Genomic DNA, 44,284 nt, shown 5'->3' on the forward strand with positions numbered 1-44,284 from the left:
TAGAAGTAAATATTCCAGTATTAGATTTAGAAAAATGGAATAAAGTAAAGTATGATTTAGAGAAAACATTATGATTTTTAAGTGGTGATGTATGGAAGTTTAATTTTAGAAGTACTCTAGAGAAATTTAGAGGAAATAAAGTTAGCAAATTTAATTTAGTAAAAAATAAAGAATTTGATTGTGTTAGCTTATTTTCTGGAGGATTAGATTCATTTTGTGGTGCAGTAAAACTATTAGAAGAAAAAAAGAATATTTGTTTTGTAGGATTTAAGGAATATGGTCTTCTTGAGAAAAGACAAAAACAAATATTTGACATACTTGAAAATAACTACAATCAAAGTAATAAAGAGATACTATTATTTAATNNNNATTTAATGGAACACCATACGCACCGATGGTTAATAATGAAAAAGATAATAAATATAACATGGGGGTAGAAAGTACAAGTAGGAGTAGGTCATTTTTATTTATAGCTGGTGCATTGGCTATAGCAGCAATTATTGGCAATGATATTCCAGTGTATATTCCTGAAAATGGATTTATAGGATTAAATGTTGCCTTAACTATGAGTAGAAAGGGAACATGTAGTACTAGAACAACACACCCATATTTTTTAAGAGAACTCAATAAAATCATAGAGGCTATAGGCGTAACAAATAAGGTGGAGAATTTCTATGCATATAGGAGTAAGGGGAACATAGTTGAGGAAGTGAAGAGTACGCAAGCATTTATTGAGGGTGCAGGATTAACAATATCTTGCTCACATCCATGTTTATCAAGATATGATAAAATTACACCACCATTAAATTGTGGGTATTGTTATCCTTGCTTAATTAGACGAGCTTCAATGAATAATGCTAAGAGTTGTGATGGAAATTATAATACTAACTATAATATAAGCAGAGAGTTTATTAATAAATATAACAAAATAGAAGGAAGAGCAAGTGATTTAAAGGCGGTATTATGGAGTCTAAATAGATATTTATCACTAGAAGATAAATCAGAAGTGAAAAAATTAGTTATTAAAACAGGAAACTTATGTAATGATGAGGTAGAAAAACTATCAGAAGTTTATATTGAGTCTATGGAGCAATTAAAGATAATGGTAATAGAAGAGAGTAAAAATGATAATGGAGATATATTAAATTATACAGGAGTTGAGATTAAAAATGAATAATTTAATTGATACGCATTTTCATTTAGATTGTTATAAAAATCATAGTCAAATTTATGATGATATAAATAAATTAGAACAATATACTATTTGTGTTACTAATCTTCCAGGGGTATTTGAAAGCTGTATTGGAATGTATAAAGAGACTAAATACATAAAATTTGCAGTAGGATATAACCCTCAAATGATTATTAGTAATAAATTTGATAAGGTTTCATTTTTAAGAGCAATGCATAAAACCAAGTATGTAGGTGAAGTAGGATTGGATTTTTCAAAGCCTTATGAGAATTATAAATCAAAGCAAATAGTAATATTTGATTTTATTTGTAAAGAAAAGCTGAGAAAGAGGTGTTAGCTTTATTAAAAAAAAATAAAGTTAAATATGCTATAATTCATTGGTATACTGGTAATGTTGATTTGGTTAAAGAGTTTATTAAAGAGGGATATTACTTTTCCATTAATCCAGCTATGACAAGAAGTTTAGCTGGGAAAAAAATAATAGGTGAAATTCCGATGGAGAGAGTTTTGGTGGAAACTGATGGACCTATAAGTAAGATGAATGGAAAAAAAATTGAGCCAAAGAATCTTATTGAGGTTTATGAGAAGATTGATGATATATATAATATAAAAAATTGTAGAAATATTATTTATAATAACTTTAAAAGATTACTTAATGAAAATTTAAAAGATATAAATAGAGTACTTTATTAATAAAGAATCTATTCTAGTGGCATTATAGGAAGAAGCCATACAATAAAAGCAATTGCAGATAATATTAATAGCAAAAGTATTAAATAATAAAAGTATTAATTTGATATATAATGAGTATTGCAAGTTTAAAAAAGGTATAAATGTACTATCAGCAATTTTAAGTAAAGGATTAGAATTTTTTTATTATATAATTATTGTTAATGCAAATGATTTTAAAAATAATAAATGAGATAGAAGATTATTGTATATTGCAGTTACTAGAGCATTACATAAATTAGAGATTTATACTGATAGTAAGGGCGGCTTTATAACTTCTATTAATAAAAATTTATAGGAAAGCACGTTTAGATTGTCTATTGATCCTATTAATGATACATTAACAATTACTATTATAAAAACTTTAACGGATTGGTTTGGAAAGCTTCTACAAGAATATATAGATTATGTATATAATATGGACAGTTTAAGTGAGTTATCTAGATTCGTAAATAAGTTAGATGGCGTCTAAGATATAGACAAGATTTTTAAAGAAGAGGAGATTATTATAGTACAAAAAAACAATATAAATTTACAAAGATGAAAAAACTTTCAATGAAGCTAGTGTAATATTATAAACTGAATGTGAGATAGAACATCTAGATAAGTTAATTTGTAAGATTAAAGGCAGAGGTAAATTTGCAACTGAAAATCAATTGGATGTATTTTAAAAATAAAAGATTAAAAATAGTTTTAGAGTTAATGTTTAGGTTGTTAAGCATTAACTCTTTTTATAGTGTTTAAAGACCGGTAATTTTAAAATTACTGGTCTTTAAAATATGTATAATCAACATTAAGAACTTCAGCTATTTCTTTTATAGTTTCTGTTTTAGGGATTCGATTTCCTTGTTCCCAATAACATACACTAGTAAAGCTCCTATTCAATAAATTAGCAAATTCATGTTGATTTAAATTTCTCTCAAGTCTAAGATATCTTAATTTTTGAGCAAATGTATCTAATTCCATATCTTGTAGTGTAATGGTATTAATATTAAACTTTATTACTGAAAACAATGTTGCAAAAGTTGCACTTTTGTACACACTGCACATGCAAAGCTAATGACAACTTATTATCCACTAGAAAAGCTTAGAAAGATTATAGGATTAGAATATGCTAAATATATTGATCCTTACGCTGGAAGCAAAGGAAACTCCGTAAGATATCTATCTGTTGCTCCAAGGACTAATGATCTTAAAGTTGATGGAGTTGATAATCTATTTTGTGCAGGAGAAAAAAGTGGCTTATTTGTAGGTCATACTGAAGCCATATGCACTGGAAGCTTAGCAGGACATAATGCTGTAAGACTTGCTATAGGAGTACCTCTTCTTATATTACCTAGTTCAATTGCCATTGGAGATATAATTTCCTATGCTAATGAAAAGGCTAAAACAAGAGAAGGAAGAAAGAATAGATATACTTTTGCTGGTGCAGAATATTTTAAGCATATGCAAGATATTGGATTATATACACTTGATAAAGATGAAATTAATTTAAGAATTAAGAAGTTAAATCTTAATAATATATTCAATCTAAAATTAATATAAAAAGAGTCAATTTTTATTATACAACAAAGAGGACGGTAGATAGATTTGTGTAAAATACAAATCTGCCTACTGTCTTTTTATACGATTAGTTGGTAGTTGAGGATTTTTTATGACAAGAAAAAATGACATCAACATTAGTATTTCTAGATAATAAAAAATATTACTGGAAATCAAAATTACCAGTAATATTTGATTTATAAGAAACTATATTACACAAAATTATCTATAGTCTCGCAGATAGTTTTTATATTCTATAAAACTATCTGCTCTTATGTTTAAAAAATTAATTGTTTAGTATATTAGTTGAAAAGCCGTTTTTTCCATTTTCTTTTACAGTATATAAGATTTCATCTGCTTTTTGATATAGTTCAGTAAAATTTATATTATCTTTAGTAAATACAATTCCTATGCTCAATGATATATTTTGGCTAATATCATTATAAGTTACAGTCTTATTCATAGTATTACATAAGTTAGTTGCAATTTTAGATGCAACATGCAAATTACTAAAATCTAAATCCTTCATAAACACTATAAATTCATCACCACCCCAACGACCAACTATATCACTTTTTCTAAATAGACGTTTTAAATTGTCAGCTAAATCCTTTAGTACATCATCACCAATTTTATGACCTAAATTATCATTTACACCTTTAAAATTATCTATATCTATAATAAAAAATGCACCATATAAGTCATTAGATTTATTCTCAATATAATTACTTACTAGCTCTTTACATGCTCCACGATTAAATATTCCTGTTAACGAATCTGTTTCGCTTTTCTCCTTTAAAAGGCTATTTTGTTTATTTTTATTTTGTAATCTAATTTTCATAATTATATAGGTTGATAAAGATGTTATAACTAATATTGATATTATAAATATCATCACTTCAATATAATTTGAATATATAAATGATTGTAAGGTGATTTTGTTTTTAGTATATAATGTATTTTTATAAACAATAGTATTTAACTCTTCAGTAGAAATACTATTTATAATTTTATTTATAATTCTTAAAAGTAGTACATCATTATTATTTGATAATCCAATACATAAATCATTATTTAATTTATTTTTATATATAACAGATATGTTTTTATAATATTTTTCTCTTGTATTAGATTCTACACTATATAAATCACCATAGGTATAATCAGCAGTTCCTTTGTTTACTGCATTTATACAATCTTCAATATTATCGTAGTAAATAATTTTGCTACTATCAATATTTTCTATAGATATATCTAAATCATATAAATACTTTTTAGGTAGTGCTAATATTTTATTAGATTCATCAGCATTTACAGTTAATTTATTTTCTATTTTAAAAATAGGGGATGAAATATATGATTTTGTCATATATAAATTGTATTCATCCATAAAACTGTAATTATTAGGGATTCCAATCAAAATATCTGCTTTGTGTTCTTTAATAAAATTAAGTGCTTCTTCAAAGCTATCAACTACTTGAAGCTCTATATCTATATTTAACTTTTTAGAAATAATATTAGCGATATCGATAGAAATTCCTTCAGGTTTTTTATTTTTAGAATTCCAGTTTTGAAGAGGAGCAAAATTATTAACATATACAGCTTTGATTTTTTTTATGTTTTTTAAGAATTCTATTTCATCATGAGTTAAACTTAAATGATAGTTATCCTCAACTTGAAAATATTTATTGTATAAAGCTATACTGTAATTGGGACTTATTTGTCTTATTTGTGAAATTGAATAGTTAAGCTCTTTTATTATTGCATCATTTCCTTTTGTAGTAGCAAGATAGTATGGTCTTGATGCAAATTTTGTTACAACTCTTTCATCTTTATATAATAGTAAGTCCTTTGCTAAAATAGCATCAATTTCTTTATTTTTTAAAGCTGTATGTAATAAATTATCTGAATTTTTATCATATTCAATAATTTTTATATTTTCTATGTTGTTATTCTCACAAAATTTATAGAATTTATCTATAGCTGATGATCCTTCTATAACTCCAACAGTAATATCGTTTAAAGTTTTAAAGTCAGTTTCAACTATGGTGGTATTGTTTTTTAGTACAGAAATGGTATAATAGGATGCTCCTATATCATATTCAGGAAAATCGAATAGTGTTTCTGTAAAATCATTTTTTAACATTGCACCAGCAAGATCAATTTCTCCATTCATTAGTTTAGTAGTTATTTCATCTGGTGTACATTCTATAAAATTATATTTCCATCCAGTAAATTTTGATATTTCCATCAAATATTCATATAAATATCCAGTATATTTACCATCTATAAATTTTGAAAATCCGTCCACTTCTGAAAATCCTACATTGATAGTATTATCTTTAGCATAAGCTATTTGTAAAGGATAAAAATTCATTATATATGTTAGTAATAAAAGTATAGTTGTAAAAATTATTTTTTTCATAAAATATTCTCTTTCTTATTTAAGATTATTGTTTTATAGTATTCTTTATAATTAGTTTTTTTCAAATCTTCATTATTATATTTTTTATTTATAAATATATAGCATAATTAAACTCTCCTTAATTCATTTGCACTCAAACATTGAAAAATGTCGATATATATAGTATATTATTTGAGTATTAAGTATAATTTATATTGTTTTGGTTATTTTGTAAAGTTTTTAAATAAAAATAAATATTTTTTAAATGTAGAAAAGGAGTAGTATGGAAAAGTATACAATTATAATGTGTTTTTTGTTAGTTATAAGTTATTTTATAGCTAAAATTAATTTAAGTTATAAAAAAGGTATAATATTGGTAAATACTGTTGTTTCAATAACTTATATAATATGGAGAATAACAGTTATTCCAATTCATAGTGGTGTTTTTAGTTTTGTAATTGGTGTAATGCTTTATAGTGCTGAATTTTTAGGAGTGATAGCATTTTTTAATTTTCAATATTTATTTTATAAAAAATATAAATTAGAAGTTAAGACATTGGATGTTTATAAAAATGAGGAAATTCCATTTGTAGATATTCTAATATGTACATATAACGAACCACTATATTTATTAGAAAAAACAATAGCAGCATGTATAAATTTGCATTATCCACAAAACAAATTTAAAATACACATATGTGATGATGGTATAAGACAAAAGTTAAAAGAATTATGTGATAAATATGATATAAACTATATTACAAGAAATGATAATGCTGGTGCAAAAGCTGGTAATATAAATAATGCACTTAAATTTGTAAAAGGAGATTTATTTGTTGTATTAGATGCAGATATGATTCCTAAAAAATGTTTTTTATCTAAAACAGTTGGATATTTCTCCAATGAACATTTAGCATTTGTTCAAACTCCACAGGTTTATTATAATAAAGATATGTACCAATATAATTTATCTAAAAATATACCAAATGAGCAAGATTTTTTTATGAGAGATATTCAAGAAGCAAGAGCTGCTCATAATGCAGTCTTACATGTTGGTACAAATGCTGTATTTAGAAGAAAATATATAAATGAGATAGGTGGATATCCAACATATTCTATAACAGAAGATATGGCAGTTGGAATGATGTTGCAAGCTAAAGGATATGATTCTATTTTTGTAAATGAAGAATTAGTATTAGGTTTGAGTGCTGTTACTTTTGAAGAATTAGTTAAACAGAGGGACAGATGGTGTAGAGGGAATCTACAAGTTTTAAAGCATTTTAATCCTATATTTATGAAGGGATTAAGTTTTTCACAGAGAATAGCCTATTTTGATGGTGCTGTATATTGGTTTTCAAATTTACAAAAAATGATATATATGATATGTCCAATCATTTTTCTTATTACTGGAAGATTAATAATAGATTCATCCTTAATTAATCTATTAATGTTTTATATTCCTTTTATATTAGGAAATATATTAATTTTTGAAGTATTATCCCCTAAAACAAGAAGTGCAAAGTGGAGTCATTATTATGATATTGCTATGTCACCACATTTGAGTTTATCTATATTAAAAGAACTTATTGGATTAAAAATTAATTTTAATATTACATCAAAAGAAGTTATACAAAACAAGAGATATTTTCATTATAAGATAGTTATACCACATATATTAATGATAATTGTAACTATAATATCATGGATAATATCTACAAGGTCATATATATATAATAATATAAGCGTAGGAGCATATATACTAAATATGGCATGGAGTATATATAATTTCATAGGTATTGGAGTTTCTTTATATGTAGCATATCAAAAACCAATATTTAGAACCAGTGAAAGGATTATGATAACTGAAAATATTGTTGTAGAAATAAGTAATGATTATGGTTCAATACAAGGAAATCTAATTGATATATCTGAAATTGGAGTTGGAGTAAGATTACATAATATTAACGAAAATATTCTGAAAGTTAAAGATAATATTATGCTTGATTTAAATAAAACTAAATTTGAATGTGAAGTAATAAGAACTAGTAACGATTTTGTTGCATTAAAATTCAAAAAAATATGTCCAAGCCAAATGAAAATTATTATGAGTATTTTTACTGATAATATGAGTCCATATTATAAAATTAAATAGAAGATAAAATAATATTCTATAGTTAAAAACTAAAAGAGAATTCTAATGCGAATTCTCTTTTAGTTTTTAACTATGCTGTTATAAGTTTATAACATGATAAGCGCAATTCACCATTAGGCGAAGTTCGAATAAACCACTGATAATTGCTATTACTGTATGTTTGCTTTTTTACCTCCGAAAGTTCACAAGAGGTGACTACTGGAATATAGTAGTACAGAATCGTATCCTTTTGCAAAGTTATAAAAACTGTAGCTTCATAGTCAGTAAAATAATCTGTTAATGTATCAAGACAAATTTCAATATACTCATCAGTAACATCAAATCTACATTCATATTCTTGGCGAGTTTTAATATTTTGTAATATTACACTCATCTTAGAAAAATCTTTTAGTTCTAATTTAGAATAATATAAAAATATACTGTTTGAAATTTTAACAAATTTTTTTACTTTTAATCTTTTATTAGGAAAATAAATCAATGATTTGTGATTTTCTAGTTCATTAATTTCTATCATTTGGTGACTCCTTTCTATATATTATAAATATTTTAATGATATAATATATAGAAATATTTATAAAATGTTACTAATCATACAAGCATTTCTATCATTAAATCTAATGTGGATTTTGTCTTCTTTAAATTATCAACATAATCAGCTATATGATTTTTATAAAATTCTACGCCTTCATCTGTAATGGCATATACTTTTTTACTTCGTTTATTCATAGCTTCATCACCTATCCAATGGCTTGTTACATAGCCTTTAAGTTCTAAATCATATAATGTTTCATATATGGTACTTGATGAAACAGGAAAAGGTCTCTCAGCATTTTGAAATTTATTACGAAATACCTCTAATATTTTATTACCAAATATAGTTTCTCCTTTAGCTAATTCTTTTAGTATATAAAATGTATATAACATTTTTGTATTAACAACATTTCTTGGTGCAACAAGACGATTTCTATTATTGCTCATTTTTCGTTCATCCTTTCAAATATCTCTTGTATATATTAATAGTATCAAATATAGATATCAAAGTCTAATTATTCAATTTTTAATAAACATATTTTGAACCTAAATACTAAGTTAAGAATAGAATATATTATAGAACTAAAGATAGGAGATGATTAACTTGTCAAGTAGCAAAAAATCTTGTAAATGCTACGAGTGTTGTTGTAAACCTTGCAATACATGCTGTACTCCTTGTTGTAATCAATGTTATAATCCTTGCGGTTGTAATAATTACGGATGCGGATATGGCGGATACGGCGGAAACTGTGGTTGTGGAGGATTTGGCAACGGCTTTGGAGGTGGCTATGGCGGAGCTGGTGGTTGTGGCTGCTGGTGGTGGATAATTCTTATCTTCCTATTTGGTGGTTGCTGCTGGTAATAGTCATTAGAGTTGGAGTATTGAAATTTTTTTCAATACTTCTTTTTTAAAATTTAATAATTTTTTTTATGTAAAGGGGCAACATATTATTGTAATTAATTTGTTGGAGGGTTTTAGTTGAAAAAAATATTATTAATTATAATGATAGTAAGTTTACTAATTCCTTTTAAAATACCTATGGCATACAAAGAATTTGATTATTCTAGAACAAGTGAAAATGATGAAGATTTTCCTTATCCTAAATTAGATGATTTAATGAAAGAGTTAAAAGAGAAAAGGAAACAGATTGAACAGCAAAGATTAGAGGAAATTAAGGCAAAAAAAATTGAACAAGGTGAATTAATTGATGAGTCTGCTGAAGAAAATAATGATGATAAAAAAAATCATGAAAAAGTTGAAAAAAACAAAGAGCAGGAAGTAATTCCATCATTAATAGTTAGACTTAGAGGTAAGCATTCAGAAAAATATCTTTGCTCATATAGCTTTATAGAAGTTGAAAATAACTCTGAGAAAATAATAGCAAAAGATATTATCACTGATTATGAAAAACTCCTTAAAAAATCATCTTTAAAAGTCAGAGCTAATGAGAACATTAACTTTGAGTTTAGTACTGTACCTAAAAATGTCACAGTTTCAATATGGAATTTAGATAATAAAGCCTTAACTGTCAAAAGAGGCTGCATTAAAGTTCCAGATTTAGAGGGAAAATATGTGCTTATTGTTAAAGGAAATTATAAAAATGGCTTTGTTAAATATGCTGTAGTAGTAGATATAAGAAAATAAAATACTTGTTAGAAAGGACATTAACTATGAACGAAACTTTTGAGGAAAAGAAACATATAAGTGAATTAAATCCTGAAATTAGCGATGAAAATGACAAAAACGAAAAAAATACTCCTCCTATTACCAGTTGGAAACCTCAATCAGAAAGAATTGAAGAAATAAAAGAATTGGGTACTAATAATAAAAATCAAAGTGTGCAAGTACTACCTATAATTGGGCAAATTGAAGGGCATATGGTACTTCCACCACAAACAAAAACAACAAAATATGAACATATAGTACCACAATTAATATCCATACAGCAAAATGATGATGTAAAGGGTCTACTTATTGTATTAAATACTGTAGGAGGAGATGTTGAAGCAGGGCTTGCTATTGCAGAAATGATTAGGTCTATTGCAAAACCAACTGTTTCTATAGTAATTGGTGGAGGACATTCAATTGGAGTACCACTTGCAACTTCAGCAGATTATTCATTTATAACACCATCTGCTACAATGATAGTTCATCCTGTAAGAATGAATGGATTTGTTATTGGTGTAGCACAAACATTTAATTATTTTAAGAAAATGCAAGAACGTATAAATAACTTTATTGTACGTACTTCACATATTGATAAAGAAACTCTTGAACAAATGATGTTAAGATCTGATGAACTACTAAATGATGTAGGAACAATTCTAATTGGTAATCAAGCAGTAGAATGTGGTCTTATTGATGAAGTAGGAGGAATAACTCAAGCACTAAACAAACTTAATGAATTAATTGGAATTAAATAAAAAGATTAGTAAAAAAGAAATCCTTATTTATGGATTTCTTTTTTTAATAAATCTATTTTAATTAAATTTATACTATAATATAATTAATCTATTAAATTTATTTAACATTTACTAGGGGGGATAAAATGGCTAAAAATAAAAAAAAGCCAATGAATAAAAAAAATACTAATGAAAATTCCAATAATAAAACTGATATAAAAGGCATAATTTTAATTAGTCTAGGTTTAATATTAGCTCTGGCTATATATACAAATTTTGCTGGTGCTCTATCTATTTTTGCAAGGAAAATTATTTTTAATTTAATAGGTATATTGTCATTAGGACTTCCTATATATCTAATTTACTTTGGAATTAATCTTATAAAGTTTAAGAGCAATATCAAATATGCAAGAAAGATTATAGGTATAACAGTTATATATGTAATAATTGGGTTGTTCTTTGCTACTGTTAAAATTCAAACAGTTGATTCTATAGGATTCTCTAATACATTAAGAGATATTTTAAGTTATGATGGATTTAATATCCATGGAGGCCTTCTATGCCATATTATCGCATATCCTTTATCAATGCTAGTAGGATTTCTAGGTGCCTATATATTTTATATAACTTTTGCTATTATAAGTTCTGTGTTATTAATGGACATAACATTATATGAAGTATATACGGAGATTGTAAATAAATTTAAATCTAGAAAAAAAGCTATTAGAAAGTTTAAATCTTCAAATAAAAAAGCTTCTTCACCATCTATTGCAATTGATGATTCATCAGAAGATAAATTTATAAAAGATATCAATAATAAAATTAAGATATTAGACTTTATGAGAAATTCTGAAATTAAGGACAATGTTGATACATTACCTGAAATAAATATCCATATATCTGAAGAAGATAATACTCTTGATGAATATAATGTAGAGCTTTTTAATAATATAAAGCATTCTAGTACTAAACATAATAAAGGAATTACTGAATCTGAAAAAAATGTTGTAACTAAAGAAATTGATACAATGCTTAATACAAGTAAAGAAAATTCTATTAAAATTTATACTTACCCAAAACTGGACTTATTGAATAATAATGCTAAATCTAAAATGAAAAATGAAGACAAACAAGATCTTTTTGATAATGCTAATAAATTGGAAGATACCTTGATGAGTTTTGGTGTAGAAGCAAAAGTGTTACAGGTTACTAAAGGGCCATCGGTAACACGCTTTGAAATCCAGCCTAGCCCAGGCGTTAAAGTTTCGAAAATTGTAAATTTACAGGATGATATTGCTTTAGGACTTGCAGCTAGTGCCGTAAGAATGGAGGCACCTATTCCAGGTAAATCAGCTATAGGCATAGAAGTACCTAATAAAAAGCAAACTCCAGTATTCTTGAGAGAGGTACTTGATTCTAAGGAGTTCCAAGAAAGCACAAAGAAGATTTCTTTTGCTTTAGGTAAGGATATCACTGGTACATGTATCGTTGGTGATTTAAGTGAAATGCCTCATATGCTTATTGCAGGAGCTACAGGTTCTGGAAAGTCTGTATGCATCAATTCACTTATAGTGAGTCTTTTATATAAATATTCACCTGATGAAATAAAGCTATTGATGATTGACCCTAAGGTTGTTGAACTTAGTATTTATAATGGAATTCCTCACTTGCTAATTCCAGTAGTCACAGAACCTAAAAAAGCAGCAGGTGCCTTAAATTGGGCTGTAAATGAAATGGATAAAAGATATGAACTATTTACTAAATATAAAGTTAAAAACATAAAATCTTATAACCAGCAAGTTGATAAAGGTTTTATAAGCGAAAAGCTTCCTTATATAGTTCTAATTGTAGATGAGCTTGCTGACTTAATGATGACATGCCCTAATGATGTAGAAGACTACATATGTAGACTTGCACAAAAAGCTAGAGCAGCAGGTATACATCTTATTATAGCTACTCAAAGGCCTTCCGTAGATGTAATAACAGGTGTAATAAAAGCTAATATTCCATCAAGAATATCTTTTGCTGTTTCATCAGGTGTCGACTCTAGAACAATTCTTGATCAAACAGGTGCTGAGAAATTATTAGGAAGAGGTGATATGCTTTACTCTCCAATGGGTGCTAATAAACCACTTAGAATACAAGGGGCATTTATATCTGAAGAGGAAGTGGAAAATGTAGTAGACTTTATAAAAAGTAGTGAAGATGAAGTAAATTATAGAGAGGAAATCATTGAACATATTAATAATGAAAACTTATCCTCTAGCAGTCACAGTGGTGATAGCGAAGAAAATGATGAACTTTTAGATGAAGCAATTAAGCTTGTAGTTGAATACCAACAGGCATCTACGTCCTTTATACAAAGAAAGCTTAGAATTGGATTTAATAGAGCTTCAAGGATTATGGAAGAGCTTGAGGCTAAGGGTATAATTTCTGAAAGAGATGGTAGTAAGCCAAGACAAGTGCTTATAGCAAAAGATGAAATTTATAATGAACAGTAATACAAAATACTTGTAAATATATCTGTGTTCAATTAAAATAAGTTATGGTTAAATACAAAACACTTAGGAGGAAAAGAAGTTTGAGTAAGTTTAAAGTAGGAATGGTCAGCCTTGGCTGTGATAAAAATAGAGTTGATTCTGAATTAATATTAGGTTCAATCAATAAGTTTTATGAAATAACAAATAATCCTAAAGAAGCTGAAATAATAATAATTAATACTTGTGGATTTATTGAAAGTGCTAAACAGGAATCAATTGATACCATCTTAGAAATGGCAGAATACAAAAAAACACACAAATGCAAAATGATTATTGCAACAGGATGTTTAACTCAAAGATATGGTGATGAGCTTTTAGAATTAATTCCAGAAATTGATATATTAATGGGTGTTAATGACTACATGAAGCTACACAAGCTTATTGTTGATTTTATAAAGACAGAACAAAGAGTTTCATCAACTACTTATAAGGATGAAGGAGTAAATGAGGGAGAAAGAATATTAACTACAAATTCACACACTGCTTATCTTAGAATTGCTGAAGGATGCAATAATTTCTGCACTTACTGTATAATTCCTAAAATAAGAGGGAAATTTAGAAGTAGAAGCAAAGAATCCATATTAGCGGAGGCAACTTCATTAGTAAATCAAGGCGTTAAGGAAATAATATTAATTGCTCAAGATTTAACTAACTATGGTGAAGATTTATATGGGAAGAATGAGTTACATGTTTTAATAAATGAAATATCTAATATAAAAGGACTAGAATGGATAAGACTTCTTTATTGTTATCCTGAAGAAATAACTGATGAATTAATAGAAGTTATAGCTAATAATCCAAAAGTTATGAAATACCTAGATTTACCAATTCAACACATAAGCAATAATATCTTAAAAATGATGGCGAGAAAGACTAATAAAGAAACTATCATTGGCAAAATTAATTTATTACGTGAAAAAGTACCTGGTATAACTTTACGAACATCATTAATTGTTGGATTCCCTGGTGAAACTGAAGAAGATTTTAATGAGCTATGTAGATTCTTAAAGAATTACAAGCTTGATAACGTAGGCGTATTTACTTATTCACAAGAAGAAGGAACAGCTGCTGCTAAATTACCAAATCAAGTAGATGAAGATGTTAAAATCAAAAGAAAAGAAAAGCTTATGAATATTCAAAGAGGTATTGTTAAAGATTTAAATAAATTGAAAATTGGAAATATATATGATACTATTATAGATGGCAGTACTGGAGAATATTACATAGGAAGAAATTATGAAATGGCTCCAGAAATAGATGGCTTAATTTATATTACTAAGGGGAAAGTGCTTAAAAAAGGTGATATAATTAAAGTCAAGATAACAAATATTATGGAATATGATTTGGTGGGAGATGTTTGGAATGAATCTAGCAAATAAATTAACTTTGTTAAGAGTTATTTTAGTTCCTGTATTCTTAATTTTTTTAATTGGGAAAGGAATTCCTTATGGTTCAATAATAGCTACATTAATATTTATAATAGCTTCATTAACTGATCAGCTGGATGGATATATAGCAAGAAGTAGAAACCAAATAACTAACTTCGGTAAGTTTATGGATCCATTAGCTGATAAATTATTAGTTACAGCTGCATTAATTTCACTAGTTGAATTACATTTAATACCTAGCTGGGCTGCAGTAATAATAATTGCAAGAGAATTTGCTGTATCTGGACTTAGAACTGTCGCTGCTTCAGAAGGTATTGTAATAGCTGCCAGCTGGTGGGGAAAAATTAAGACAGTTACTCAAATAATAGCTATTTTACTATTATTGTTACAATTTAATATTGAATCAATACAATCATTAAATAGTTCATTTGAAGCAAGTGCATTTTTAAATAACTTCTTTGCATATGCTCCAAAAATAGCATTATTTATAGCAGTAGCTATGACTATAATTTCTGGAATTGACTACTTTATAAAAAATAAAGGTGCAATTTCAACAAATAAATAGTTTAAAATATTAAAAATAGGTTATACTTAAGAAAGTTCCTTCTATGTATTGTTTAGATGGAACTTTTAACGTATAGTAAAAACTATTATATTTTTATTGACTAACAGAACTATTTTGTTTATAATTTATTCATGGAACAAATGTTCGAGAAAGGGTGAAGTTAATGGCAAATATCGATATGGATAAAATGAAAGCTATCGAAAATGCAATGGGACAGATAGAAAAACAATTTGGTAAAGGTTCAATAATGAAATTAGGAGAACATAGCTCACTAAATGTTGATGCTATTTCTACTGGTTCTCTAGATTTAGATATAGCTTTAGGAATTGGCGGTGTACCTAGAGGAAGAATAATTGAGATATACGGACCAGAAAGTTCTGGTAAAACAACAGTAGCATTACATATTTCAGCTGAAGCTCAAAAAAGAGGAGGAGCAGTAGCGTTTATCGATGCTGAACATGCTTTGGATCCTAGTTATGCAAGAAATGTTGGAGTTGATACTGAAAATCTAATCGTTTCTCAACCAGATACTGGTGAGCAAGGATTAGAAATTACAGAAGCATTAGTTCGTTCAGGTGCTATTGATGTTGTAGTAGTTGACTCTGTTGCTGCTTTAGTGCCTAGAGCTGAAATTGAGGGAGAAATGGGTGATTCTCACGTTGGTCTTCAAGCAAGATTAATGTCTCAAGCTTTAAGAAAATTAACAGGTACAATTAATAAGTCAAACTGTATTGTAATATTCATTAATCAATTAAGAGAAAAAGTTGGAGTAATGTTTGGTAATCCAGAAACAACTACAGGTGGTAGAGCGCTTAAATTTTATTCTTCAATAAGAATGGATGTTAGAAGAATAGATTCTATCAAACAAGGTGATGAAATAATAGGTAATAGAACTAGAGTTAAAATAATGAAAAATAAGGTTGCACCTCCATTTAAGGTAGCTGAATTTGATATTATGTACAACGAAGGTATTTCTAAAGTTGGAAATATTGTAGATGTAGGCGTTAAAGAAAGCATAGTTCAAAAGAGTGGAGCTTGGTTCTCTTATAATGATATCAGACTAGGTCAAGGTAGAGAAAATGCTAAGCAATACTTAAGAGAAAATCCTGAAATAGCTTTAGAAATTGAAAATCAAATCAGAAGCAAATATGATTTACCTATAAATCAAGATAACGTTAAGGTTGCATCTGAAAAGGCTGAAGAATAATTAATAAAAAAATCGCTCTACAGCGATTTTTTTTGTTGTATAAACAAAATAAGATAGGATATAATAATAAGGTAATTGCTTATTAATAAAATATGATAAAATCAACTAAACTTGACATAATTTTATTTATAAGATAAAATAATAACAAATACTGGTTTATCATATTCAAGGTTCAGTGAGAATAATATGACACCTACTACGCTTTTATTTTTATATATACGTATAATTAATATGCTAGGAGGTGTTGGAATGAATATATTACTAATAATATTATGTAATATTATTGTGTTAGCAATTATAAGTTTCATAATTTATAAGCTGATACAAACAGCCACAAAAAAAAGAGTCAGTATTTTAGAGAATGAAGCAGAAGAGTTACTTAAAAAAGCGACACGAGAAGCGGAAGCTACTAAAAAAGAATCTATTTTAGAGGCAAAAGAAGAAGTTCACAGACTTAGAAGTGATTTTGATAAAGAATCTCGTGAGAGAAGAAATGAAGTTCAAAGACTTGAAAGAAGAGTTATTCAAAGAGAAGAAACTCTTGATAAAAAAAGTGACCTTTTGGAGAAAAAAGAGGAAACTATCAATAAAAGACTGCGTGAAATAGATGAAATGGATTTAAATGTGCAAGAATTGTGCAAAAAAAGAAGAGAAGAATTAGAAAAAGTAGCTAATCTATCTTCTGAAGAAGCTAGAGAAATATTATTAGCTGAAGTTAAAAGAGAAGTATCTCATGAAGCTGCACTAATGATAAAAGAAATTGAATCTAAAGCAAAAGACGAAGCTGATAAGAAAGCTAGAGAGATAATCACTACAGCTATTCAACGTTGTGCTGCAGATCATGTTTCAGAATCTACTGTACATGTTGTACCGTTACCAAATGATGAAATGAAGGGTAGAATTATTGGTAGAGAAGGGCGAAATATAAGAACAATAGAAACATTAACAGGGGTAGATTTAATTATTGATGATACTCCAGAAGCTGTTATATTATCAAGTTTTGATCCAATTAGAAGAGAGGTTGCTAGAATAGCACTGGAAAAATTAATAGTTGATGGCAGAATACATCCTGCTAGAATTGAAGAAATGGTTGAAAGAGCTCAAAAGGATGTTGAAAATGACATTAAAGAAGAAGGTGAACAAGCAACATTAGAGACTGGTGTACATGGTTTACACCCAGAAATAACTAAACTATTAGGTAGATTAAAGTATCGTACTAGTTACGGACAAAATGTTTTAAAACATTCTATCGAAGTTGCTTATTTAGCTGCATTAATGGCTTCAGAATTAGGGCTTGATGTTAATTTAGCAAAAAGAGCAGGTTTACTTCATGATATAGGTAAAGCTGTTGATCAAGAACAAGAAGGTCCTCATGCATTAATAGGAGGAGATTTAGCTAAGAAATATCATGAATCTCCATTAGTAGTTAATGCTATTGCAGCACATCATGGCGATGTGGAAATGCTTTCAATGGAAGCAATATTAGTTCAGGCTGCAGATGCAATATCGGCTGCAAGACCTGGTGCAAGAAGAGAAACTGTAGAAACTTATATTAAGCGTTTAGAAAAGTTAGAAGAAATCGCAAATTCTTATGAGGGTGTAGAAAAGTCATATGCTATTCAAGCTGGAAGAGAAATAAGAATTATGGTTAAACCGGAAGTATTAGATGATGCTAGTTCAATTGAGTTAGCACGTAATTTAGCTAAGAGTATTGAAGAACAATTAGAATATCCAGGGCAAATTAAAATTAACGTAATTAGAGAAACTAGAGCAGTTGATTTTGCTAAATAATAAATAAAAAAAATACATTTTGTTTTAACAAAATGTATTTTTTTATAAAATAAAGAGGATATTATCACTTTTAATAGAATATATATAAGTGTAAGAAGTATTATAATATTAATATTTATGTAAACGATTTAGGAGGAATTTGAATGGAAGTATTAAAAGTATCAACAAAATCAAACCCAAATTCAGTTGCAGGTGCTTTAGCTGCAATAATCAAAGAAAAAAATATAGTTGAAATTCAAGCTGTAGGTGCTGGTGCAATTAATCAAGCTGTTAAAGCCATCGCAATTGCTAGGGGATTTGTAGCACCAAGCGGAAGAGATATAGTATGTGTTCCTGCTTTTACTGACATTGAAATAGACGGACAAGAAAGAACCGCTATAAAGTTAATAGTCCAGCCTAGATAACATATATTAAAAACTTAAAGGGGATGTGGCATTAAGAATAAATAATACAATATATTATGTTGATTTTTAATTATTAAAACAATATATTGTATATAAAATTTTTAGTGCGACATCCCCTTTTTTCATATTCCAAGAAATTCATAGTATAAATATAAAAAATAGTGCTTTTTTTCTAAAAGATATACATAATACTTGAAATTATTTTTTTCTCGTTATATAATGTAGTAGTTAGGTATATAAAATTAAGTAAAGAGGTGTGTTAGATGGTATCTAAAGAAGTAGTAGTTAACAATGGAACTGGTTTACACGCAAGACCAGCGACTTTATTAGTAAAGAAAGCTTCAGCTTTCAAATCAGATGTAAGTATTGAATTTAATGGAAAAAAAGCTAATGTTAAAAGCTTAATCGGAGTTTTATCTTTAGGAGTAACTAAAGGTGCAGCAATAACTGTAAGCGCTAATGGTGATGATGAAGCTTTAGCTTGCGAAGAAATTGCTAAATTAATCGAAAGCATTGAAGAATAATAAAAAAAAGTGCATTTGTGCACTTTTTTTATTTTTTGAAAAAAACATGTAAAATTTTAATAAAGTATGATATAATACGAATGAAAAAATAACTTAATTACTTTTTATTCGGAGGTATTAATATGAGAGATTTATACAGTACACCACTAAATTCAAGATATGCATCTAAAGAAATGAGTTACATATTCTCAGAAGATATGAAATTTTCTACTTGGAGAAAGCTATGGGTAGCATTAGCTGAAGCTGAAAAAGAATTAGGGTTAGATATAACTGATGAACAAATTAATGAATTAAAAGATAATATATATAATATTAATTATGATGATGCAATAAAAAAAGAAAAAGAAGTAAGACATGATGTAATGAGTCATGTATATGCATATGGATTACAATGTCCTAAAGCTAAGGGTATAATTCATCTAGGGGCTACAAGCTGTTATGTAGGTGATAATACAGATATTATACTAATGAAAGAGGCATTAGAAATAGTTAAAGAAAAAATAATAGCAGTTTTATCACACTTATCTAAATTTGCTTTAAAATATAAGGATATGCCTACTTTAGGATTTACTCATTTCCAACCTGCTCAATTAACTACAGTAGGTAAGAGAGCGACTTTATATATGCAAGATCTTGTGATGGATTTAGAAAATATAGAGTTCTTAATTTCAACTTTAAAACTAAGAGGGGTAAAAGGAACAACTGGAACACAAGCAAGCTTTATGGCATTATTTGACGGTGATGAAGAAAAAGTAAAAGAATTAGACAGACTAATTGCTAAAAAAATGGGCTTTAATAGAAGCTATGGAGTAACAGGTCAAACTTATCCTCGAAAATTAGACTCAATAGTTTTAAATACATTATCAGAAGTGGCTCAGAGCGCTTATAAATTTAGTAATGATTTAAGACTTCTTCAAAACTTAAAAGAAGTTGAAGAACCTTTTGAAAAAAATCAAATTGGATCTTCGGCTATGGCATATAAAAGAAATCCAATGAGAAGTGAAAGAATAAGTGCATTAGCAAGGTACGTAATAGTAAATTCATTAAATCCTGCAATAACGGCTGGAACACAATGGTTTGAAAGAACTTTAGATGATTCTGCTAATAAGAGACTTTCTGTTGCAGAAGGATTCTTAGCTTTAGATGGTGTTTTAAATTTATATATAAATATTGCTGAAAATATGGTAGTATATGATAAGGTAATAGCATCTCATGTAATGAATGAACTTCCATTTATGGCTACAGAAAATATTATGATGGCTTCTGTAAAAAAAGGTGGAGATAGACAAGAACTGCACGAAAGAGTTAGAATACATTCAATGGCTGCAGCTCAAAGAGTCAAAGGCGAAGGTTTAGAGAATGATTTAATTGAAAGAATTGTAAATGATTCAACATTCAATCTATCAAGAGAAGAAATAGAGGTAATAATAAATCCTACAGATTTTGTTGGAAGAGCATCAAGTCAAGTTGTGGAATTCATTAATGAATATATAAACCCATATCTTGAAAAATATAAAGAATATATTGATATAAAATCAGATATAAATGTTTAATAAAAATTAATAATACAATAAATTAGGATAGATTTTTTAATCTGTCCTAATTTATTTATATAAAAAAACTAAGCTAGCAAAAACTTTTCTACTATGTAATCTTATTTATATCCAAATCATAAAATATATGGAACCTATAATTAATAGAGAGGTCGAAATTTATATGATGAAGGACATAATTAATTTAGATGATAGCAATAAGAATTTGAATGTATCAAAGGAAAAAGTAGATATACTTATTAGAGAAATTAAAGCTAAAGGTAAAAAGATAATCAAAGTATATAATTCATTTTCACAAGTTGATCCATGTAGTTATTCATTAATACAATTATATAAATTAACAGAGCAAAATATAAACTATAAAGATAATGAATATAGATTTTTTACTACTATGAATAAAAGTTTGATATTTCAATGGAGTAATTATGAGAATATACTTAAGTTATCTCAATATATACTTAATGAAAACCTATTAACAATATATTTTAAGTATATGAAATTTAAAGATAATAAAATCTTCTCATCTTTAAGAAAGAATGTAAAAATAGAAGAGTTAAATATAGCTATTAATAAGTTAAGTGCACTATTAAATAATAGCTTTGCTTTATTACCACCTATATATAGCAATATCTATAGTGAAGATTTTATAAATTCTGATATTTATAATAAGTCATTATCAGAAGAAGAGTTAGAAAATGAAGTTAAACGTATTAATTTCAATCACAATGGACATTTGATAACAAAGTATACTAATAATAATATAAGTTATTGGATTAAAGGTCTTATTTATAGAGATAAGAAAAATGAAGCATTTAATAAATATTATGCTTATGAACGAGAAATATTTAAGCAGTTTAAAGAAAATATTGATTGTTTAAATATTTATATCAAATCATTTAAATTTTTAAAACCAGTGCTAATTGAAGAAGAATATAAGTCGCTATCAAAATATATATTGAACGAGGATGAATTTAACCTATATTTAAAAAAAATATGTAATAAATTAATGAAGTATCGCAACTATATAAGTATTATAAATAGAGTTACATCTTTAGATGAAGAAGTATTACATCTTTTAGACTTTATTTATACAAATACTAAATCAATTAATGAAGGTGAACAACTATTAAGTTTTATTAATAAATATTACTATTATATGCTTATAAATAACATTGAGAAAAACAATCAGTATATTAGTGAATATTCATCGGTGGAAGATTATTTCAATATATTAATTAAAGCTGTTAAATTTACTAATAAAATTTTAAATAATAATTTGCCTTTGGAAAATTATTTAAATGAACTTTTTAATGAAGATGTAATGATTGAATTAAACAATACTATTACTACAGGAATTAATTATGAAAGTGAAATATTATCTTTATTAAAATCATGGGGATATAAAATAATGTGTAATTTCCATTACGACAATTATACATTAAGATATATAGTTTTCACCAAGGAAAATCCTAATAATTTTGTCCCTATATATTTTGATAGTATAAGTGAGTTTAATGAAAATAGCCTAAAAGAAATATTATACCTTCTAGCTAATTCTAAGGATATTTTATTTATATGGAGTCGTGATTGGTGGTATAAGCGTAATAGTGAAACCATAAGGATACGCTCTTTTCTCAATAGAATATTATAGATATTGATTTTTTTGATAATTTTATGTATAATAATTACCTGGACAGTTCGTGAACCTCCTGTCGTTAAATAAAACTAGGTGTTTATAATAGACTTATCAAGGTTATTATGGTACCTATATTTATATATAGGTACCTTTTTACTTGTCTATTTTCTTAGAAGGTTCTAATATTATTATTAGGAGAGACTTAAAAATGAATAAAACTAAAAGAATAGTAATAACAGCTGCTATAGCAGCACTTTATGCAGTTACTACACTAGTTATAGCACCGTTATCTTTTGGAAGCTATCAATTTAGAATTTCAGAAGTATTAGTGCTACTTGCTTTATTTGATCCTCTTTATATTGGTGGATTGACCTTAGGATGCTTTATTGCAAATATGCTAGGCCCTAATGGAATGATGGATATAATCTTTGGAACTATTGCTACATTTATAAGCGTAGTTGCTGTTTATTACACACCAAAGATTATAAGAAATAGTAAGAGTGCTTTAATTATAGCATCTTTATGGCCAACTATAATAAATGGATTAATAGTAGGATGGATGTTAAGCTATCTTTACGCTTTACCATTAATACTTACAATTTTCCAAGTAGCACTAGGAGAGTTTGTAGTAGTAACTATCTTAGGAATTCCATTTGTAAAATTTATAAAACCATATATGAAAAAGATAATACCAAATGTGTAATAAATATACCCTTCATTAAATTTATTTTAATGAAGGGCTTTTTTGATTTTTATGAATGATTTATGTTAAAATAAGATGTTTAATAATATAAATAAAGGAGTTCATTATGAATTTAATTACATTAGATAAGATAAGTAAATCGTATAGTGAAAAAATACTATTGGATAATGTTACTTTAAATATAAATGAAGGCGATAAGATAGGCTTAATTGGTTTAAATGGAGCAGGGAAGTCTACGCTTTTAAAGATAGTGGCAGGAAAAGATGAATTCTTCAGTGGTGAAGTTACTAAAAGTAAAGATTTAAGAATAGAATATTTATCCCAAAATACAGAATATAAAGATGAAACTACAGTACTTGAGCAAGTTTTCCATGGTGATAATATCGAAATGAAACTTTTAAAGGAATATGAGCTATTACTAGAAACTATTAATAACCGTGAGTTTTCTGAAGAGCTTAACAATAAACTAATAGCATTACAATCAAAGATAGATAATCTGAATTTATGGAATTTGGAAAGTGAAGCAAAAACAATCTTAACTAAGCTTGGAATAAATAACTACAATGTTAAAATGTCTACTTTATCTGGTGGACAGAAAAAAAGAGTGTTTCTAGCATCTGCTTTAATAAGTCCTTGTAATTTATTAATATTAGATGAACCTACTAATCATTTAGATTCTTCCTCTATAGAATGGTTAGAAGATTATTTAAATGCCAGAAAAGGCGCATTAATGATGATTACTCATGATAGATATTTCTTAGATAGAGTTGCAAATAGAACTATTGAACTAGATAGAGGAAAGTTATATTCATATGATGGAAACTATAGCTATTTCCTAGAAAAGAAAGCAGAAAGGCTTGAGCTTGAAGCAGCAATGGAGGAAAAGAGACAAAAACTTATCCTTAAAGAATTAAAATGGGTAAGAAGAGGGGCTAAAGCTAGAACAACTAAACAAAAAGCAAGACTTCAACGTTTTGATGAATTAGTAAATCAAGAATATATTGCTGCTCCGGAAAATATAGATATGCCTTTTGTAGGAAGAAGATTAGGAAAGAAAACAATAGAATTATATAATATATCAAAAAGATATAATGAAAAGGTATTATTAAAAGATTTTTCTTATATATTCTTAAAAAGCGATAGAATTGGTATTATTGGTGATAACGGTATGGGGAAAACAACTCTTACTAATTTAATTAATGATAGTGTAAAAGTAGATTCAGGAAGTATTGAAATTGGAGATACAGTGAAGATATGCACCTTTGCACAAGATGATTCTCATATGGATTTAAACATGAGAGCCATTGATTATATAAAAGAAGGAGGAGAAACAATTCCAACAGAAGATGGCACTGTGATAACAGCTTCACAACTGGCGGAAAGATTCTTATTTGACGGTATACTTCAATATACAACTATCAATAAACTTTCAGGTGGAGAAAGACGTAGACTTCATTTACTGAGAATATTAATGGAAGCACCAAATGTTTTAATACTAGATGAGCCTACAAATGATTTAGATATTGAGACATTAAAGATATTAGAAGATTTTATTGATGAATTTACAGGAATAGTCATAGTTGTATCCCATGATAGATACTTCCTTGATAGAACTTGTAATAAGATATTCTCTTTTGAAGGTAAAGGTACTATAAAAATATACAATGGTAATTACAGTGATTATTTAATTCATAAAGAAATAGAATTAATAAATGGAAAAGATACTAACAATAAAAAAGCAACTGTTAAAAAAGAATATGTAAAAACTAAGGAAGATAATCCTAAATTTTCATTTAAAGAACAAAAGGAGTTTGAAACTATATATAATGATATTGATAACTTAGAAGAGAAAATATCAAATATAGATAAACAAATGGAAGAAAACCCATCAAATTACGGCCTTTTAAATGAACTTACAAATGAAAAGGAAGCACTAGAAGAAGAACTTCTTTATAAATATGAAAGAGTAGAGTATTTAGAAGGCTTATCTAAGAGAATTGAAGAGTATAAGAAAAAATAATTTATAAAAAGTTAGATTGCTATACTTGTGATCTAACTTTTATATAAGGAGAAAAAATGGTTTTTAGTAGTTTAATTTTTTTATTTAGATTTATGCCTATTTTCTTTCTTTTCTATTTTATACTTCCTATGAAATATAAGAACTTATGCTTATTGATTTTCAGTCTACTATTTTATTCATGGGGAGAACCAAAATACATCATATTAATGATTGCCTCAATTTTAGTAGACTATTGTATATCACAAAGAATATGGAAAGAAAAAGAGAATAAGAAAAAACAAAAAATTCTCTTAAGTACATCAATTATTTTTAATATAGGGATATTATTTGTATTTAAATACTATAATTTTATAGCAGATAATATAAATAATATTTTTAAAAGTAATATACCACTTAGTTCAATGACATTGCCCCTAGGAATAAGTTTTTATACATTTCAAACACTATCTTACACCATAGATGTTTATAGAGGTAGAATAAGACCTGAAAAGAATATTGTTAATTTTGCTACTTTTGTAACGATGTTTCCACAATTAATTGCAGGTCCTATAGTCAAATATACTGATATAAAAGAAAAGTTGGTTAATAGAAGAAATAATTGGTCATTAGTAGAAGAGGGTGTTGAAGATTTTATTGTAGGTTTAGGAAAAAAAGTATTACTAGCTAATAATTTGGGAATGCTTTGGGAAGAAGCACAAAATATTGGTTTTTCCAATATTTCTACACCTATGACATGGCTTAGCTTATTAGCTTTTTCATTGCAAATTTACTATGATTTTAGTGGTTACTCCACAATGGCTATAGGACTTGGAAAATGTTTGGGATTTGTATTTCCTAAAAACTTCAATTATCCTTACATATCTAAAAGTGTTTCTGAATTTTGGAGAAGGTGGCATATAACTTTAGGATCTTGGTTTAAAGATTATCTATACATACCTCTTGGAGGAAATAGAAAAGGGGCAAAGCGTTCATTTTTAAATTTATTAATAGTGTGGTTTTTAACAGGATTATGGCATGGTGCGGAATTTAACTTTATTTTATGGGGATTGTACTTCTTTTTATTAATTTCATTAGAGAAATTAATTTTAAATAAATATCTTAATAACTATAAGTTTTTAACACACGCTTATACAATATTTATGCTTTTAATCGGTTGGGCAATATTTGCTATAACAGACTTAAATTTATTAAAAGTATTTTTAAAACAACTTTTTCTGTTCAAATACAATACAGAATGGATTTATTATTTACAAAATTATATAATTATAATTGTTATTGGAGTATTGTGCAGTACACCAGTGGTTACATCTATCTGGAATAGATTGAAAATGATATCAATATTTATTTTATCAGTGGCATATTTAGTAGATTCTAGTTATAATCCATTTTTATATTTTAGATTTTAGGTGATACATATGAAGAAAAATATTTTGAAAAAATACCCAACATTCTTTGTATTTAGCATCTTAGTAATTCTTTTTACGGTGATAGATATTATTAATTCTCCAAATGAATTTTCGGAACTTGAAAACAGAAAATTATCTCAAATGCCTATTTTATCACTTAAATCATATATTGATACTAGCTTTTCATCTGATTATGAAAAGTATATTAATGATCAGTTCTTTTTAAGGGATAATTGGATTGATTTAAAGTCAAGAATAGAATATCTATTAGGAAAAAGAGAAAATAATGATATAATTTTTGGTAAGGAAAATTATTTATTTAAAAAATTTACCACTTTTAATGATGAGATGCTGGAAAACAATCTTAATTCTATTATAACGTTTACTAATAACTATAATAAAGAAGTGGATTTTTTTATTATTCCTAATTCCTATGCTGTATATGATGAATTAACACCACGATATTTACCACTAGTTGATCAATTATCATTAATTAATTCTATCAATAGCTATCTTTCTTTGAAAAGTAACGATCATATAAACACCATAAATGTTGCTGAAGAATTATTAAAAAATAAAGATGATTATATATATTATAAGACAGATCATCATTGGACATCTTATGGGGCTTATTTAGCTTATTTAACATATATGGATTATTTAGGTTTAGAAATTGTTGATATAAATAACTTAGAAAAAATAACAATAAATAATTTCTTGGGAACATATTATAATAGAAGTAAATATTTCAAGGCAGATAGTGATTTTATTACATATTATAACATTTTAGGTTTGCATATTGAAATAGATGGCAAAGAACAGCTTTCATTAATGGATTTAGATAAATTTAAAGTAAGTGATAAATATTCAGCTTTTCTTTGGGGTAATAATGGATTAACTAAAGTAATTAATGAAAATATTTCGGAAGAAAGAAAAGGTAGTAGTATATTGATTTTTAAGGATTCTTATGCTAATTCATTTATTCAATTTTTATCATATAATTATGAAATTATTGATATCATAGATTTGAGATATTTTAAAGAATCTATAAGAAATTTTATGAAAGATAAGGATTATAATGAAATTCTAATTATGTATAGTTTTAACAATTTGTCTACTGATATAAATATAAGAAGATTAAAGTTTTAAAAATTAATATTGACTAAAACTTAATGTTCTGTTAATCTAGGATAGTCGATTTTATTTATACAACAGGGGGAAATATAATGGAAAACACAAATGAAAGAAATGTAAAAGTCCTTGTTGCTGATCCATCTGCATTGGGATTATTTGGTTTAGCAATAATAACTTTAGTTGCTTCTTCACAAAAGTTAGGATTAACTTCAGGAGTATCTTTAGTTTTACCATGGGCTATATTTTTAGGAGCATCAGCGCAATTAGTTGCATGTATTAATGATTTCAAACATAATAATGTATTTGGAGCTACAGCATTTGGAGCATACGCATTTTTCTGGTATGCAATGGGATTCTCTTGGATGATCCAAAATGGAGTATTTGGAGAAAAATTAGCTGCTTCAGTTGATACAACTCAATTAGGTGTTGCATTCTTAGGGTACTTAATTTTTACATTATTTATGACAGTAGGTGCTTTAGAAACTAACAAAGTATTATTCTTAATCTTTGTATGTATAGATTTCTTATTCTTAGGATTATCATTAAGCTCATTTGGTATAGCTACAGAATTAACTCACGGGATAGCTGCATGGTCAGAATTAATAATAGCTATCTTATCATTCTACGGATGTGCAGGTAACGTGTTAAATAGTCACTTAAAAAGAGTTCTATTACCACTTGGTAAGCCATTTGGGATTTTAAAATAATTTATTTGAGACTATAGATAATTAAATTTATCTATAGTTTTTCTATTTAAAATTTTATATAATAAATTTAAGTACTTACAAGGAGATAAATATTATGGAAATTAGCGTTTATTTAAAAAGTAAAAAAGACCCAATAAAATATACTGGTGATCGTATAGATGTCCTTGACTTTGAGATGGATAATGTTAAATATAAACAAATTAGATCTTTCAGAAAAGGTTTTTCGAAATCTGAATTGATTATGAGTGATTTAATTGTAAAAATTAAAAAGGTTTAATAAAAATAGCTAAAGATTATAAAAGAATTCATCTTTAGCTATTTTTATATTAATTAAACTAATATCAGTTATATATGTTATTTATATATATTAATATAATTTTATTATAATTAAGTATTTTTAGTACTTATTTTACTTATAAAGGGGTTTCAATTCTGATAAAAAAAATATTTCTAGCTTTTATGTTAATTAGTAAAAATATAATTTTCAATAATTTAAAAATATATTTTAAATTAAAAGTTATGTGTATATTTTTCATAAATACATAATATAAATTAATAACTTTTATTAATTTATATATTTCGCTAAATACCTATTTAGCGAAATTCGTATTATTGAATTATAAAAACCTCTATGATATAATAAAATAGAGGTTTTATAGCTTATAATGGAGGTATACAATTGACATTAAAACGAACTTCAAATAATAATTATTCTAACTTTTCATATACTAGTGAAGTAAACAAACTATTAAATGTTACATTAAATAAGCGAGATGAAAGTAAATTAAAACAAGTATATGCTAATTTCAATAATTTAGAGTCTTCTCGTAGTTACGAACCAATCATAAAGGATTTATATATCCTTACTGAAAAGCATCATTTAACCACTAAGCAATTATCTGAAATTTATAAAATTGGAGTAAGAAGCATTCAAAAATGGCTTAAAGAATTAGGCCTTAATAGGTCTATAGCTAAAGCTCATAAAGTTACTAATAAAAGTACTGTTAATAAAAAAAATATAGATATTGAATTGTTGGGTGCCAATGTATCAGATGTACCTCGAATTAATAAATTTGGTATAGAAATTGAAGAAAAAGAGAATCTACCTATGCTAGTAAAGGATTTTTTAAATTATTTAGAAACAATCAAAGGTAAATCAATCAATACTATAAACGCTTATAAAACAGATTTATCTGTCTTTTTTAAGTTTATAAAGGTTTATAAAGGGTATCAATTAGATGATAATATTCAATTTATAGATATACCAATTGATGATATCAATAGTGATTTTATAAAATCAATTAAGTTAACTGATATGTATGCATTCTTATCTTATGCTGAAAAACAAAGAAACAATAGTAATTATGCAAGAGCTAGAAAAGTAGCAACTTTAAAGTCATTTTATAATTATCTTCACAATAAAGCTAAGGTTATTCAATTTAATGCTGCAGCTGAGTTGGAATCGCCGAAGATCAATGAAAGGCACCCTATTTATTTAACATTAGATCAAAGTATCGAACTTCTTGATTCATTAGATAAGTCTAATAAAAATTATGAAAGAGATTACTGTATTTTGGTTTTCTTTCTTAACTGTGGCTTAAGAGTTTCTGAATTATGTAGCATTGAAATTAACAAGATTAAAAGCGACACTTTAACTATAATCGGCAAAGGAAATAAAGAAAGGACTATTTACCTTAATTCGGTATGTATTAAAGCTTTAGAGCAATATTTATCTGTCAGAGATGATTCTAAAGCAATATCTAAAAATAAGAATTACTTATTTTTATCAGCTAGAAATACACCTATTAATAAGAGAACTGTCGAAATATTAGTTAAAAAGCATATTTCAAATGCTGGATTTACCAACGCTAAGTATACTCCTCATAAGTTAAGACATACAGCAGCAACACTTATGTATAAGCATGGTAATGTTGATATAAGGAGTTTACAAAACATATTAGGACATGAAAGTATATCTACAACGCAAATTTACACTCATGTTGATGAGGAGCAATTAAGAGATGCTGTAAATTCTAATCCTCTTTCTAATTTGTAAATAATAAAAAACTATATCACTTAATGTAATATAGTTTTTTATTATTTATCTTATTTTTTATTTTTTAAAGAAACTGTTCTTAATCCTGGATATAATTCGATAGTTGAATCTTCTAATGATTCTTCTTCATCTAACCCTATATCATCAAGATACACAATGTTTTCAAAAGCATCTACATAATCATCTTCAAGATAATTTTCTAAATCTACAGAATATTCTGCTTCAGTTGATTCTATATGTAAATCAAGAGCTGTATCCATTGCTTTTTTAAGTTCTTCTTCGATAAATTTATTTTCTTCAACATTTTTAGATATATCTTCAATTTTTATAGCTCTAATATCAACACCTGCTTCTTCTAAGCATTTACCACAGTTATCACATATCTTTCCACCAGGAATTAAATCACAGTAATCATCTTCAGTATATTTATTGTTGCTCATAATATCACCTCAACTTAATTAACTTTTATATTCTATCAAAGTATTGTATAAATTTCAATAGTTATTTTATAGAACATTCGTTTGATATTAAATTTACAGTATGTTATAATACAATTACTAAAGTGAGGTGTTAAAAGATGAGCGAGTTAAATGATAAGCAATTATTGATATATGAATTTTTAAAAGATTTTACAAGCGAAAAAGGATATCCACCGACTGTTAGGGAAATATGTAAGGCTGTTGGACTTAAGTCAACATCTTCGGTTCATGGACATTTAAAGCATCTTGAAAAAGAAGGATTAATAAAAAGAGATCCTACAAAACCTAGAGCATTAGAAATAGTTGATTCTGTTGTTAAGAAAGAAATGATCAATGTACCAATTATCGGAAGAGTAACTGCTGGACTTCCTATACTAGCTAATGAAAATATCGAGGATTCTTTTCCACTACCATTAGATTACGTTAAGCATAATAATGATTTATTTATGCTTAAAATAAGTGGTAGTAGTATGATTAAAGCTGGTATACTTGATGGAGATTTTGCGATAATTGAAAGAACTCAAACTGCATCTAATGGTGATAAGATTGTTGCCTTAATAGAAAATGAAGCAACACTTAAAACATTCTATAGAGAAAATGATCATATACGATTGCAGCCAGAAAATGATGAGATGGAACCAATTATAGTTGATAATTGCAGTATACTTGGTAAGCTTATAGGTATATATAGAACATATTAAAAAAGAGAACCCCATTTAAGTTCTCTTTTTTAATACTTAAAATTATATTATGTTATTTAAAGCTAATAATACACCTATTTTTGCATGATCAAATGTTAATCCACCTTGTAAATATGCAATATAAGGTTCCCTAATTGGTGCATCAGCAGATAATTCTATTGAAGAACCTTGAATAAATGCTCCTGCTGCCATAATTACCTCATCTGTATATCCAGGCATTGCCCATGGTTCACATTCAACAAATGAATCAATTGGTGAACCTTTTTGAATACCCTTACAGAAGTTAATAAGGTTTTCTTTATTCCCAAATTTAATAGCTTGTATTATATCACTTCTCTTATCTGTATATTTTGGTAATACTTCAAATCCAGCAAGTTCCATAATTCTTGAGCAGAAGATTGCTCCTTTAACAGCTTCCATTGCTATATGAGGTGCTAGGAATAACCCTTGGAACAATTGTCTCATTACACCGAAAGTAGAACCACATTCTCCTCCTATTCCTGGAGTTGTTAATCTGTAGCTGGCTTGTTCAACATACTTTGATTTACCTACAATATATCCACCTGTTGGTGCAATACCACCACCAGCATTTTTAATTAATGAACCAGCAATTAAGTCAGCTCCCACATCAGTTGGCTCAATTGTATCAATAAATTCACCATAGCAGTTATCAACAAATACTACTACATCTTCTCTAATTGATTTAACTACCTTGATTATTTCTCCTAGCTCTGATACTAAAAATGAGTTTCTCCAACCATACCCTGTACTTCTTTGAATATGTACAAGCTTTATGCTGTTATCTTCTTTTAAAACTTCTGTTATTTTTTCAACATCAAATTTTCCATTTAATAGGTCTACTTGTTTATATTTTACACCATATTCTCTAAGAGAGCCGATGTTTTCCTTATCATTGATACCAATTATATTATGTAATGTGTCATATGGAGTGCCTGAAATACATACCATCGTATCCCCTGTTTTTAAATTACCCATTAAAGCACATCCTATGGCATGAGTTCCATTTACGAAATGTGGTCTAACTAAAGCGCTTTCTGCATTGAATACCCTTGCATATACTTTGTCTAGAGCTTCTCTTCCTATATCATCATATCCATATCCTGATGAATTAGTAAAATGAGAATCACTTATTCTTTCTTCTTGAAAAGCATGTAAAACCTTCAATTGATTATATTCTCTTATTTCATCATAAACCTTTAATTGATCTTCAATGTCATTTAATGCTTGTTTATATAACTCAAAAACATTATGCTTTATCTTATACTTATTAACTAGTAAGTCTTCTGCTAAATTAATCATATTTATCCTCCATTATCTTGTTACTATGACTATTATATATAATTAATTTGTAAATATAAAGTATTTATATAAAAAAAGATGAAAGATTAACCTTCATCTTCTTTACCATATTCATTACTCTCTGCAAATAAAATAGGCTTGTTTGGAGAAATTGTAGTTATTGCATGTTTATAAACCATCATTTGTTTACCTTCAGAATCTAATATAACTGTAAAATTATCAAATCCTTTTACTAGTCCTTTTAGAAGAAACCCATTGGTTAAATATATAGATACTAGCATTTTGCTTTTTCTTGCACCATTAAGAAAAATATCCTGTAAATTATTTTGTTGTTTATTCAACATAACCACCTCCATAATATAGCAATATGTTAATTAAAATTATAACGCTATTACCTATTAATGTCATTAATTATTTTATTTAAAATCTCATCATCAGACATATAGTCCTTATTCAAAAATATTGCTCTTGGATCCTTTCTAAACCAAGTAAGTTGTCTTTTTGCATAATTTCTAGAACCTTGCTTAACCATCTCCTTGCTTTCTTCTAAAGTAATTAATCCATCTAAATACAATAACACTTCTTTGTAACCTATTCCTTGCATTGACTGCATAGAAGAAGTATACCCTAATTTCTTTAAATTAATACATTCAACAAGTAATCCCTTTTCATACATAATTTCTACTCTTTTATTTATTCTCTCATAAAGCTTTGTTCTATCCATATTTAATACAAAATAATATACATCATATTTGCTTTTATATAAATTATCACCGGCATTATATGAGCTAAAAGGCTTACCAGTAAGCTTATATACCTCTAAAGCTCTAATAACCCTTTTTCTGTTATTAGGATGAATAGACTCATAACTTATAGGATCTATTTCTTTTAACATGTTATGGACATATTCTGCTCCCTCTTTATCTATAAGTTTATTTAATTCTTCTCTATATTCATCGTCCTTTTCAGATTCTGTGAAATTCATATTACAAGTCAAAGCATTAATATATAAACCAGTCCCACCAGTAAGGATAGGAAGTTTTCCTCTTCTTAATATGTCTTCTATAGCTTTTTCTGCCCTCTCCTTATAATCTGCAACAGAAAAAGCTATATCTGGTGAAACTACATCTAACATATGATGTTTTACTCCCAGCATTTCTTCTTCTTTTATTTTAGCTGAACCTATATCCATGCCTTTATAAATCTGCATAGAATCAGTAGAAATTATTTCACCATTCAAGGCTTTTGCCAGTCTAATTGATAGTTCTGTTTTACCTACTGCTGTTGGACCAGCTAGCACTAAGATTTTATCTTTCATATATTTTCCTTTCTAAACAATCCTTCTAAATTTTTTATCTAATTCATAATTGGTCATTTTTATAATTATTGGCCTTCCATGTGGACAATGGAAAGGATCTTCAATATATCTTAATTGCTCAATTAGCTCTTTCATTTCTATTTCAGTAAGATAATCATTAGCTTTTACTGCAGCTCTACAGGCCATTGAAGCAATTTTATTTATCTTAACTTCAACAGTCTTTCCACTTCCCATATTCTTTAGGTTGTCTATCATATCTAAGAACAGTTTTTTAGAGTCCAGCTTTCCTAAGAAATAAGGAACCTCTTTTAAAGAAATTGTATTGTCACCAAATTCATCGATGATAAAACCAGACTCTTCAAAAAGATTCTTATTTTCAATATAGCATTCATAATCATCCATGGACATTTCGAGTACCATCGGGATTAATAAAGGCTGAATAATAGTATTCTTATTTTCGATATCATTTCGATATTTTTCGAATAGGATTTTTTCATGAGCTGCATGCTGATCAATTATATATAGACAATCTAAATATTCTGCCAAGATATATGTTTTATTAAATTGACCAATAACCCTTAAGTCTGCAAATTTTGCCACTGGAACTTTTTTATCCATACTCTTTTTGATTTCACTTTTTTCTTCATTAGAGTTTTCCTTATGAGAGTTGTTATATAAAATTTCTTCCTTCTCAAAATTTTGCTCAACATATTCATCATTTTTAATGAAGTTTTTAGCCTCTTTAGCAGCTTTTAATTCATTATAGATATTCTCTTCCTTTTTAATATCATTCATAGTTACAGAACTATATATATCATTTATAGAAGGTTCCTTTAGTAAGCTGTTTTTTGTTTCAAGTAAATCTATCTGTTCTCTTTTCTCAACATTTATAAGTTCTTCTTTTAGCAATAAAGGACTTTGAATATTAACATTTAGTTGTTCTTGATGAATTGCAAAACTATTGAATACATCATTCTTCAAAGCACTATGAACAGTATCAAAAACAGCCTTAAAAATCATTCTTTCATCTTTAAATTTTATTTCTGCTTTTGTTGGGTGAATATTTACATCTATATTATCAGCAGGAATATCAATAAACAATACAAAGAAAGGAAACTTATTTACTGTTGAGAAAGATTTAAAAGCATTTTCCACAGCAGCAACAACAGTTTTATTCTTAATATATCTATTATTTACATATATACTTTGATTATTTCTAGACCCACGTGCAATAGATTCTCTTCCAACATATCCATATATCCTAATATAACTGTCTTCATGATTAGAGAATTCTATTATATCTTCATAAATTGTTTTACCATAAATAGTTCTAATAGTAGATGCTAAATTATTATCTCCATAAGTTAAAAGAGTCTTTTTTTTATTATTGAATAGTTTAAAAGAAATATTAGGATAAGAAAGAGCTATTCTTGTGACAATATCATTGGCAAGAGATCCTTCTCTAGATGGAGTCTTTAAAAACTTCTTTCTAGCAGGAACATTGAAGAATAGATTTCTCACTTCCATAATTGAACCATTATTCATCCCTATATCATTGATTGATAATATTTCACCAGCAGAAATGGATACTTCCTTACCAAAATTGGCATCGGCAGTCTTACTTCTAAAGTTAACCTCAGAAACAGAGGCAATAGAAGGCAGCGCTTCTCCTCTGAATCCTAAAGTATTAATATGATATATATCATCCACAGATACAATCTTTGATGTAGCATGAGGCAAGAATGCTTTCGAAATATCATCTGCATAAATTCCAGAACCATTATCTATAACACGAATTAAATTTATTCCACCTTCTTCTATTTCAATGGTGATATTTTTAGCACCTGCATCAATGGAGTTTTCTACTAACTCTTTTACTACTGAGGCTGGTCTCTCTACAACCTCACCAGCAGCAATTTTATTAGAAGTATGCTCATCTAATATATTTATTCTTTTCATCATAGTACCTCACTTACATATTCTTAGATTTTTGTACTATTTCAAAGAGTTTATTCATTGCAGCAAGAGGTGTCATCGTCATTATTTCAATACTAGCAATTTCTTTAAGAAAAGCTTCCTTTTCAATCATTGCAAAATCTATTTGTATTGTATCATTAGTTTCTACAGTCACTTTTTCTTCTTTTTTAGAATCTTTTTCTAAATCTACCACAGCTTCTTGTTTAGTTTCCACTACAGTTTCTTTGATTTCTTCTGCAACGTTCTCTTCTGCCATAAACTTTCTTTTGTTACTTTGTTCACTTAACAATTCATGACTTTCATCAAAGGATTTTTCTCCTTCTAACTTGTGTAGAATTTCCTTTGCTCTTTCAATAACACCTTCTGGTAACCCTGCTAGTTTAGCAACCTCAATACCATATGATTGGTCAGCACCACCTTCCACAATTTTTCTTAGGAAAATTACTTCACCAAGTTTTTCAGTTACAGCAACTGAATAATTCTTAACCCCTTCAATAACACCTTCTAATTTAGTAAGCTCATGATAATGAGTAGCAAATAAAGTGTTACATTTTAATGTTTCCTTATTACACATATATTCTATTACTGACCAAGCGATACTTAATCCATCATATGTAGATGTTCCTCTTCCAACTTCATCTAATAAAACTAAACTCTTAGAAGTTGCATTCTTTAAGATATTTGATACTTCCCACATTTCCACCATGAAAGTAGACTTACCACCTGCTAAGTCATCTGATGCTCCTATTCTTGTAAATATCTTATCAGAAATAGAAATATTGGCACTGTTTGCTGGAACAAATGATCCTATTTGCGCCATTAAGTTAATTAGAGCCACTTGTCTCATGTAAGTAGATTTCCCAGCCATATTAGGTCCAGTAATAAGAAGAAACCTATCTTTTTTTCTATTTAAATGTGTATCATTACAAATAAATTCACCTTTATCAATTACTTTTTCTACAACAGGGTGACGTCCTTCTTTTATTTCAAAAATTCCCTCTTCGTTAATTTGTGGTTTTACATAATTATTTTCTAAGGCAATAATAGCCATAGTTGAAATTACATCTAACGATGATATTATGTTAGCAGTCTTTTTAAGTCTAGATATTTCTTTTTCTACTTTATCTCTTACTTCAACAAATAACTTATATTCTAAAGCAATAAGTTTTTCTTCAGCACCTAATATTTTTTCTTCCATAACCTTTAACTCTTCAGTAATGAATCTTTCAGCATTAGCAAGAGTTTGCTTTCTTATATAACGCCCTTCAGGAATAGTAGCATAATTTGCTTTAGATATCTCTATATAATAACCAAATACTTTATTATAGCCAACTTTTAATGAACGGATACCAGTAAATTCTCTTTCTTTATTTTCAAGTTCAGCAATCCACTGTTTACCATTAAGCTTTGCACTTCTAAGTTCATCTACTTGGGCAGAATATCCATTATTAATTATATTTCCTTCTTTTACTGATATTGAAGGATCAGCAATAATTGCTAAGTTTAATAATTCATTTAAATCATCTAATGTATCTAATGAATTATACCATTCCTTTAGTAATGGTGCATTTAATCCATTTAAAACAGCTTTTATAGATGGCAGTCTTTGTAATGATGATTTTAATGAAACTAAATCTCTAGCATTAACATTCTTATTAGAAATCTTACCTACAATTCTTTCTATATCATAAACATCCTTAAGAGCTTCTCTAATTTCCTCATTTATATATGTGTTATTATATAATTCTTCTACAGATGTTAATCTATTTTCAATTTCATCCTTCTTTATTAATGGTTCTTCGATCCACTTTCTTAGAGTTCTTCCTCCCATTGCAGTGGCAGTCTTATCTAAAACCCAAATAAGACTTCCCTTTTTAGTCTTATCCCTTAAGTTTTCAGTAAGTTCTAAGTTTCTTCTAGAACTACTGTCAATTGACATATAGTTTATAATGTCATATGTCTCTAAAAGATTTATATTAGATAAACTTATCTTTTGTGTTTCTAATATGTATTTTAATAATGTAGAAGAAGCTTTCTTTGCTCTCTTATCAAGATTTTTTAAATCTAAAGATGTGAATTGAGCTATCATTTCTTCATCACTACAAGAAAAGTCATTGAAGTCCTTAATAGTAACTAAAGCGTTACTTATACCTTTAATATCATTTTCTAAGTTTTCATAAATACTCTTATCTATAAGAATTTCTTTTGGTGAAATTTTTGATATTTCATCTAGAAGGCTTGCCTTAGAAACAGTAAATGATGTTGTTTTAAATTCACCAGTGGAAATATCTGAAGAGGATACACCATATATGCCATCTTCTTCATAAATAGATAACATATATACATTTTTGTATTCTTCTTCAGTTGTATTTTCTATAAAAGTACCTGGTGTAATAACTTTAATTACATCTCTTTTAACTATACCTTTAGTAGCTGCAGGATCTTCAACTTGTTCACCAATGGCAACCTTATATCCTTTATTAACTAATTTAGATATATATGAAGCTGCAGCATGGAATGGAATTCCACACATTGGTGCTCTTTCTTCCAAACCACATTCTCTACCTGTTAAAACAAGTTCTAATTCTTTCGATGCTATCTTCGCATCTTCAAAAAACATTTCATAAAAGTCACCTAATCTATAAAAAAGAATACAATCTTCATATCTTTCTTTTATTTCAACGTATTGTCTCATCATAGGCGTTAATGCCATGATACATCCCTCCTAGTAATTTTCAAGGTATATACCTTGATTTTTAGCCATTTTATAAAATAAATTATACATTATTACAAAAAAAATATAAAGGAAATAAGACTAAACAAATTTATCTAAAATCATTGTATAATTATTCAGATACATCCTCGGATATTTGTATACAAATTGCTAATTATTCACTTATCATTAATATTTATACACGATATTGAAATAAGTTTTACCATAAAATGAGCTGTTCACTAATTATTTAGTGCGACAGCTCATTTTAAAATTATTATATTATTGCAGTAATTACTCTTTTTTACTTTCTTCTTTAATTTTATCAGCTAGTTTATCTGAAACACCTGGAATATAAGCTTTAACATTTTCTGTTGGATCATTTAATAATCCAAGTAATAGCAAAATGCTACAGATGGATTCTATGATCCCCATAACTTTATCACTATTGATGTCTAAGCCAAATTGACATAATAAACTTACAATAAGTGCAGCTAAAGCTACTATGGTACCTCTGTTATTTAATCTAGATAAAATAGACTTCCAAACTGACATAGTTCACATCTCCCTATTATTAATCTTTTAATAACTATAAACTATACACTAAATATTATTTCTATACATCAGTAAATATTCCTTAATCTAATAAAAAAAAGAAACTATATTATATTTTGAAATACCTAATTTAATTAAGGTATAAAATAAAATTAAAAAAGCTGCCACATATGGCAGCTTTAAATTATTTAATTACTTCACCTATTAATGAGAAGTTTTGAGCTCTTGTTATTTTTACATTAACAAGTTCTCCAACATTTACATTTTCACCAGTAAAGTTAACTAATCTTCCTGTTCTAGTTCTTCCTGTAAGTTTTTCAGCATCATTTTTGCTATTTCCTTCTACTAATACTTCAAGTATATTTCCTTCTTCAGCCTTATTTTGTGCAATTACTCTTTCATTTACTGCAGCAATTAATCTATTAAACCTATGGTGCTTATCTTCCTCACTAACTTGATTTAACATCATATCAGCTGGTGTATTGTTTCTTCTTGAATAAATGAAAGTAAATGCTGAAGAATATCCTACTTCTTTAACAAGTTCTAATGTTTCTTGGAAATCTTCTTCTGTTTCACCTGGGAAACCAACAATAATATCTGTTGTTAAAGTCACTCCTGGTATTTCTTCTTTAATTTTCTTTATTAAATCTAAATAATATTCTTTTGTGTAATGTCTATTCATTTTCTTTAATATACTATTTGATCCACTTTGTACTGGTAAATGAATTTGTTCGCATAACTTATCACATTCTTTAATAGCCATTATTACATCATGTGTAAGGTCTTTAGGATGAGATGTCATAAATCTAACTCTTTCTAATCCTTCTATTTCATTAATCATTCTTAAAAGTTTTGCAAAATCAACTTCTTCTTCTAATCCTTTACCATATGAGTTTACATTTTGACCAAGTAAAGTTATTTCTTTATAACCTTGTGCAACAAGTTCCCTTACCTCATTTAAAATATCTTCAGGCTTTCTTGAACGTTCTCTTCCTCTTACATATGGTACTATACAATAAGTACAGAAGTTGTTGCAGCCATACATTATTGTTACGAAAGCTTTTACATTACTTTCTCTATCTATTGGAAGTCCTTCAACAATATCTGTTTCTTTATTAAATATTTCTTTTATTTGAACACCTTCAGTTTTAACTCTATTTAAGTATTCAGGGAATTTATATGCATTATGTGTACCAAATACAATATTTACATATGGGAATTTTTTTAAAATTTTATCTGCCATACCTTCTTGCTGCATCATACATCCACATATTCCTATAATTAAATCTGGATTTTCTTTCTTTAAATGCTTAAGACTTCCTAAATTACCAAAAACCTTATTTTCGGCATTTTCTCTTACACAACAAGTATTAAACAATATTATACCTGCGTCTTCCTTATTTTCAGTTTTTGTATATCCAACTCTTTTAAGCATACCAGATAATTTTTCAGAATCTTCTTCATTCATTTGGCATCCCCAAGTTTCGATATAGAAGTGTTTTTTTACATTATCTTTTTCTTTAAGTTCATCTAATATTTTAATATCAAAATTTTTACTCATTATTGTTCCTCCAAAATTTATATAAATCATAACGTATTATAACATAACTTTTTGCAAAAAATAAAGAGTAGGATTTTTGGGTTCTGTATACTTTTAATAAATATATTTTTGTTATTTTTCTCTTTTCCAGTTATTTATGGAGTACTCATATTTAAATCCACATTTATTATATAAATTTATGGCTTTAATATTATTTTTATCCACTCTAATGTATAAATCCAATATATTTCTGTCAATACACTCATTAATAATATGATTTAATAATAATTCGCCAAAGCCCTTCCCCCTAAAAACAGGAACTATACCAAAATTAACAACAGTATATCTTCCCCTATTATAAATAACTTGTCCATACCCAATAGCACTATTATTCATCATCAAAAATATAGAGAGATCATCTATATAATATTCTTGCTTTATATCATTTTCAATGTCTGAAACATAAATTTCTGCTCGCATTTTATCATGAAAAATATCATTTTGCAAGTCACATCGTAACTTTTCATCTTTACCTATTTTAAATCTTTTAAATGCTATATTAGGATGTATAAACCTATTGCTATAAGCATATTCAAGAACATCTTTATCTTCTGTTATCTTTTTAAATAATCTTTCACTACCTTTTTTATCTTGGTCAAATAATACAAGTTTCATTAAAAATGTTTCTCTATATTTACAAAAACCTAGCTTACGTAATACACTATTGATTGCTTCATTATTCAACTCCTCATAAATAAGCATATCGTTATCAAACTCCCATAGTATATCTTTATCAACTATTTCTAAATATGATGGTTTAACATATAAAGACCACACCTTAATGGGATTTTCGAAAGGTATGTTATACCAAATATAACCTATGACTTTCTCATTATGAACAAATAATTTCACAAATTTTTTTAGTATTATCTTTGAAAAAAAACTTTCACTTTCATAATACTTAAAAAAATCTTTATCATAAGTTTTAAAATTTAGCTTTTCTGCACTTAATTTCTTAAATTTATCCAAATTACTATTTGATAACTTTTCTAACGATAACATGCCAATCCCTTCTAACACTTAACTTATTCAAAGACAAAAAGATTACACTGAAATAATATGTGTAATCTTTTTTAATAATACCTTGTAATTTATAAAGGCTAAGTTTTATTCAGCATCTTTTATGCTAAGTGCTATTTTTCTATTTTCTTTATCAATACTTAGTATTATACATTTAACTTCTTGACCAATAGATAAAACTTCACTTGGATGTTTTATATGATCGTGGCTTATTTTTGAAATATGAACTAAACCATCTATACCTGGCTCTAATTCAACAAAAGCACCAAAATCATTAATTCTAACTACCTTTCCTAAAACAGCTGAGCCTTCGCTGTACTTTTCATCAACAACACTCCATGGTTCTGGAGTTAGTTCCTTAATACTTAATGATAATTTCTTTGTTTCTTTATCTAAGTTTATAATCTTAACATCTACAATTTGACCAATTTTTAAGACTTCCTCACAAGATTTTATGTGACTCCATGAAATTTGTGATAAATGAATTAAACCATCAACACCATCAACTTCTGCAAAAGCACCAAAATTTGTGAATCTCTTAATTTCAGCTTTTACAATATCACCAACTTGAAGAGAATCCCAAGTTATAGCCTCCTTTTTAGCTTTAGCTTCTTCTAAAAGAATCTTTCTTGAAGCAACAATTTTTGAAAGATTTTCTTTTGAAAAATCTATAAGCTTAACAGCCATTTCTGTTCCTACTAGGCTTTCTTTATCTTCTACATATTTAATATCAATTTGCGAAGATGGTATAAATATTCTTACACCATTGTAGTATGCAACTAACCCTTTTTCTTTTGCAGCAGTTACTTTGATTGTTAATTCTTCTTTGTTTTCATATACTTTTTCTAAGTATCCTAAAGCTTCGTCTTTTTCAAATTCAAGTCTTGATAAAACTACATAGTTATCTTCGTTTTTTAATTTGATAACTTTAGCCTTTATTATATCTCCAACTTTGATATTGCTTAATACTTCTTCAAGCTTTTCTGCTGATGTAAGTTCTTTAAATGGAATCACACCATCTGATTTATATCCTATTAAAGATATTACTACAACATCATTAGTTATAGATAAAATTTCACCTTCTACTTCATCTCCAATACGAAATTTTCTATCCATTTCGTTCATTAACTCCAATTGATTTTCCATTTTTCTATTCCCCTCCAACTTATCAATAACTTCCTTTATAATCCAATCTGGAGTTGATGCTCCAGCTGTTATCCCAATTTTTTCGAATGATTCGTTTTCAATAAATTCTTTTGGTAATTCGTTCACATTTTCAATGTGTATAGTATTTGTACAATTACTTTTAGCTATTTCATAAAGCTTTGTTGTGTTTGAACTATTTTTTCCTCCTACAACAATAACTGCATCACTAACTTTAGAAAGCTCATCAATACTCTTTTGTCTCACTTCTGTAGCTGAACATATTGTATTAAATGATAAAAGTTCCTTAACATGTGGAGTTAAATTGTTAATAGTATTTTTCCAATTTTCCTCTTTTTCAGTAGTTTGTGACACTGCACATACTTTGTTTGGAAGTTCTTCATTAAACTCACCATTATTTGTTACTATTGCTTCATTGTTACACCAACCGTTTATCCCCGCAACTTCCGGATGTTTTTTATCACCTAAAATTACAATTTTATATCCCAAAGAAGAATATTTATTAACCTTCTTCTGTATATTCGTAACGTAAGGGCAAGTTGCATTAACCACTATAAAATTTCTTGCTTTTAGTGATTCTATAACTTCACTTCCTACTCCATGGGAACGTATTACTATTACATCGCCTTCTTTTAGCATATCAACGTTCTCAAATTCTACTGAATATATATTATTTTCTTCTAAAAATTTAACAACATCATTATTATGAATTAAAGGTCCTAATGTATATATTTTTTTACTATACTGCTTTTGAATTTTAATTGCTTCCTCTACTGCTCTTTGAACTCCAAAGCAAAATCCAGCATTTTCAGCAAGTGTGATTTTTTTCATAAAATTTCTCCTAAGTTAA

General features: G+C 27.4%; 39 protein-coding genes and 1 pseudogene. 26 read left to right on the forward strand and 14 right to left on the reverse strand.

Translation table 11 applies throughout. From position 1 onward, the window contains the following. Positions 1–394: 394 nt before the first annotated feature. From BHW04_RS07430 to BHW04_RS07445, 4 genes are all read left to right on the forward strand, one after another. Positions 395–1,177 (forward strand): hypothetical protein, encoded by a 783-nt coding sequence (locus BHW04_RS07430; RefSeq protein WP_302699308.1) that lies wholly within the window; start codon positions 395–397, stop codon positions 1,175–1,177. Further along, complete coding sequence (locus BHW04_RS07435) at positions 1,170–1,529, forward strand: TatD family hydrolase (protein ID WP_302699309.1); 360 nt, start codon at positions 1,170–1,172, stop codon at positions 1,527–1,529. The genes BHW04_RS07430 and BHW04_RS07435 overlap by 8 nt, the downstream gene beginning before the upstream one ends. Next, positions 1,523–1,885, forward strand: coding sequence for a TatD family hydrolase (locus BHW04_RS07440; protein ID WP_302699310.1), 363 nt, complete (start codon positions 1,523–1,525; stop codon positions 1,883–1,885). The genes BHW04_RS07435 and BHW04_RS07440 overlap by 7 nt, the downstream gene beginning before the upstream one ends. 349 nt (positions 1,886–2,234) lie before the next feature. Then, positions 2,235–2,393 (forward strand): hypothetical protein, encoded by a 159-nt coding sequence (locus BHW04_RS07445; RefSeq protein WP_302631114.1) that lies wholly within the window; start codon positions 2,235–2,237, stop codon positions 2,391–2,393. Positions 2,394–2,683: 290 nt separating this feature from the next. Here the strand turns inward: BHW04_RS07445 and BHW04_RS07450 are convergent, their stop codons facing one another. Beyond that, on the reverse strand, positions 2,684–2,962 hold the full coding sequence (locus tag BHW04_RS07450; RefSeq protein ID WP_302699311.1) for a helix-turn-helix domain-containing protein: 279 nt from the start codon (positions 2,960–2,962) through the stop codon (positions 2,684–2,686). On the opposite strand from BHW04_RS07450, the pseudogene BHW04_RS07455 reads away from it, so the two are divergent. Next, positions 2,963–3,466, forward strand: a pseudogene (locus BHW04_RS07455) (FAD-dependent oxidoreductase); the annotation flags it as partial. A gap of 283 nt (positions 3,467–3,749) precedes the next feature. Here BHW04_RS07455 and BHW04_RS07460 read toward each other — a convergent pair. Further along, on the reverse strand, positions 3,750–5,888 hold the full coding sequence (locus BHW04_RS07460; protein WP_302699312.1) for a GGDEF domain-containing protein: 2,139 nt from the start codon (positions 5,886–5,888) through the stop codon (positions 3,750–3,752). 262 nt (positions 5,889–6,150) lie between these two features. On the opposite strand from BHW04_RS07460, the gene BHW04_RS07465 reads away from it, so the two are divergent. Next, positions 6,151–8,019 (forward strand): glycosyltransferase, encoded by a 1,869-nt coding sequence (locus BHW04_RS07465; protein WP_302699313.1) that lies wholly within the window; start codon positions 6,151–6,153, stop codon positions 8,017–8,019. A gap of 70 nt (positions 8,020–8,089) precedes the next feature. Here BHW04_RS07465 and BHW04_RS07470 read toward each other — a convergent pair whose 3' ends face one another. Both BHW04_RS07470 and BHW04_RS07475 read right to left on the reverse strand, forming a co-directional pair. Then, positions 8,090–8,533 carry a hypothetical protein gene (locus BHW04_RS07470; protein ID WP_302699314.1) on the reverse strand — a complete coding sequence of 148 codons (444 nt, stop codon included), beginning with the start codon at positions 8,531–8,533 and terminating at the stop codon, positions 8,090–8,092. Positions 8,534–8,607: 74 nt separating this feature from the next. Next, entirely contained in the window at positions 8,608–8,997 is a 390-nt protein-coding gene (locus BHW04_RS07475) for a PadR family transcriptional regulator (RefSeq protein WP_022212501.1), read from the reverse strand. A 157-nt stretch (positions 8,998–9,154) separates the two neighbouring features. Here BHW04_RS07475 and BHW04_RS07480 point away from each other — a divergent pair, with 157 nt between their 5' ends. The 19 genes from BHW04_RS07480 (at position 9,155) to BHW04_RS07570 (ending at position 30,587) form a co-directional block, all read left to right on the forward strand. Then, the gene (locus BHW04_RS07480; RefSeq protein ID WP_243166646.1) at positions 9,155–9,412 is read left to right on the forward strand and encodes a ground-like protein; all 258 of its coding nucleotides are present in this window, start codon (positions 9,155–9,157) and stop codon (positions 9,410–9,412) included. A gap of 117 nt (positions 9,413–9,529) precedes the next feature. Next, positions 9,530–10,195: a hypothetical protein gene (locus tag BHW04_RS07485; protein ID WP_022212500.1), complete on the forward strand. Its 666-nt coding sequence runs from the start codon at positions 9,530–9,532 to the stop codon at positions 10,193–10,195. Positions 10,196–10,221: 26 nt separating this feature from the next. After that, positions 10,222–10,974 carry a ClpP family protease gene (locus BHW04_RS07490; protein ID WP_022212499.1) on the forward strand — a complete coding sequence of 251 codons (753 nt, stop codon included), beginning with the start codon at positions 10,222–10,224 and terminating at the stop codon, positions 10,972–10,974. A 125-nt stretch (positions 10,975–11,099) separates the two neighbouring features. Further along, positions 11,100–13,454, forward strand: a complete 2,355-nt coding sequence (locus BHW04_RS07495) for an FtsK/SpoIIIE family DNA translocase (protein ID WP_022212498.1) — start codon at positions 11,100–11,102, stop codon at positions 13,452–13,454. An 80-nt stretch (positions 13,455–13,534) separates the two neighbouring features. Then, a complete protein-coding gene (rimO, locus tag BHW04_RS07500; RefSeq protein WP_022212497.1) occupies positions 13,535–14,872 on the forward strand; it encodes a 30S ribosomal protein S12 methylthiotransferase RimO in 1,338 nt (445 codons plus the stop codon). After that, positions 14,856–15,446 carry a CDP-diacylglycerol--glycerol-3-phosphate 3-phosphatidyltransferase gene (gene pgsA / locus BHW04_RS07505; protein ID WP_022212496.1) on the forward strand — a complete coding sequence of 197 codons (591 nt, stop codon included), beginning with the start codon at positions 14,856–14,858 and terminating at the stop codon, positions 15,444–15,446. The genes rimO and pgsA overlap by 17 nt, the downstream gene beginning before the upstream one ends. A gap of 163 nt (positions 15,447–15,609) precedes the next feature. Beyond that, entirely contained in the window at positions 15,610–16,653 is a 1,044-nt protein-coding gene (gene recA, locus BHW04_RS07510) for a recombinase RecA (RefSeq protein WP_022212495.1), read from the forward strand. A 249-nt stretch (positions 16,654–16,902) separates the two neighbouring features. Next, positions 16,903–18,444: a ribonuclease Y gene (gene rny / locus BHW04_RS07515; RefSeq protein WP_186835339.1), complete on the forward strand. Its 1,542-nt coding sequence runs from the start codon at positions 16,903–16,905 to the stop codon at positions 18,442–18,444. A 143-nt stretch (positions 18,445–18,587) separates the two neighbouring features. Next, positions 18,588–18,848 carry a stage V sporulation protein S gene (locus tag BHW04_RS07520; RefSeq protein WP_022168832.1) on the forward strand — a complete coding sequence of 87 codons (261 nt, stop codon included), beginning with the start codon at positions 18,588–18,590 and terminating at the stop codon, positions 18,846–18,848. A gap of 263 nt (positions 18,849–19,111) precedes the next feature. Continuing rightward, positions 19,112–19,372 carry an HPr family phosphocarrier protein gene (locus BHW04_RS07525; RefSeq protein ID WP_022212493.1) on the forward strand — a complete coding sequence of 87 codons (261 nt, stop codon included), beginning with the start codon at positions 19,112–19,114 and terminating at the stop codon, positions 19,370–19,372. 122 nt (positions 19,373–19,494) lie between these two features. Further along, complete coding sequence (gene purB / locus BHW04_RS07530) at positions 19,495–20,925, forward strand: adenylosuccinate lyase (RefSeq protein WP_022212492.1); 1,431 nt, start codon at positions 19,495–19,497, stop codon at positions 20,923–20,925. Positions 20,926–21,088: 163 nt separating this feature from the next. Further along, positions 21,089–22,576, forward strand: coding sequence for a hypothetical protein (locus BHW04_RS07535; protein WP_302699315.1), 1,488 nt, complete (start codon positions 21,089–21,091; stop codon positions 22,574–22,576). A gap of 193 nt (positions 22,577–22,769) precedes the next feature. Then, positions 22,770–23,264 (forward strand): QueT transporter family protein, encoded by a 495-nt coding sequence (locus BHW04_RS07540; RefSeq protein WP_022212490.1) that lies wholly within the window; start codon positions 22,770–22,772, stop codon positions 23,262–23,264. A 106-nt stretch (positions 23,265–23,370) separates the two neighbouring features. Further along, positions 23,371–25,284 (forward strand): ABC-F family ATP-binding cassette domain-containing protein, encoded by a 1,914-nt coding sequence (locus BHW04_RS07545; RefSeq protein WP_302623762.1) that lies wholly within the window; start codon positions 23,371–23,373, stop codon positions 25,282–25,284. Between the two features lie 56 nt (positions 25,285–25,340). Next, positions 25,341–26,690 carry an MBOAT family O-acyltransferase gene (locus BHW04_RS07550; protein ID WP_302699316.1) on the forward strand — a complete coding sequence of 450 codons (1,350 nt, stop codon included), beginning with the start codon at positions 25,341–25,343 and terminating at the stop codon, positions 26,688–26,690. Between the two features lie 9 nt (positions 26,691–26,699). Beyond that, positions 26,700–27,839, forward strand: coding sequence for a DHHW family protein (locus BHW04_RS07555; protein ID WP_302699317.1), 1,140 nt, complete (start codon positions 26,700–26,702; stop codon positions 27,837–27,839). 77 nt (positions 27,840–27,916) lie between these two features. Next, positions 27,917–28,531 carry an acetate uptake transporter gene (locus BHW04_RS07560; protein ID WP_302623767.1) on the forward strand — a complete coding sequence of 205 codons (615 nt, stop codon included), beginning with the start codon at positions 27,917–27,919 and terminating at the stop codon, positions 28,529–28,531. A 94-nt stretch (positions 28,532–28,625) separates the two neighbouring features. Continuing rightward, positions 28,626–28,808 carry a hypothetical protein gene (locus tag BHW04_RS07565; protein WP_186835345.1) on the forward strand — a complete coding sequence of 61 codons (183 nt, stop codon included), beginning with the start codon at positions 28,626–28,628 and terminating at the stop codon, positions 28,806–28,808. A gap of 831 nt (positions 28,809–29,639) precedes the next feature. Beyond that, on the forward strand, positions 29,640–30,587 hold the full coding sequence (locus BHW04_RS07570) for a tyrosine recombinase XerC (protein WP_186835377.1): 948 nt from the start codon (positions 29,640–29,642) through the stop codon (positions 30,585–30,587). Between the two features lie 50 nt (positions 30,588–30,637). Here the strand turns inward: BHW04_RS07570 and BHW04_RS07575 are convergent, their stop codons facing one another. Further along, a complete protein-coding gene (locus BHW04_RS07575; RefSeq protein WP_302699318.1) occupies positions 30,638–31,027 on the reverse strand; it encodes a hypothetical protein in 390 nt (129 codons plus the stop codon). Between the two features lie 137 nt (positions 31,028–31,164). Between BHW04_RS07575 and lexA the strand changes: the two genes are divergently transcribed. Next, a complete protein-coding gene (gene lexA / locus BHW04_RS07580) occupies positions 31,165–31,767 on the forward strand; it encodes a transcriptional repressor LexA (protein ID WP_186835346.1) in 603 nt (200 codons plus the stop codon). A 42-nt stretch (positions 31,768–31,809) separates the two neighbouring features. On the opposite strand, the gene BHW04_RS07585 is transcribed toward lexA, so the two are convergent. The 9 genes from BHW04_RS07585 to BHW04_RS07625 form a co-directional block, all read right to left on the reverse strand. Next, the gene (locus BHW04_RS07585) at positions 31,810–33,087 is read right to left on the reverse strand and encodes a methionine gamma-lyase family protein (RefSeq protein WP_022212481.1); all 1,278 of its coding nucleotides are present in this window, start codon (positions 33,085–33,087) and stop codon (positions 31,810–31,812) included. An 86-nt stretch (positions 33,088–33,173) separates the two neighbouring features. Beyond that, on the reverse strand, positions 33,174–33,428 hold the full coding sequence (hfq, locus tag BHW04_RS07590) for an RNA chaperone Hfq (RefSeq protein WP_302699362.1): 255 nt from the start codon (positions 33,426–33,428) through the stop codon (positions 33,174–33,176). A 50-nt stretch (positions 33,429–33,478) separates the two neighbouring features. After that, positions 33,479–34,405, reverse strand: coding sequence for a tRNA (adenosine(37)-N6)-dimethylallyltransferase MiaA (miaA, locus tag BHW04_RS07595; RefSeq protein ID WP_302699319.1), 927 nt, complete (start codon positions 34,403–34,405; stop codon positions 33,479–33,481). A 12-nt stretch (positions 34,406–34,417) separates the two neighbouring features. Continuing rightward, positions 34,418–36,364 (reverse strand): DNA mismatch repair endonuclease MutL, encoded by a 1,947-nt coding sequence (gene mutL, locus BHW04_RS07600; protein ID WP_302699320.1) that lies wholly within the window; start codon positions 36,362–36,364, stop codon positions 34,418–34,420. A 13-nt stretch (positions 36,365–36,377) separates the two neighbouring features. Continuing rightward, entirely contained in the window at positions 36,378–39,095 is a 2,718-nt protein-coding gene (gene mutS / locus BHW04_RS07605) for a DNA mismatch repair protein MutS (RefSeq protein WP_302699321.1), read from the reverse strand. Between the two features lie 294 nt (positions 39,096–39,389). After that, complete coding sequence (locus BHW04_RS07610; protein ID WP_022212476.1) at positions 39,390–39,650, reverse strand: phage holin; 261 nt, start codon at positions 39,648–39,650, stop codon at positions 39,390–39,392. A 184-nt stretch (positions 39,651–39,834) separates the two neighbouring features. Further along, on the reverse strand, positions 39,835–41,211 hold the full coding sequence (gene miaB, locus BHW04_RS07615; protein WP_022212475.1) for a tRNA (N6-isopentenyl adenosine(37)-C2)-methylthiotransferase MiaB: 1,377 nt from the start codon (positions 41,209–41,211) through the stop codon (positions 39,835–39,837). A 111-nt stretch (positions 41,212–41,322) separates the two neighbouring features. Beyond that, on the reverse strand, positions 41,323–42,252 hold the full coding sequence (locus tag BHW04_RS07620) for a GNAT family N-acetyltransferase (protein WP_302631437.1): 930 nt from the start codon (positions 42,250–42,252) through the stop codon (positions 41,323–41,325). Positions 42,253–42,357: 105 nt separating this feature from the next. After that, positions 42,358–44,265: a bifunctional 4-hydroxy-3-methylbut-2-enyl diphosphate reductase/30S ribosomal protein S1 gene (locus tag BHW04_RS07625; protein WP_186835351.1), complete on the reverse strand. Its 1,908-nt coding sequence runs from the start codon at positions 44,263–44,265 to the stop codon at positions 42,358–42,360. Between the last annotated feature and the right edge of the window lie 19 nt (positions 44,266–44,284).

It is taken from the genome of Clostridium sp. 29_15 (genome assembly GCF_001916075.1).
In the GTDB taxonomy this organism is placed as follows: domain Bacteria; phylum Bacillota; class Clostridia; order Clostridiales; family Clostridiaceae; genus Clostridium; species Clostridium lentum.

Excerpts from the sequence above, each read along its gene's own strand:
- BHW04_RS07535 (WP_302699315.1), top strand. The coding sequence starts at position 21,089 with ATGATGAAGGACATAATTAATTTAGATGATAGCAATAAGAATTTGAAT.
- BHW04_RS07540 (WP_022212490.1), top strand. The coding sequence starts at position 22,770 with ATGAATAAAACTAAAAGAATAGTAATAACAGCTGCTATAGCAGCACTT.
- BHW04_RS07470 (WP_302699314.1), bottom strand. The coding sequence starts at position 8,533 with ATGATAGAAATTAATGAACTAGAAAATCACAAATCATTGATTTATTTT.
- BHW04_RS07575 (WP_302699318.1), bottom strand. The coding sequence starts at position 31,027 with ATGAGCAACAATAAATATACTGAAGATGATTACTGTGATTTAATTCCT.
- mutL (WP_302699320.1), bottom strand. The coding sequence starts at position 36,364 with ATGAAAAGAATAAATATATTAGATGAGCATACTTCTAATAAAATTGCT.
- BHW04_RS07460 (WP_302699312.1), bottom strand. The coding sequence starts at position 5,888 with ATGAAAAAAATAATTTTTACAACTATACTTTTATTACTAACATATATA.
- BHW04_RS07620 (WP_302631437.1), bottom strand. The coding sequence starts at position 42,252 with ATGTTATCGTTAGAAAAGTTATCAAATAGTAATTTGGATAAATTTAAG.
- rny (WP_186835339.1), top strand. The coding sequence starts at position 16,903 with ATGAATATATTACTAATAATATTATGTAATATTATTGTGTTAGCAATT.
- BHW04_RS07570 (WP_186835377.1), top strand. The coding sequence starts at position 29,640 with ATGCTAGTAAAGGATTTTTTAAATTATTTAGAAACAATCAAAGGTAAA.
- BHW04_RS07625 (WP_186835351.1), bottom strand. The coding sequence starts at position 44,265 with ATGAAAAAAATCACACTTGCTGAAAATGCTGGATTTTGCTTTGGAGTT.
- BHW04_RS07475 (WP_022212501.1), bottom strand. The coding sequence starts at position 8,997 with ATGAGCAATAATAGAAATCGTCTTGTTGCACCAAGAAATGTTGTTAAT.
- BHW04_RS07545 (WP_302623762.1), top strand. The coding sequence starts at position 23,371 with ATGAATTTAATTACATTAGATAAGATAAGTAAATCGTATAGTGAAAAA.
- BHW04_RS07585 (WP_022212481.1), bottom strand. The coding sequence starts at position 33,087 with ATGATTAATTTAGCAGAAGACTTACTAGTTAATAAGTATAAGATAAAG.
- recA (WP_022212495.1), top strand. The coding sequence starts at position 15,610 with ATGGCAAATATCGATATGGATAAAATGAAAGCTATCGAAAATGCAATG.
- BHW04_RS07525 (WP_022212493.1), top strand. The coding sequence starts at position 19,112 with ATGGTATCTAAAGAAGTAGTAGTTAACAATGGAACTGGTTTACACGCA.
- BHW04_RS07520 (WP_022168832.1), top strand. The coding sequence starts at position 18,588 with ATGGAAGTATTAAAAGTATCAACAAAATCAAACCCAAATTCAGTTGCA.
- BHW04_RS07490 (WP_022212499.1), top strand. The coding sequence starts at position 10,222 with ATGAACGAAACTTTTGAGGAAAAGAAACATATAAGTGAATTAAATCCT.
- BHW04_RS07465 (WP_302699313.1), top strand. The coding sequence starts at position 6,151 with ATGGAAAAGTATACAATTATAATGTGTTTTTTGTTAGTTATAAGTTAT.
- BHW04_RS07555 (WP_302699317.1), top strand. The coding sequence starts at position 26,700 with ATGAAGAAAAATATTTTGAAAAAATACCCAACATTCTTTGTATTTAGC.
- purB (WP_022212492.1), top strand. The coding sequence starts at position 19,495 with ATGAGAGATTTATACAGTACACCACTAAATTCAAGATATGCATCTAAA.
- BHW04_RS07495 (WP_022212498.1), top strand. The coding sequence starts at position 11,100 with ATGGCTAAAAATAAAAAAAAGCCAATGAATAAAAAAAATACTAATGAA.
- pgsA (WP_022212496.1), top strand. The coding sequence starts at position 14,856 with ATGAATCTAGCAAATAAATTAACTTTGTTAAGAGTTATTTTAGTTCCT.
- mutS (WP_302699321.1), bottom strand. The coding sequence starts at position 39,095 with ATGGCATTAACGCCTATGATGAGACAATACGTTGAAATAAAAGAAAGA.
- miaA (WP_302699319.1), bottom strand. The coding sequence starts at position 34,405 with ATGAAAGATAAAATCTTAGTGCTAGCTGGTCCAACAGCAGTAGGTAAA.
- lexA (WP_186835346.1), top strand. The coding sequence starts at position 31,165 with ATGAGCGAGTTAAATGATAAGCAATTATTGATATATGAATTTTTAAAA.
- BHW04_RS07430 (WP_302699308.1), top strand. The coding sequence starts at position 395 with ATGGTTAATAATGAAAAAGATAATAAATATAACATGGGGGTAGAAAGT.
- BHW04_RS07435 (WP_302699309.1), top strand. The coding sequence starts at position 1,170 with ATGAATAATTTAATTGATACGCATTTTCATTTAGATTGTTATAAAAAT.
- BHW04_RS07610 (WP_022212476.1), bottom strand. The coding sequence starts at position 39,650 with ATGTCAGTTTGGAAGTCTATTTTATCTAGATTAAATAACAGAGGTACC.
- BHW04_RS07550 (WP_302699316.1), top strand. The coding sequence starts at position 25,341 with ATGGTTTTTAGTAGTTTAATTTTTTTATTTAGATTTATGCCTATTTTC.
- miaB (WP_022212475.1), bottom strand. The coding sequence starts at position 41,211 with ATGAGTAAAAATTTTGATATTAAAATATTAGATGAACTTAAAGAAAAA.
- BHW04_RS07565 (WP_186835345.1), top strand. The coding sequence starts at position 28,626 with ATGGAAATTAGCGTTTATTTAAAAAGTAAAAAAGACCCAATAAAATAT.
- BHW04_RS07560 (WP_302623767.1), top strand. The coding sequence starts at position 27,917 with ATGGAAAACACAAATGAAAGAAATGTAAAAGTCCTTGTTGCTGATCCA.